Raw genomic sequence first — 57,671 nt, forward strand, 5'->3', positions numbered from 1 at the left:
TGCAAAGTTAGGATGATTTTTATGGTAACAATGAAATGTCAGGCCGTAAAATCAAAATGACAGTACACTAAATTTGCCCAAACAAAAAAGCAATGCCGGAGCACTGCTTCAAAAACTTTTTAAAGGAGGTCACAACCTCTCAACAATTCTAATTACCTGCGCGTATACTGCGCTCGCTGAACTGTTTGATAAGTTCGTTCCTGAATTCAACCTCGCTTTTATAAAGCGTGCTTACCTTTTCGGGGGGCAATATTTTTAAGAATTCATCGCGATAGTGCTTCCGGATTTCAACCATCTGATTATCCAGCTCCAGCTCTCTGTTTATCTGGTCCATGCCATTGGCTGTAGAACTGGAATTGTTTTGGCGTTTCAATATAGTAACAGCCATCAGATCCTGCTGATACCGGCGGTATACCGGCCAAAATTTGCGCGACTCATCTGAAGTAAGTGCAAGCTGCTGCCCTATAAACTTATCGCGTACTGCCTGAAGCTTTGGATTGCGCGTTTTTGCTTTAACCGCAGATGAAGGCCGGCGAAAGCTGTTTACCTGCGCTACGACGTTGTGGTTGCCTATTGCAAATACTAATAAAAATAAAATATATCCAAACAGCCTGTTCATTAAAAAGTAGTGTTAATTAACATCAATATAGTCCTGCAGGTCGGCATCCAGGGCGTCAGTATTAATTTCTTTATCGTTACCAATTAAGCTACGGGTATCATTGGCATCTACATTTAATTCAAGATAGTCTTTTATTTCGTCTACCGGAATGTTCGATACCTGTTTATGCAGCAGGGTTTGCGTATGGGTAAGCGGTTGTGGCGCTTCCCTTAAAAATGCGCCTGCACCAACTATTAAAGCAAGGCATGCCGCGGTAGCATATTTAAACGTATTGGATGCCCACAGTTTGCGCACAATAGTTTTACGCAACACGGTCTCTTTATTAACCGTTTTATTTAAAATATCCTGGTTAAGCTTTTCAAAGTAATTCTCGGGTACAGCAAAGGCGGGTGCATTGGTATTTAATACCTCCTCAACGGCTATCCTGCTGGTTATTTGCTGTTGCAGGTTGCCGAAATAATCCTGCGGAACCGCAAAGCCTGTTTCTGCCGGGTTTACGGCAGCCTGAATGCTGATGCGACTTTGTATATTATGTGTAAGCTCTTCAAAATATCCTTGTGGTACAGTAAAACCTTTTTCGCCGTTACCCGCAAGTCTGTCGATATTTATCCTGCTTTGTATATTAGAAGTTAGCTCATCAAAATAGTTTTGCGGTACAGCAAAGCCCTGTCCCATATCGTCACCCTTAAGCTGGTTTAATTTTACCAGGGATGATATGCGTTCACCGGCCTCTTCAAAATAGCCGGATGGCACAGTAAACGGGTTTGTTTTATTAAACCGTTTAAGTGACATTTCTTCGTCGGTCCATTCGTTATTCTCCATATCGCTTTTCATACACTGTTATAGATGAATAATGTTCCAAAAGGTTTAACGCTAATTTAAAAATTAATCAGTTGATGTTATAAATGCTTCTATTTTTTTAACCGCGAGGTGAAATGATGCCTTTAAAGCGCCCACACTGGTACCTAAAACATCGCTTATTTCCTCGTACTTCATATCGTCAAAGTATTTCATGTTAAAAACAAGCCGTTGTTTATCCGGTAGGGTTAGTATAGCCTCCTGCAATTTCCGTTGTATCTGGTCGCCGCTGAAATGGTCTGAGCCCGATAGGGTATCGGCCAGTTCATAGTTCACATCATCCAGCGATACATTGTTTTTTTGCTTTTTCTTGTTTAAAAAAGTAATGCACTCGTTGGTAGCAATGCGGTACATCCAGGTGTATAACTGCGCATCGTTACGAAAGCCGGGCAGGTTTTTCCATATTTTGATAAATACGTCCTGCACGATATCGTCTGCATCGTCGTGGTCAATAACCATACGGCGCACGTGCCAGTATATTTTTTGCTGATACTTTTTCAGTAAAAGGTTAAACGCTTCGTTGCGGGTCTTTTCGTCCCTAAACTTGCTTAATATTTCTTCGTCTTCTGCCTGAATGGCCATCTATTAAAATTTATTCTTTTAAATAAATATAAAGCGTTTTTGTTTGATATATGTTTTAGCCTCTTCTAAATCTACCCCGGCATGGCAGGCTTTTAATCTCTAAAGCCCTTCCGCTAACCAGCGGAGAAGGGGCCGACTGGCTTATAACAGATCGAGCACCTGCTGCGATGAATTTTTTGTATCAACCTTATCAATTACTTTATTGATAATACCGTCGCCGTTGATAATAAAGGTGGTACGGGCGGTGCCCATGTATTTTTTGCCATACATGTTTTTTTCAACCCAAACGCCGTAGGCTTCTACAATGCTGTGTTCTGTATCAGCAATAAGGGTAAACGGCAGCTGATATTTGGTCTCGAATTTTTTATGCGACTTTTCATCATCTACACTTACCCCGATCACTTCAAACCCCTTGCTTAATAACGACTGATAATTATCCCTGAAATCGCAGCTTTCGGCAGTGCAGCCGGGCGTATCATCTTTTGGGTAAAAGTAAAGAATGACATTTTTACCCTTAAAATCGCTTAACGAAACCGGCTGGCCGTTCTGATCGTTAGCCGTAAAGTTTGGCGCTTTATCGCCTTGTTTTAAAGTTGCCATGTTACCTGGTAAATTCTGCTGTGAATGTTGAAACGTTGTCTTTAATATCTGTTACCGAAAATTCATAAGTATGTTTCCCGGCAGTTATTGTATCGTCAAATGTATAACTTAATATTTTAGTTTTATAATCCCACTCCATCAGCACCCATTTGCCGTCAATACGGCCGGTATAGCTTTTAATTCCGCTAAGGTTATCACTTATACGCAGCTTAATTGCCCTTATGCCACGCAGGTTACTTCCGTTATGGATGTTTATAGGTGTAATACGTGGCGCTACAGTATCAAGCTTAATATAATAATCGCCAAAGGTATGCGCTTTAGCCTTTACATACCCATCTTCGTAAGTGCCGCCAATGCTGCCGCTGGCGGCGTTAACTATTACGGCCTTGCCCGCGCTGGCCCCAAGGGTTACATCGGGTTTTATCCACAGGTCGTATTCGTCGTGGATAGGCGTAAATTTATTGTGAATGCGGTGCGTTTGCGACAAAGCCCCGGGTTTAGCCGGCAGAGCGGCATACTGAAAATCCAGATCGTCGTACAAGTTGCCCGGCATAACACTCACCCTAACCTTAACGTTGGCAAACTCGCTTTTCTTATCATAGCGAAACAGTGTTCCGGTGGGCTTATCGGGCATAAGGTTGGCTGCCTGGGTGCTCGATTGTACTTTTAATGTGAGGGTTGATGTATTGCCCGCTATATCCTTTACTATAAACTGCACCTCGTGCAGGGCATCATCATTAAAGGCCATAATACCCCTGTTGATAGACTGCGGGTACAGGGATATGCGGCTGCCGGGCAGTATAAAGCATTTTTGCATCCATTGGCGCGAGGAGATAAACGCGGGGTAATCTATGTAGGCATTAATGGCGTGCGTTTGGTCGAACGCGAACCGCTCAACGGCAAAGGTATACATGGCAATGCCGTCCAGCTTTAGCTCAACCGAATAAAGGCCGTTGCGGTTCATGGATGCACTGTTCATATCGTAAGCGGTGATACCAAAGCCCGTGTTACCGCTAAGGTTTAGTACTTGTGGTTTTAACAAGTGATAATTGCCATTTGAGCCTGTTAAGGCCAAAAACTCTTTTGGTGTTTTATCGCTAAATGGGTTGCCGTTTAAATGATAAATGCCAACAGCGGTAAGGGCAGGCGGCCGCGTATCAGGGATGGTGAGCCCGAACAGTTGGGGGTTGATGGTTTCTTCCGTCAGGCTATCTCTTATCTCAAAATGCAGGTGTGGGCCGGCAGATGCGCCCCTGTTACCTGATATGGCCACAATATCTCCCTTTTGAACTTTAAACAGTCCCTGCGGTACGGCAATGTCTGCCTCGTAGGTTTGGTTTTTGTACTGGTAATCGCGTATGTATTTGGCAACCTGTGGTGTAAAGCTATCTATATGGCCGTAAACGCTGGTATAGCCGTTAGGGTGCGTAATGTACAACGCCTGACCAAAGCCCCCAAACTGTATCCTGACCCTTGATATATAGCCATCATAAACGGCGTGTACCGGAAAACCTATCCGCTGGTTGGTTTTAAAATCAAGCCCCGAGTGGAAGTGGCTTGGCCTGAGCTCGCCAAATGAACCTGCAGTACTTGGCGGCAGGTCTAATGGGTACCTGAACTGGTTTTTTGGGTATTGCTTGCTCTGGATAACATCCTGGGCGTGTGTGGTAATGCTAAAGAGAGCCGAGATAACAGTCAGCAGGGTTCGCCGTCCCGTCATTGCGAGGTACGAAGCAATCTCCTGGTACCCAGGTAGCCGGTATGCAGGACGAAAAAGCATAGTTTTGAGATTGCTTCGTACCTCGCAATGACGGTGATTTTTAAATTTGGCAGCGGTGTTAGTAGTGCTATATCTATTTAACATAAAAATCCAAAAGCTTTTCACCCTCCAAAAATCCTTCCAATCTATCGCCAACTTGTACTTTGCCAACACCTTCGGGTGTACCTGTAAATATCAGGTCGCCTTTTTTCAGGGTGGTGTACTGTGATACAAAGGCGATTATACGCTCAAAAGAAAAAAGCAGGTTTTGAGTATTGCCCTGCTGGCGGGTTTCGCCGTTCAAATCCAGTTTAAAGTTCAGGTTGTATATATCAGCAAACTTAGCTTTTGGTAAAAAGTTGCTTACCGGTGCCGAATGATCAAATGCTTTGGCAAGTTCCCAGGGCAGCCCTTTCTCTTTGTGTTTTGATTGAATATCGCGTGCGGTGAAATCAACCCCAAGGGCAATTTCTTCAAAATAACTTGCCGCGAACTTTTCACTTACGTACTTACCTTCCTTGCTTATCTTTAATACTATTTCAATTTCGTGGTGTATATCCTGCGAAAAATCGGGATGGTAAAACGGCTTGTTGTCCTTTAGCAGGGCGGTATCCGGTTTCATAAATATCACCGGCGTGGTGGGCACGGGGTTATTTAACTCTTTGGCGTGCTCGGCATAATTGCGGCCAATAGCTATTATTTTCATAGATGCCGAAATTATAAACTCTAAATTCTAAATCCTAATTTTAAAATCCTAAGGGTTAAATTCTGAACGCTAAATTAAAACCCTAAAAAGACGTTCCCGTAGAGACCCGGTACTTCGCGTCTTGAACAATATTCCATTCAGACGCGATGTAGCGCGTTTCTACATAAAAATAATAAGGGTTAAGGCGCGAATCATCGCGGCCCTACATTAGATAAGGAGGGGTTAAAGTACCGAGATGCGCTTGTTCACGGATTCGTTTCCAACCACTATCCTGATAAAGTAAAAACCGCGTGACAGTTTGTTGCTGATGTTGTAGCTGATGCTTTGATCGCCAAAATCAACCCTTTGCGAAAACAGGGTGAGCACATTATTGCCCAAAACATCCATCACGTTTACGTTAACAAAGGCACTGCGCGATACGGTATACTTCACATTTATAACATCAGTAACCGGTATTGGGTAAACCTGCACATTGGTAAGCAACTTATCATCGGGCCGCGCCAGGTTAATTTTTGCGGTTGATACCGCAGCCGGTTTTAATGGCGGTAATGCCAGGTGCAGACCGGTTTTTAAGTAAGATGTTTTCGCTTTTGATTTAAGACTACGCAGGTACGAAGTATCGCTTTTTTGCGCGTTAACCCCTTTTGCAAGCGCAAAGTTCACCGCTATTGCCAAAACAATTACGGTAAACCAGGAATTAACAAAAGTAGATCGTTGCACCATAGTATTATATTATTTGCAAAAGTATAAATAAAGCGCTCATCAATTAATATAGTTATGAATTAATAAATAGTTTTAACAAATTTTAACAAAATAACGCTTTATCAGTTGTTCTCGGTTAGTAGACTTATACGGTTGTTTATAGTTTAAGTTGTTAATGGTTTTTTTTAATAGTTTTGTATCGTTTTTTAAATCAGCGTGTCGAACCATAAAGATCTGCAGAAACTATCAGCCTCGGGGCTCCTTATTAGTTTAGGAATAATCTACGGGGATATAGGAACATCACCTCTGTATGTTTTTAAAGCTATCATCGGTACAAACAGGATATCTGAAACCTTAGTGCTTGGAGGCGTGTCGCTCATATTCTGGACACTCACCCTGCAAACCACACTTAAATATGTTGTAATAACCCTGCGGGCCGATAATAAGGGTGAAGGCGGCGTTTTTTCGTTGTTCTCGCTGGTGAGGCGTCGCGCTAAATGGCTTGTTATCCCCGCTATAATAGGGGGCTGCGCATTACTGGCCGATGGTATTATCACCCCGCCAATTACCATATCAGCGGCAATAGAAGGGCTAAGTTCCCGCTACCATAACCTGCCCACCTTTTATATAGTGGTAGGTATCATTACGTTTTTATTTTTTATACAGCAGTATGGTTCTTCAATAGTGGGCAGGGCATTTGGCCCCATTATGTTCTTATGGTTCACCATGATGGGGGTTTTAGGTATTAGCTACATTGTGCAAATGCCATCGATATTAAAAGGCATAAACCCTTACTACGCCTACCAGCTGCTCGGCAGCGATTATAACGCGTTTGTAATTTTGGGAGCGGTTTTTTTGTGTACTACCGGCGCCGAAGCGCTTTACTCAGACCTTGGCCACTGCGGCCGGCCAAACATACGGGCAACCTGGCTATATGTTAAACCCTGCCTGCTGCTAAACTATTTTGGGCAGGCGGTTTGGCTGTTACAGCGTAACGGCCGTAACGATATTGACCTGAATGTATTTAACCCCTTTTACCAGATAATGCCATCGTGGTTCCTTATATTTGGTATAGGCATAGCTACGGTGGCGGCAGTTATTGCCTGCCAGGCCGTAATATCAAGCTCGTTCACGTTAATTGCCGAGGCTGTTAGGTTAAACTTATGGCCTAAAGCCAAAATAGTTTACCCAAGCGACCAGAAAGGCCAGCTGTATGTGCCCAGCATTAACTGGGTGCTTTTTGCAGGGTGTTTAGGCGTAATGTGGCTGTTTAAAAAATCTGAAGCTATGGAAGCGGCTTATGGCCTTAGCATAACCGTAGCAATGATGATGACCACCATCCTTATTTCGAACTTCTTACGGCGAAAAAAGGTACCCATGTATTTTATTGTGATATTTTTTACTATGTACATGGTTATTGAGGGGGCGTTTTTATTGGGTAACCTGCATAAATTTATTGATGGCGGCTGGTTTACCCTGTCAATAGGCGTGGTACTATTTGTAGTGATGTGGACGTGGTATTCCGCCCGCAAGATCAAGAACCGCTTCGTTAAATTTATCGAGATCGACGATTATTTTGACATTATAAAAGAAATGAGCGAAGACCAGACGGTACCTAAATATGCATCGCAGCTGGTTTATATGACGAGCGCTAACTTCAACTCCGAAATAGAATCAAAAATTATTTACTCCATCCTTCAAAAAAAACCCAAACGTGCCGATGTTTACTGGCTGGTGCACGTAGACGTGGTAGACGAACCTTACAAGCGCGATTACGAAGTTGATTTTTTAATTCCGGGTAAGCTCATCCGCATCGATTTTAAACTCGGGTTCCGGGTTGAGCAGCAAATAAACCTGCTGTTCCGCAAGGTGGTGGAAGATTTGGTAAAGAATGGCGAGGTAGATATTACCAGCCGTTACGAATCGTTGCATAAGCATAAAATTGTGGGCGATTTTAGGTTTGTGGTGATAGAAAAGGTGCTGTCGCGATCGCATAACCTGTCGCTGTACGAACGTTTCATTATGTTTATATACGTGCAACTTAAAAAAGTAAGCTTATCGGAAGAGCGCAATTTTGGCCTCGACCTAAGCTTTGTAACGGTAGAAAAGGTACCGTTAATGCTCACATCACCCGACAGTGTTGAAATACACCGGGTAAATTAATTAATAAGTGAGCCTGACTGTATTGATCAGGTTCTGATTGCTGTATAATAAAAATAACAAGAAAGTGTCACATCAAAAGGACTTACAGAAATTAACCGCCGCAGGGCTGCTAATTAGTTTAGGAATAATCTACGGTGATATTGGTACATCACCTTTATACGTTTTTAAGGCAATTGTTGGGTTGGGGCATACCAACTTTTCGCAGCGTATTTCAGAAACCCTGGTAGTTGGGGGTGTTTCCCTCATCATCTGGACGCTTACGCTGCAAACCACCCTAAAATACGTAGTGATAACCCTTAGGGCCGATAACAAAGGGGAGGGCGGTATATTCTCGCTTTTTTCGCTGGTACGCCGCAAGGCCAGGTGGCTGGTTATACCCGCGGTGTTAGGGGGCTGCGCCTTATTGGCCGATGGTATTATTACCCCGCCCATTACCATATCATCTGCGATAGAGGGGCTAACCGCCTATTACCCTAATTTGCCCACGGTGCAAATAGTAATAGCTATTATAGCGGCGCTGTTTATTATACAGCAGTTTGGTACATCGTTGGTAGGTAAGGCATTTGGGCCCATGATGTTTATATGGTTTAGCATGATGGGTGTTTTGGGCATCAACTACATTATTAAAATGCCGGTAATACTAAAGGCTTTTAACCCGTATTACGCCTATCATCTGCTCACCAGCGATTACAACGCTTTTATAATTTTAGGAGCAGTGTTTTTATGTACTACCGGGGCCGAGGCTTTATATTCCGACCTTGGGCACTGCGGCCGTAAAAACATACAGATAAGCTGGATATATGTAAAAACCTGTCTTATTTTAAATTACCTGGGCCAGGCGGTTTGGCTGCTGCAGCACACAGGCCAATCTATTGACTTGAATGTTAACAACCCCTTTTATCAATTAATGCCCCAGTGGTTCCTCATCTTTGGTATCGGCATAGCTACCATTGCTGCTATCATTGCAAGTCAGGCGCTTATATCCGGCTCATTTACGCTTATTGCCGAGGCGGTAAGGCTTAACCTTTGGCCAAAGGTGCGCATCAACTATCCCTCCGAGCAAAAAGGGCAGCTCTATGTACCCAGTATTAACTGGATACTCTGCGCCGGTTGTATTGGCGTAGTGCTTTTGTTTAAGCACGAAGCAAAAATGCAGGCTGCTTATGGTTTAAGTATAACGGTTGCCATGTTAATGACCACTATACTGGTATCCAAATACCTGCAGCGTAAAAAAGTGCCTGCCTATCTTATCGGGATATTCCTGGCCATTTATCTCACTATCGAAGGGATATTCCTGATAGGCAACCTGCATAAATTTTTTGAAGGTGGCTGGTTTACCCTTTCAATTGGATTGGTGTTGTTTACCATCATGTGGTCGTGGTTTACCGCCCGCAGGATAAAGAACCGTTATGTTAAGTTTGTGGAGATCGACGACTACTATAATATCCTGAAAGAACTTAGCGAGGATGATACTGTACCCAAATATGCTTCGCAACTGGTGTATTTAACCAGCGCCAACTTTAACTCCGAGATAGAATCAAAGATCATTTACTCGATACTGCAAAAGCAGCCCAAGCGTGCCGATGTTTACTGGCTGGTGCACGTAGATGTGGTAGACGAACCATATAAAAGCGAATACGAGGTTAATTTTTTAGTGCCCGGCAAACTTATCCGTATCGATTTTAAACTCGGTTTCAGGGTAGAACAACAAATAAACCTGCTGTTCCGCAAGGTGGTTGAAGACCTGGTGAAAAATGGCGAAATTGATATTACCAGTACTTACAGATCGCTAAACAAACACAAAATTGTGGGCGACTTTAGGTTTGTGGTGATAGAGAAGGTATTATCGCGTTCGCATCATCTATCCTTTTACGAAAAAATTATCATGTTCATTTACCGCGGCCTTAAAAAGGTGAGTATCTCGGAAGAGCGCAACTTTGGCCTCGACATGAGTTTTGTGACCGTAGAAAAAGTACCGCTGATGCTTACCTCGCCCGAGAGCGTTAAGCTCGACAGGATGTAGTACTATCTGGCTGGAGGGCAGGTTATATACCTAAAACCTGCTTCAGTTTTACATAGCCGGTTTTGCTTACCGGTATTTTGGCACCCGATTTAAGAATGGCCAGGTGGCTATCTTTTTCGTATGGGTCTAAACGTGTAATTTGCTGTATGGCGATAATGTAAGAACGGTGCACCCGGACAAAGTACCGCGGGTCGAGCGTTTTCTCAAAAAAGGCCATCGTCTTATTTTTCAGAAAAGCGCCCTCGGCGGTTACAACACTTACATAATCGTCGTCGGCCTGCAGGTATTCAACATCCTGTACAGATATGATCTTTACTTTGGTGCCGGTTTTTACCACAATGCGTTCGTTTTGCGCGGGCGACTGGGCAGCTTCCTCCAGCAACGGATTGGTTTTGGTAACCGGGGTTGGGCCTGCGGGGGCCTGCGCCAAAAGTTTTTCAATGGCTTTGTTAAAGCGCTCTTTGCTAAAAGGTTTTAAAAGGTAATCTACCGCGTGCGCTTCAAAAGCCTTTATGGCGTACTCGTCAAAAGCGGTGGCAAATATTACCGCAGGCGGGTTATCTACCAGTTCCAGCATTTCAAAGCCGTTTATTTTGGGCATTTGTACATCCAGGAATATCAGGTCGGGTTGGTATTGTTGTATGGCTTTCAGGCCCTCAAAGCCATCGCCGCATTCCTGCACAACCTCTATCTGAGGGAAAGCCTGCAAATATTCTTGTACAACCATACGGGCCAAAGGCTCATCGTCAATAATTAAAGCGCTGATCATAACTGCGGTATTTTTATTACGGTTGTAAATATATTATCATTTGCGTGAGTTTCCATCAAATCGTTACGGGCAAATATCAAATAAAGCCGGCGTTGTACCCCGCTTAAACCAAAACCTGTGCCTTTGCGGGGCCTGCTTGTTTTTGGGTCGTACGGGTTTTGTATCATGATGACCAGATACTGGTCCTCTGTTTCGGCGCGCACGCTTATAGTAACCTCGTCGGTAGTATCGTATAAACCAAATTTAATGGCGTTCTCTACCAATGGCTGCAGCAGCAGCGACGGCAGCGTTGCTTCGCCGCATTTGGCGTCGCAGCTAATTTCGGTTTGCAGGCGGTGCCCAAAACGTACCTTTTCTATCTCAAGATATAAATTTAAATGCGCAAGCTCATCGGTGAGCGGAACCAAAAGCTGATCGTCTTTCTTAAGTGTGCCACGTAAAAAGTCGGATAACTGGTGTATCATTTTACGGGCCAGTTCGGGCTTAAAACCAATAAGCGCGTTTATAGAGTTTAAGCTGTTAAATAAAAAGTGGGGCTGCAATTGTTGCCTTAGGTTATAAAGCTCGGCATCGCGGGCAAGCTTTTCGGCCTCGGTTTTACGCTCAACGGTTTTTTTATGGTCAAGCTGCGAATACCACAGGGCGCTGATCATAGCCATCCATCCAATAGCAAGGAACAACGTAAAGAACCTAATGACCAGCGATTGCTGCAGGAAATTGAAATATACCTGCCCCATATTAAATAGCGGCATTATGTAACGGCATCCGGCAATGCAGGCGGCGGCCAGGGCCGCGCACCAAATTAACAGGTATACATAGCTTTCCTTATCGGGCTGGTAGTAGCGCAGGTTGTTGTTGATCAGCCAGCATGCGCCTGATAACAACATAGCGCTTACGGCACTGTCGGTGATGGCCGTTATCCAGGGGAAACCAAAGCTATGTATGATATAGGCTTGCAAGGCAGCCCAAACCAGGCCGCAAACCGCGAAGGCCCCAAGTAATTTTGATTGTGATATTTGTGATTCCGTCAAAACTTTTACTTAGTTAGGTTTAGTTTTTTGCACCCAGCAGGGCGCTTTTATGGTGTGCCCAGGCAATGTAAAGGTCCGGGTCAGGTGCTTCATGTATGTTGTAGTAAAGTTCGGTGCCATCTGTTAAACCACTTAAAGCGTTTAGTTCGGCAACATCAATAAATTGCCATTTAACAGTTTGCTTTTGTACGTTTAAAAAGCTGTCCTGGTTTGCATGGCCAATCAGGCTCGCTTTTTCGTACGCCTGTATTTCGGTATCGGCGTTTATCAGTCGCAGTTGCTCGTCAAACTGCGCGTTATGGTCGCCATTGCCGCTTATTACCCTGAAAACTAATTTTGCTACATACCAGTTCATAAGATACCTCCTTTAGCCTCACCCAATCCTCCCCAAAGGAGAGGACTTAAAAGGCGCTGTTTGTTATTTAGCCTCATCTAAACCCTCTCCAAAGGAGGGGGCTTAAAGGCGCTGTTTGTTAAACCTCACTCGATCTCCAAAACAGAGCGTTAAGTGATCTTTTAGTTCCCTTTATCAATAGCTGCGGATATCGATCCCTGCAAATACCGATACTCCTTTTAATACCAAAACTTTATCAGTAGTGCTGGTTTTGGCCTGTTTTATTCTTTTATCATCAACGCCAGCAAATACAGCTGCAAGGTCGGGCACTATATGCCAGTTGGCCGGAACTATTATTTTTGTACCGCCAAACATTTGGGTAATGTCAATAATAACCCGTCCGTGAATATCTGCCTGTGTAAAATCAAGCTCGGTACCACCAAAAACATTCGTGATATCGCCGCCCCTGAAATTTTTTGACAGGATGGTTTTATTAACCCCGCCAAAAATGGCGGTAGCGTTTAGGAAGTCGTCTTCAGAGGGAGGGGGCATGCTGCCGGCAGGATTTGCTGTTTCTTCGCCGGTGCCTTCGGTATCAAAATTTGCCAAAGGTTTATCGCCTGTGTAAGCGTCAGCGCTGTATTTTTTATCCCAATAAGCGGTGTTTTCTGTATGGGCTTCACCTCTTTTCCTCATGATGATCCAGAGACCAAAAGCGATCAGCAATACCGGCCATGTAACCGCGGTTACGTCAAAACTGGGAAACGCCTCGTCAAGTAAATTGCCTACGCCGATAATGACCAGTATAAACCAAAACGGTTTACGGAAGTTGTGTTTGGCGCCGTAATAAAGCCCCCAAACGATAACCCACATGGGCCAGCTGAACAGCCAGCCGGGGAAAAAGAAAAAGTTGAATTGTTTTATAAGCAGTATACCGCCCACTGCCAATAGGATTACCCCGGCTAAAACCTTGTTTTTTGGGGTGCGGTTTAAATCGTTTATATGATTGGACATGGTATTGTTCTATTTAATGTTAACCAAAACTAACTTAAGATTGCAGATATGCAAACTCAATATTGGCAATATCATTAAAGTAGTCGGTAAGGGGGTGTAAATTGTCGGTAAAAAATTTGGGCGATGTTTGTAAACGCGAAGTATCGCATCTCTACGCTGGATGTATTTTATAACGAAGTTTTGCGGCTGTCTTAATGTAGAGACGCGATACTTCGCGTCTTAATAAATAATTCAATAGTAAAATGTCTTCACCATCCTAAAGAAGATGCGAGGTATCGCGTCTCTACGATTTGTAAAGATTTTCGAAATTTCTGTTATGATTTTCCCACCTGTTAGGATTATCGTAAATATATTCTCGGATATTTAGATATTCATTTTGATCTCTGATAACTCTGTCGTAATATCGGGGTTGCCACAAAAAATCAATGTTGTTTATCTTAGCATATTGCGTTACCGAAGATTTGTACCCTCTTATGATTGAGGCCAAATTTTTTGATTGACCGCCGGCCTTATTCACTTCCCAGGTTATTTTATCCGGCTTATTGATGAATAAAATCCCATGGATATGATCAGGCATAATTATAAATTCATCTAATTCTACATAGGGGTGATATTCAGGAATCTTTAACCAGTTACAATATGCAACATTAGCAATAACTGTTTTCTGCAAAGATGCCAAACCAGCAAAGTCTGTTTCAATTTCTCCAAAATACTGGATACGATCTTTTGTACAGATGGTCACAAAATACAAAGCGTGCGACCCATAGTCCCAACCCTTTAAACGGGTCGATGGGATAAGGTATCGTTCTTTGTATTTATCTTCCATATCGCATAGAGACGCGATACATCGCGTCTTAAGGAAATGCAATATAATCCAATTTTCCGTAGGGACACGATACTTCGCGTCTTAATAAATAGTGCAAAAATAAATTGTTCGTTACCGTCCTTAAGGAGACGCGAAGTATCGCGGCTCTACAATTCACGAATATAATACATCACCCAATAACTACACCGCCGGCTCCTGCTGGCTCAGGCAATGGAAACTCCCCAACCCCCAGATAATATCGGTCGAATCGATACCCACAACCTTCCGGTCGGGGAAGCAGCCTTGTAAAATATCCAAAGCCTTATCGTCATGGTGCGAACGGTAGGTAGGCACTACCACAGCGGCATTGCCAATGTAAAAGTTGGCGTACGATGCTGGTAAACGCTGGTCGTCGTATATCACCGGGTGGGGCATAGGCAGCTCAACAATGTTCAGTTGCTTGCCGTTTAACAGGCGCATGGTCTTCAGGCTTTGCAGGTTCTCTTGCAATATATGGTAATTCTCGTCGTTTTTGTTTTCTTCCACAACGGTAACCACCGTATCGGTGTTTACAAAGCGGGTAATATCGTCAATGTGGCCGTCGGTATCGTCGCCAACAATACCATCCCCCAGCCAAAGTATTTGCTCAACACCGTAGTAGTTTTGCAGGTAGCCTTCAATCTGCTGCTGGTTCAAATGTGGATTACGATTTTTATTGAGCAGGCAGGCGGTAGTTGTAAGCAAAGTGCCCGCGCCGTTAAAATCAACCGAGCCGCCCTCCATTACAATACCGGGGTTATACACCGGCAGGTTAAAGTGGTTGGCTATTTTGGTTGGGATAACATCATCCAGATCGTACGGAGGATATTTATCGCCCCAGGCGTTATAACCCCAATCAACAATTACCTTCTCCTTGGTTTGGTAGTTCACCAAAAAAGCCGGACCATGATCGCGGCACCAGGCATCGTTTGTTCCAAACTCAAAAAACTCAACCTTGCGCAGGTCGGCGCCTACAACATCCAATTGTTGTTTGGCAAAGGCCGCCATTTGCTCATCAACAACGTTAATGCGCACTATTTCGCCCTCGGTAAGGATCTTAATAAATTCGGCATACTTACCGTAGATCAAACCCAGTTTACCCGGCCACGAGGCTTCTTTATGCGGCCAGCTAAGCCATGTGGCAGTATGTTTAGCCCATTCGGCGGGGAAGTGGAATCCTGCTGTCGCAGGATGGTCGATAGTCGATGGTCGATAGTCCATGGTAATTTTATAAAGTATGTCGAAGAGCAGTGATCATCTTGCATAATGCCTGATAATCGTCATAAAGCTTTTGGAAATCTGTATCATCGATTAATTTTCTTCGTTTGCCAATGAAGAGGCATGATACGACCTCTATAGCAGACCTTAGAGCATATCCCAGAAACTGCTTAAAGACCGCATTTGTTTGGCCCGTACAACCCTCTGCGATGTTTAATACTACAGAATCAGCCGCTCTCTTAATTTGAGCAGTAAGCACGAACAACTCATCTTTTGGAAAGTTGATTTTTGTCAGCGTGTTAACTTCATCAGTCAAATCTAATGCCTTTTGCCAGACCTGAAGATTTTCAAATTTAAATGCCATGGGTGGTACTTGCTATGGTCTATCGACTATGGTCCATGGACTAATCGTTATCTAAAAGTCTCTTCGTAATCGGCTGATAGCTGTCTATCCTTCTATCGCGCAAAAACGGCCAGTGGCTGCGGTAATAATCAGATTGGTTAAGGTCAAGTTCTTTAACAATTACCTCTTCCTGTTCCACAGTGGTTTGGTGCAAAATTTCTCCAAACGGATCAGCAAAGAATGACCCGCCCCAGAATTTTACGCCGGCTTCTTCGCCCGTACGGTTTACGCTTACCACGTGTACGCCATTGGCAACCGCGTGCCCGCGCTGTATGGTTTGCCAGGCGTTGTATTGTTTTATGTTGGTTGCTTCGTCCTGCGTATTGGCCCAGCCAATAGCGGTAGGGTAAAACAATATCTCAGCGCCCATCAATGCGGTGATGCGTGCAGCTTCGGGGTACCACTGGTCCCAGCAAATTAATACGCCTATGGTAGCGAATTTGGTTTTGAAAACCTTGTAACCCAAGTCGCCGGGTGTAAAGTAAAACTTCTCATAAAAGCCGGGGTCGTCGGGTATATGCATTTTACGGTACTTGCCCAGGTAACTTCCATCGGCATCTAACACCGCGGTAGTGTTATGGTAAACGCCCTGTGCGCGTTTTTCAAATAACGAGGCTATGATAACCACGCCCAGCTCTGCCGCTACTTTCTGTAAAGCATCGGTTGAAGGGCCGGGGATAGGTTCGGCCAGTTTAAAGTTATCGTAATCCTCTACATCGCAAAAATACAACGATGTAAAAAGCTCCTGCAGGCAAACAATCTGCGCACCTTTGGCGGCAGCTTCCCTAACTTTTACAATGGCCTTATCCAGATTTTCCTGCTTATTTGCCGTGCAGCTCATTTGCACTATACCAACATTTACCTTACCCATATCTGATAAAAATTTTGCGCAAAAATACCTTTTTTTAAAGATTAGTGATAAGTTAAATTAGAGATAGCCGGGCTTCTGCCCTCATCTAACTGTAAACTTTTTATCAAATAGTGCAATACCTTCGCACCTGTTGCCGCGAAAGTTAATTGGCCTCTGGTCAAAAATCCTTGCTCAATCAACTTTACTCATCTCTAATCTCAAATCAACTAATCGCTAATTTATTACCTTTGCACCCGAATGAAAAATTTAGCCCAAGCCGAAGAGGACGAAGCACAGGAACTGGTGGCCCCCAAAACCTGGAAACAGCGCTTATGGAGCATCACCAAAGTGGTGCTTAAATTTGCGGTTACCTCGGTGCTGTTGTACTTCGTGTTCCGTAAGGTAAATTTTCAGGACGTTAAGTACAGGCTGCTGCATGCCAATTACTGGTGGATGTTTGCTGCGCTGTTAAGCTTTTTCGCCTCCATGGTGTTATCATCATGGCGTTTGTCCAGCTTCTTCAAATCCATCAGGCTTAAGCTCGACCCCAGGTTCAACTTCAGGTTATACCTGTTAGGTTTGTTTTATAATTTCCTGCTGCCCGGCGGTATCGGCGGCGACGGATACAAAATATACCTGCTTAATAAAAACTACAAGCTGCCGGCCAAAAAAGTGTTTTGGGCTATTATGTTTGATAGGTTAAGCGGCCTTTGGGCAATAGGTTTAATTATTGTTGCGCTCATATTTTTGATCCCGCAGATAGATATCCATATCGGTATACCTTTAAGCATTTTTGTAGTAGCATCGGGCCTATATTATTTTGTGGCTTATAAATTTTTCAGGGAGTACACGCTCTATTTTTGGCAGGCGCACCTAAAAGCTATAGGTGTGCAAAGCCTGCAATTGGTGGCCATTGTTTTTATTATGATAGGGCAGGATTTTGATGGCAAGTATTCGCCCTACCTGCTCTCGTTCCTGATATCGGCCCTGGCTACTATTGTGCCCATAAGTGTTGGCGGCGCGGGCATACGCGAAACCGTATTTACCTGGCTTACCAAATTTTTCCCGATGGAAAAAAGCCTGGCGGTATTTTTACCCGGCACATTTTATATCATATCATTACTGGTGGCCTTACTGGGTGTATACTACGTTATCCGCCCAAGCCGGTTGTCTGATGGGTTACCTAAGGCAGAAGATAATTTTGAAACTGGCGACAATTAAAATATTAAATTTTTTTCCCTGTTCGCCTGTCGCAATTATAGGCTATCTTTCTGCAAATTATCTGATACAGTAGTAATTTACCTAAACCTAATTTCCTAATTTTGGTTACTTATAAACCCGGAGCTAACTAATGAGCGATTTTAATGATTTTAATAACCCGCAGGTTGCGGCATTGCCACGCCATTTAAAGCAATTTATAGTTGACCAGCATTACGAGCACTACACACCGGTTGACCATGCCGTGTGGCGTTATGTAATGCGTCAGAACTACAGCTATTTAAAAGATGTGGCCTATTACCCATATATCCCGGGCCTGCAAAAGGCGGGGCTTACCATCGAGAAGATACCCGACTTGCAGGACATGAATAACGCGCTGGCCAAAATTGGCTGGGGAGCGGTGACGGTTGACGGATTTATACCGCCTGCCGCGTTTATGGAGTACCAGGCTTACCGGGTATTGGTTATAGCTGCAGACATACGCCAGTTAAAGCATATCGAATATACCCCTGCTCCCGATATTATTCACGAATCGGCAGGGCACGCGCCTATTATTGCTGATAAAGATTACCACCAATACCTGAGCTATTTTGGGTCGATAGGAGCTAAGGCCATGTTTAGCGCGCAGGATTTTGAATTGTATGAAGCCATTCGCGCTTTATCCATACTAAAGGAAATGCCTGATGCCGATGAAGCCGAAATACGAAAAGCCGATGAACTGGTTGCCTGGCACCAAAACAACATGGGCGAACCTTCTGAAATGGCGCTGCTGAGCCGCCTGCATTGGTGGACAGTAGAGTACGGGCTGATAGGTACTTTACAAGATCCTAAGATCTATGGCGCCGGGCTGTTATCGTCCATCGGCGAAAGCGCAAGTTGTATGAGCAACGAGGTTAAAAAGCTACCCTATACCATTGATGCAGTTAAATACAGTTACGATATCACCAAAACGCAGCCGCAGCTTTTTGTAACGCCTACTTTTCAAAACCTGATAGATGTGCTTGAAGAATTCGCCGATACTATGGCCTTTCGCAGGGGAGGTGCTTACGGGCTGCAAAAAGCCATCGAAAGCAAAAACACCTGCACCGCTGTATACAGTTCGGGGTTACAGGTATCCGGTACTTTTACGGAATTTAAAGCAGATAAAAATGGCAACCCAACATTTATCAAAACAACCGGCGAGACCGCTTTGGCAATTGATAGCAAACAGTTAAAAGGCCACGGGAAAAATTATCATAAAGATGGGTTCAGTTCGCCGGTGGGCAGGCTGCAGGGTTATGCCAAGCCACTTGAAGATTTTACTGCCGACGACCTGAAAACGGCCGGAATCGAAATCGGTAAAGCGGCTTCTCTTACTTTTGAAAACGGCATTAAAATTTCAGGAAAAGTAGCGGAAATTTCTTCAAAAAATTCAAGAATTTTCTTGGTAAAATTCGAAAATTGTACTGTTTTAGACGAGGCAAGACAAGTCTTGTTCGACCCCTCATGGGGTGTTTACGACATGGCTGTTGGTGAAACCATAACATCGGTTTTTTGTGGCGCGGCCGACAAGGATGCCTTCCTGGAGATAGCTTACAAATCGAATACCGGTACCCACCATCCCGAGTATGACCAACGTACAAAAGAGCTGCATAAGTTGTACCAGCAGGTACGCGACCGCCGACATACGGGCGGCGATCTTGGATTTTTAGGCAATGTGTGGATGATGCTCCAAAAATTTCATTACGACGACTGGCTGTGCGCCTTAGAGATACTGGAACTGTTAGAGCACGAAGGCGTAGAGCCGGCCCTGGCTACCGAAATAAGGCAGTTTTTAATTCAGAAAGCCGCAAACCAGCCCGAGTATAAGAAACTGATAAATGATGGCTTGTACCTCATTAAACATCCGGTAGAAGAACGGTTGGTTGTTTAAGATCTTCCACTATTTTTGCACAGAATTATATCATTCCCCTTAAGGGGGTTAGGGGGCTACATGAACATTATTATTACGGGCGCCAGCAGCGGCGTAGGGTTTGAAGCTGTATTAGAATTGATATTATCAGGTAAACACAAGGTAATAGCGCTTGCGCGTTCGCAGGATAAACTGACCCGCCTGCTTGAAATTGCCAAAGGCCTTAACCCCGAGTGCGAACTTTATGCCATAACCTTTGATATCGTGCATGATGATTACGCGGGGTTGCAGCAGTTCATCACCTCTAACTTTGACGGCCGCATTGATGTGCTGATAAATAACGCCGGCGTGCTGATAAACAAACCTTTTACGCAGTTGCTGGAAACCGACTTTGTAGAAATGCTGCAAAGTAATTATATAGGGCACGTGCGCATTATTCAAAGCTTGCTGCAATTTATGGGCGATGGCTCCCATATCCTTAACATCGGCAGTATGGGTGGCTTTCAGGGTAGCGCCAAATTTAATGGCCTTTCTGCGTACTCTGCAAGCAAGGCCGCTTTGCATACCTTGACCGAGTGCCTGGCGCAGGAGTTTGCTGAACAAGGCATAAAGGTAAACTGCCTGGCTCTTGGCTCGGCACAAACCGAAATGCTTGAACAAGCCTTCCCGGGTTACGAATCGCCGGTTATGGCGTTTGAAATGGGCAAATATATTGCTGATTTCGCGGTAACCGGTCAGCGCTTTTTTAACGGAAAGGTACTGCCTGTAGCAGTATCAACACCCTAATGCGCATTATAACTATTGACCCGCAGGCGCAATCCTGCCGGGCCGATATCAATGCTACTCTTGTGTTTTGAATCCTATTGTTAGCCGCACGGTCAGTGCACCCTGGCTTGTTCAATCTACGTTCATTCCTTGTTGCTTATTTTTATAAACTCATTTACCACCACTTCGGTTACGTAGCGTTTTACGCCATCCCTGTCGCTGTAACTGCGGGAAGCCAGCTTGCCTTCCACAAGTATGCTGTCGCCCTTTTTTAAAAAGCTTTCGGCCATGGTTGCCTGCGCACCCCACATCACCACATTATGCCATTGGGTGTCGGTAACCTTTTCGCCCTTATCGTTTTTGTAGCTCTCGTTGGTAGCTAACGACAGACGCGCCATTTTGCGATTATTATCAAAGGTCCTTACATCAGGGTCCATGCCTATGTTGCCTATTAACCTTACACTGTTTTTTATTGTTGCCATTGTATCGGGTTTTTATATTTAGAAAATTATATCCAGCACAAAATTGTGGTAGTGAGCAAAGTATATTCGGTTATTAAGCGCTTATAAACGACAGTATCCGTTTGCAAGCGTTTGCAAACGGATAAGTTTTTGTTTATCTTTAAGGTATGATCGCGGAAAGAAAATGCCTGGATTGCGGCACCTTGCTACATGGGCGTGCCGATAAAAAGTTTTGTAACGACCTGTGCCGTAACAACTACAATAATCAGCTTAATAGTAATAGCTACAACCTGGTGCGTAACATCAATAATGTATTACGCCGGAACCGCCGGATTATGGAAGAGCTAAACCCGGGAGGTAAAACCAGGGTAAGCCGCGAAAAGATGTTGCAAAAGGGTTTTGACTTTGACTATTTTACAAGCAGCTATCAAACACAGGCAGGAGCGAGGTACTATTACTGTTACGAGTACGGCTACCTGCCGCTTGATACCGACGACGTATTATTAGTTATAAGCAAAAAGGAAACCGACAAATTTGCAGGCGATGCACACAATTAAACATCTTTGAATTCCTGAGTCGCCGATTTTTTTGTGCCAAGAAGGCCCAGGCTCATGATAATGCTGGTGCCTAAAATCACCACAAACAATAAGCCTGTGCCGAGGGCGGGTATTTTAACTGATGCGGGAATATTATAAAAAAGCAGCACGCTGATCAGTCCGCGGGGAATGATGACCAGCTCAGGCATCAGGCCTGTACGTAAAACAATCTTAAGATATAAATACCTAACCAGGTATATCAGTAACAAAACCAAGCCGCCGTTTACTATGGTCATCCAGTTTTGCAGCTGATAAACATCCATGGTGTAGCCGAAAATAATAAAGAAGAAGGTGCGCATGATAAAAGCGCTCTCGGCCGATAGTTGAAACAGTTGCTTAATATCGTGCCCTAAGGTTGGATATATAAAGTACTTGCGAAACCAGCTGATATTTATCTGGCCGGCATTGTTTAGAAACAAACCCAGGGCTAAAACGATAATAAGCGACGATAAATGGTATGATTGCCCGACGCTGTAAACAAGGATCAGTATCGAAATTATCAGGAACGATTTGATATGGTGCGTTAGGCGGCCGATGAGGTACAGCAGCAACAGGCAGGAGCCGATGGCAACCAACAATATACCACCGAGTTCGGCGCTCAGCCTGGCAAAGGCCGATATGTTGATGGACTCATTACTGATCATGAAATTGAACAGTATTACTGCCAGGATATCCGAAAAGGACGACTCGTAAATGATAAATTCTTTTTTTTCTTTATTGATGCCCGATGCAGATGGAATAGCGATAGACGAACTTACTACACAAAAAGGTATGGCGTTAACAAAGCACTTATACACGCTTTCGCCGGTTATGTAGTAAAAGGCGCCGGTAATTAAGCAGGAAGTTAACAACAGTGTAGATAACGCCGAGAAAAAAGAAATTTTGATGACGCCGTTCTTATTTTTAGTATATTTAAGTTCAAGCGCGCCCTCAAATACAATCAGGATCAATCCCAGTGTACCTAAAGCAGGTAAGATGCTTGTGAAGTTAATTTTAAGCAGATTAAAGTAATCAACCGCCAGGCGGATACCTATCCCCAAAAATAGCAGCAGTATCACCGAGGGTATCTTGGTTTTACCTGCTATCAGATCAAACAGGTAACTGAATATTACCAGTCCGCTCAGTATAATTAATGTGGTGTAAGTAGTCAAATTAGTTTTTTATCGGGTAAACATACTATTAAATGCGCACGCCATCAACGTAAAAGGGTTGTGTTTGTTCGGCATTCATCATTTGGTAGTGCTGACTTAAATGACAAATCCATGAATGGCAATGCCTTTATCTTTTGTTTATTTGCTTAAAACAAAAGAATATGACACATCTGTTTTCGCCTATAAAAATAAAGAACATCAGTTTTAAGAACAGGATAGTGGTATCGCCTATGTGCCAATACTCCAGCACCGATGGTTTTGCAAATAACTGGCATCTGGTGCATTTAGGCAGCAGGGCTGTTGGTGGCGCCGGCCTGGTGATTACCGAGGCCACAGCCGTATCGCCCGAGGGGCGCATTAGTCCCGGCGATTTGGGTATCTGGAAAGATGAACACATTGCTAAACTGAAAGAAATTACAACGTTTATTGAAGAACATGGCGCGATAGCAGGTGTACAGCTTGCACATGCGGGCCGTAAGGCAAGCCATACCGAGCCATGGAATGGAGGCAAACAAATACAACCCGACGCGGAGAACGGGTGGCAAACTTTAGCACCGAGCGCGTTACCCTTTAGCCGGAGTGAAACAGCCCCAGCCGAAATGGACAAACCAGCCATGGCAAAGGTGATTGCAGATTTTAAGGAAGCGGCTGTCCGGGCATTGGCGGCTGGTTTTAAGGTGATTGAGTTGCACGGTGCACACGGATACCTGTTGCACGAATTTCTCTCACCCGTAAGCAATATTCGTACAGATGAATATGGCGGGTCGTTTGACAACCGCATACGCTTTTTACTGGAGATTATTGATGCGGTGAATGAGGTATGGCCGGCAAATAATCCGCTGTTTGTAAGACTATCAACAACTGAATGGACACCGGGCGCCTGGACAATAGATGATTCTATAGCGCTGGCGAAAATATTAATGGACAAAGGCGTAGACTTGATAGACTGCTCAACCGGTGGCAACGTTGCCGGTGCGCAGATACCGCTTAAGCCCGGCTACCAGGTGGAGTTTGCCGAAGCCATAAGGAAACAGGCAGGTATACTTACAGCAGCCGTTGGGCTGATCACGACGCCTGAACAAGCTGATGAGATCATACAAACTGGGCAGGCTGATATGGTGATAATGGCCCGTGAACTGCTGCGCGACCCACATTTTCCGTTGCGCGCGGCGCACCAGCTTGGCCACGACGTGAAATGGCCGGTACAATACGAGCGTGCCAAGTGGTAAAGGGAGTACGCATGGTAGTGTTACTCACTCCGCGGCACTTCGTGTGCGACCCTCTCTGCTTCGCAAAGAAGGTAAAGAAATAATACAGGTCTACCCTCTTTGCGCGAAGCGGAGAGAGGGTGGTCGAGCGAAGCGAAGAGCGGGTGAGTAAATCGCCGAATGGATCGCATCACATTTATCATTTAATTAACATCTAATATTTTTATACAACCTAACATATCGCTATTTTAGCAAAAACTCATTAAACAACATCAACTATGAAACGTACGGCAAACGCACATTGGAACGGCACCTTACAGGAAGGTAAGGGCGAGATCAGCACACAAAGTACTACGCTTAACAAAACTCAATATTCTTTTAAAACCCGCTTCGCTGATGGCGTGGGCACCAACCCCGAAGAACTGATAGCTGCCGCGCATGCGGGCTGCTTTACCATGGCGGTAGGGGCGGCATTATCGCAGCAGGGCATTACCCCTGGCGACCTGACCACCGACGCTATCCTTGAGCTTGATATGCAGGCGCTTGAAATTAAAGGCATCCACCTGGAGCTAAAGGCATCGGTAATAGATGGTGTTGACGAAGCTAAATTCAAAGAAGTTGCCGAAGGCGCAAAGTCTGGCTGTATTGTATCAAAGGCGCTTAGCGTGCCTATTACTTTAAATGTTACCTACGCTTAATAAGCTATAAATAACAATGCAGATAGCGATGGTGCAAACCATCGCTATTTTTGTTTGTAGGTATTGGTAAACAATGCCTCATGTTTAATACCTCCCGTTCCCGCATATCGCTTACCCTGACGTTTGCCCTGGTTATTACCGGGTTTTTGATCTTTCTTTTCTTTTACATCAAACACGAATTTAGCACTACGCGGACCGAGGTTACCGAAGATGCGATGGTAAGCAAAGTGATAGCTATGGGTAAGCTGGAGCTGGTTAAATATAGCATGAAGGATGTAGTAGAAAAGAAGGAACTGCACACAATACTGCCCGATTCGCGGGTGCTGTTCGTAGCGGTTGGAGAGGTTACGGCGTGCATAGATCTTACCAAGGTTAAAAAAGCCGACATAAGTCAGGGAAAGGACACGGTAAGTATAACACTTCCGCGCCCGGAGGTATGCTACGTAAAGCTCGATCATCAAAAATCACGCGTTTACGATGTATCGGGCGTTTGGTTTGCCGACAAAAGTAAGGAGATGGTGGAAGATGTTTACCGGCTAGCCGAAAGGAAAATGCTGAACGCCGCTACCGAAATGAACCTGCTGGGCAAGGCAAGGGAAAATGCCGGCCTGATATTTAAACCATTTCTTGAAAGTGTATCGGGCAAAAAGGTGGTAATAAAATTCAAGTGATTTTGACATAACCAAAATTTTAATTTAATGTAATATATTTAGGGGATTGTAATCTAATGTTATAATTCAATTAAATATGACCCTGAAAATTACTAAACTTTTGACCCTTACTGCGGTTGGTATAGCGGCCACATTGTGTGCAGTTGCCCAGCCAAGGTTACCCGAAGGCTACTTTTATAAAAAGTTGCCCAACGGCCTGGATGTTGTTGTTATCGAAAACAGCAAGGTACCACTTACCACTATTGAAATAGCTGTAAAAAATGGCGCCTATACCGAAGGCCCGGAATTTAGCGGCTTATCTCACCTTTTTGAACACATGTTTTTTAAGGCCAATAAAGATTATCCCGATCAGGAAAAATTCTTGAAACGCACGCAGGAACTTGGCGCTATCTGGAATGGTACAACAGGCAACGAGCGCGTAAATTATTATTTTACCATAGGCAAAGATAGTTTGGAAGCCGGGCTTAAACTGATGAACGCATCGGTACGTTTCCCGATTTACCGCGAAGAAGATATGAAAAAGGAGCGGCCCGTTGTTGACGGAGAGTTTCAGCGGAACGAGAGCAGCCCGGGCTTTCAGTTGTACTACGATATCAGCAAAAACCTTTGGGGCGACCTGATAACCCGTAAAATGCCGATAGGGATACATGAGGTGATCAATACCGCTACGCCCGAAAAGATGATGATCATCAAAAACAAATACTACTTTCCCAACAATAGCCTGCTTATTGTATGCGGCGATGTGAAGCATGAAGATGGCTTTAAAAAGGTAGAGGCTATTTTTGGCGATTGGGCCAGCAGCGGCTTCAACCCACACGAAAAATATCCCATACCCGCCTTTAAACCGGTTGAAAAGAGCGTAGCGTTTGTAAAAGAAATGTCGATAGCACGCACTCCGTTCATGATGTACGCATGGCAGGGGCCGGCTTACATGACAGACTCGGCTTCCACCGTTGCTGCTGATGTTTTCTCGACCATAACGGATTTAAACTCATCAAAATTACAACAGGCGCTTGTTGATAAAGGGCTTGCGTCATCGGCAGGTATCAGCTATGGTACCAGCCATTACACCGGTATGATATCGTTATTTGTGGTGCCTAACCCGGCAAAGATCAAAGAGTGTTATGATGAGATACAAAACCAGATGAGCCAATGGGGCAAAGCCGATTACTATACCGATGAACAGCTTGCTGATGCAAAAGCTATATTATTGCGTAATCACAGCCGCGAGCTCGAAAAACCGTCGTCGCTGCCATCGCAGTTAAGTTTTCAATGGTGCAGTACATCGTTTAATTACTATACCGATCTGACCGACAACTACCAGAAAGTTAGCCGCGCAGATATAGCTAAATATCTGAACACTTATATAGTGGGTAAACCAATGGTATCCGGAATAATATTAACGCCCGAGGCAAGCAAACAGGCAAATGTGGCTTCGTTTTTTGTAGCTAAATAATTAAATTGAAATTAAGATGAAGAAATATATATATCTATTGTTAATTGCCGCTGCCACAACAGGTGTTAAACCTGCCTTTGCCCAGCAAAAGGCATACGAAATGATGGTTGACGGCGTAAAGGTTATTGTTCAGCCAAGCGGTAACGACATTGTAGAGATACAAACCGTTATAAAAGGTGGGGTGCAAAATTACCCTGCCACAAAAATAGGTATCGAATCGATGGCTTTTAACGCCCTTACCGAATGCGGTACCTTAAAGCACAGCAAAAACGAATTTAAAAACCAACTTGATAAAATTAGTGCAGCCGTATATGGCGGCAGCAACAAAAACTTTTCGGTATTAAAATTAAACTGTATAAAAAGCGACCTTGAGACTGCCTGGCCTTTATACGTTGAGGCCATTACCATTCCTAAATTTGACGCCAAAGAGTTTGAGCGGATTAAACAGGACGCTATAACCAATTTGAAAGCACAGGACTCAGACCCGGACTACGCCATTGATAAATATGCCGATAAAGTGGCGTTTGCGGGCCGTGATTATGCTAAAGACCCAAGCGGAACACCTGAAACCATACAAAAGCTTACCGCCGAAGAAACTAAAGCTTATTATCATTCGATCTTAACAAAGTCGAGAATGCTGATAGTTGTAGTAGCCGACCTTGAACGTGCTGATATTGAAGCGAAGGTAAAGGGCATGCTTACCGGTATTAAACAAGGCGCCCCGTTTGAATTGAAGAAATCGTTTTTCAGGGCTTATAAAAATACCTTCTCGGCCGAAAACCGCGAACTGGCTACCAACTACGTTGAGGGCATTACCAGCGGGCCTGCACCCGGTACGCCGGATTTTGACGCCTTTAACGTGGCCATGCGAATATTCGCCGATAAGCACTTTTTGGATGTTCGTACTAATAACGGGCTATCGTATGCACCGCAATCATGGTTCAGCGTAGGGGCTACATCAGTTGCTAAGTTTTCGGTATCAACTACCGAGCCTGATAAATACATCAGGGTGTTTGATAAATTGGTTGACAGGATAAAAAGCCAGGGTTTTAACGCCGCCGAGGTTGCCGATATGAAGGTTACCTACTTAACCGGCTTTTATTATAAGAACGAAACCAATAGCGCGCAGGCATCGTCAATTGCTTCTAACGAGGTGCTGCATAACAACTGGAAACGCTCTTTAACACTTGCTGAGGACGTTAAAAAACTTACACCTCAACAGGTAAGCGATGCCTTCCGTAAATATATCGGCAACATTATTTGGGTTTATCAGGGCGATACCAAAAAGGTTAACCCGCTGCTGTTTACAAACGGCACACTAAACAAGGGCGATAACCCCGTAACGCATTAATTTAGTTCATTGTCGATGGTCCATAGTCCATAGATAAACAGGATCAATGAGAAAGAAGGTCTGCAGCGTATGGCTTGCAGACCTTCTTTTTACTATGGACTATAGACTATCTTGCTTTTTAGGCAACACCGCTTTGCGCTTATTGCGATTTCGCCACATTTCGCCCATATGGCGCGTGGGTACGTTATCGCCAAGCAGCTTACCCCATGGTTTAAGGTCGTCGATACGGTCGAACATTATTTTTAACACTGCCACAAAGGGTATAGACAGAAACATACCCGATACCCCCCAAAGCGCATTGCCCAGCAACACCACAATTATAGACATCAGCGCGTTTATTTGCACCTTAGATGACACAATACGGGGTACCAGTATATTATTATCAATAAACTGAATTACGATGTAGGCGATAATTACGCCCAACTGGGTAGAATAGCCATCTTTGGTTACAGTGGCCATTAAAACCGGCAGCGCTATAGCTATTATGCCGCCCAGATACGGTATCAGGTTTAGAATGGCGCCTATGCAACCTATTAATATGCCATACTTTACACCAAGTAATACCAGTGCCGCCGAGTTCATTGCGGCTACAATGATCATCTCTATCAGCAAACCAACTATATAGCTTTGTATGGCGCTTTTGGTCTCGCTTAGTACGTCGCTAACTTTTTTAGAGTTTTCTTCTGAAAAAACTTCGTATAAAAAATTAAGAATGAGGGTTTTATAAAACAGCATCAGAAAAATATATACAGGAAGCAAGAAGATAATGGCCAGCGTAGCTAAAACGCCGTTAACAGTACGGCCAAGCACGGCCTGGCTGTTTTTTAGCCCATCTTTAAGCATTTGTTCCTGCTTGGATATTTTTACGCCGAAAGTGGTCTGTATCCAGTTTTTCAGGTCGGCGGTTATGGCCTCAAACTTTTTTTGCAGCATGGGCAGCGAATCGCCGAATTGCGCTATCTGCGTGCTCAGGAAATAAAACACGGTAGCTACAACAATTATCATGATGAGCATAGCTATTGCAATAGATAGCGCTTTGGGCACTTTGTAACGCTGTAAACGGTTTACAAGCGGGTTCAGTAATATGGCTAAAAAGGCCGCGAATGCAAGCGGCACCAGTATATCTGCCAACTGTATCATTATATACACCAACAAAACAAGTCCAAACAGCACAGCAGTGCTTTGGATGTAAAAAGGCTGATCTTTAATTTTTATCGACATGTAGCTGTGTTTTCATATAACCCAAAAGGAGCGTAGCGGGTAATTGTTTGAAGATAACAAAAAGCGCTTGTAAAAAGCGATAGGATTTATATTGAGCTTACTGTAGGGATATTATTCGGAGCGGTACCTGCGGCAAGGGCAAAGCCCAATTCGGTGCCTTCGTTTAAAACGCTTTTGGCCCATATTTCGCCATTGTACTTTTCAATCAGGTCTTTGCAAAAAATAAGGCCCATACCTGTGCCACTTTCGTTCATGGTGCCGAAGTGGCTTGTTACCTTGCTGATGAACAACCGGTTAAGCTGCTCTGTGCTCATGCCTGTACCGTGGTCGGTAACTGTAAAATATACTTTTTGGTTATCCATACGGGCTGCTATTTCAATTACACTGTTCAGGTACGAAAACTTGATGGCGTTGGTTAAAAAGTTATGTATCACAATCCTGACGGAGTTTGGATCGGCAAATGCCATATGGCCGGGGCCAACCTTATTTACGGCGGTAATGTTTTTTAATTTGAGCTGATCTTCAAGGTTAGCCAGCTCGACTTTTACGAGATCGCATAAGCAAAAGCTTTTGGTAGTATCTTTAATATTATCTACCTGGCTGTTTATCCAAAATAAAAGGGTGTCTAAAAAGTCTGATGTATGCTCCAGCTTACTAAAAACCCCGGGCACCATTCCAATAAATTCGGTGTGGCTAATATCTTTATCGGCCATTAACGCAAACATGCCCCTTAAGGTACTTAAAGGCGCGCGCAGGTCGTGGGCTAATACTCCTATTAAGCGGTCTTTTAATATATTAAGTTCATTAAGCTTATCGGTTTGTGTTAATACCTCTCTGTTTCTATCGGCCAATAACGCATTTACTTTAACCTGTTTGCGCTTTTCGTTGTAGTAAACAACAAGCATTATGGTAATTACGACAATAATTACAGCCGCAACAATATTGGTGCGTTTTTGCTCTGCTATTTTTTCTACAAGCAAAGCCTCTTTCTGGCTGGTTGTACGCTGATTTTTTTCGAACTCAATCGCCATGTTGTACGATAGAAGTTTCTGTAAGCTTTCATCGTCTCTAAGGCTATCTTTTAGTGTTAAATACAGCTGGTTTTGCTTGTATGCCTGCTCAAAACGTCCTAAGCCGGCAAGGGCTTTACTTAGTTGCAGGGTTGCTTCTACCCGGGTGTCAAGGCTTTGCAGGTTATCGGCAGTTTGCTGGGCAAGTACCGCGTATTTGTAAGCGGCCGGGTAATTTTTTTCGAGGTTATATATCAGCGCCAGCCCTCTGTAAGCATATGCTTTATTATATTTTATATTATTTTTTGATGCCGATTGCAGTGACTTATTAAGATAATACAAAGCCGAATCGGGCTTGGAAGTATAATAATGATATAATCCCAAATCGTAATAAATAAGGCTTATACCTTCCTCATCGCCAAGGGCATGATATATTGCAGATGCACGTTTAAAGTAATCAATAGCTTTATCATACTTTTTTTGCGACATCATCACCTCGCCTATATTTTGGTATATAGTGCTTATGCCTTGCTTATCGTTTAACTTTAGCCAAAGCTTATTTGCTTTATTAAAATATTCGAGGGCCTTAGGGTAAAGCTCCAGGTGCTGCATTACCACACCTATATTGCAATAATTATCGGCAGCAGAAAGCTGATCGTTAAGCCTGATATCGATAATAAGTGATTTGAAATAATAATCGAGCGCCCGGCTAAACTTACCTTTATTGTCGTAGGTAATGCCCAGGATTGCGTAACAATCGGCAATGTCTATTTCTTTACCAAGTTTTTTACGAATAATTAGTGCCTTTTCAAAAAAGCTGATAGCTGCGTCGTAGTCGCCCAAAAAATCCTGCACACGGCCAAGGCCCACATAAGCATCGCTTACGCCACGCTTGTTATTGTTTTGGTTGTATAAAAGCAGCGCTATGTTATAATGCTTTTTGGCTGCTGCATAATCGCCTTTAAAGGAGTTTACCCGTGCAAGGTTTACATACGCCTGGGCTATACCGTTCTGATAATTGATTTTTTTTGCCGTGCTGATGGCCATTTCTGAATAGTAGGCTGTACTATCCGGCGCTGATTCGTAGTACTCGTCGGCAAGTTTATTTAAATGATTAACAGTTAAAGTGTCGTTAGTCTTTACCCGGCCATTAGCAAAAAAAAGCTGTTTTTTTAAACTATCTGCCTGCTTTGAGGAAGGAGCTAACGCAGTTATACCAACTGTATTAAGAAAAAGTAGGAAAGTATAAATAGGTTTCAACCTCGGTTTACAATAATCGTTTAAAGGTATAAAGTTTATTGCGCTTAACTAAAAGATTTAACCCTATCTAACAAATTTATAACCTGTATAAATAATATCGGCAAAATTAAAAATCAAAAGCGCCGGTTAATCCCGGCGCTTTTGGTTGCGTATCGTCTTCGAATTTGGTATTTCCGAACTACCTATCCCAATAGGTTTTTCCAGCTCACCATGCTGCCAATAATCTTTTCCAGATCAGCGGCAGGTACACGTTCCTGCGCCATGGTATCGCGGTGGCGAATGGTTACGGTGTTATCTTCAAGCGTTTGATGGTCTATAGTGATGCAAAAAGGCGTACCGATGGCATCCTGGCGGCGGTAGCGTTTGCCAATAGCATCTTTTTCCTCGTATTGCAGGTTAAAGTCAAGCTTTAGCTTATCCATTATCTCTCTGGCCTTTTCGGGCAGCCCGTCTTTTTTGGTTAGCGGGAATATTGCCGCCTTAACCGGGGCAAGGCATGGGTGCAGGCGCAACACGGTGCGGCTGTCCTGTTTCTCAGGTGTGCTCAGATCTTCCTCTTCGTAGGCGTTTATCATGGTTAGTAAAAACATCCTGTCTAACCCTATCGAGGTTTCGATAACATAAGGGATGTAGTTACCATAAGGTTTGCCGTCTTCGCCCAGTTCGGGGTCAAAGTACTGCATTTTTTTACGTGAGAATTTTTCGTGCTGGCTCAGGTCAAAATCGGTACGGCTGTGTATGCCTTCAACCTCTTTAAAGCCAAACGGGAATTCAAACTCAATATCGTAAGCGGCATCGGCATAGTGGGCCAGTTTGGTATGTTCGTGGTAACGGTACTTTTCGGGGGCGGTTCCTAAGGCAAGGTGCCATTTAAGACGGTTTGCCTTCCATTTATCAAACCATTCGCGCTGTGTGCCGGGTCTAACGAAGAACTGCATTTCCATTTGTTCAAACTCGCGCATGCGGATGATAAACTGGCGGGCAATAACCTCGTTACGGAAAGCTTTACCAATTTGCGCAATACCAAACGGTATTTTCATCCTGCCAGATTTTTGCACGTTAAGATAATTTACAAATATCCCCTGCGCAGTTTCTGGGCGCAGGTAAACTACGTCGGCATCATCGGCCACCGCCCCCATCTGGGTGCTGAACATCAGGTTAAACTGGCGTACATCCGTCCAGTTGGCGGTGCCGCTTATAGGGCATTTTATATTTTGGGCTATTATCAGTTCGCGCAGGCGGGGCAGGTCTTCGGCCTTTAGGGCGTTATCCATCTCTATCTGTAGTTCCTCAGCCTCACTGGTTTTGCCTTCCTCGTCAAGTTTGGCAATGCGGTCTTCCAGCAATTGATCGGCACGATAGCGTTTTTTACTGTCCTTATTATCTATCATCGGGTCGCTGAAGCCGTCAACGTGGCCGCTGGCTTTCCAGATGGTTGGGTGCATAAATATGGCCGAATCGATACCAACAATGTTATCATGCATTTGAACCATGGCTTTCCACCAGTACGTTTTGATGTTGTTTTTTAACTCCGACCCGTTTTGGCCGTAATCGTAAACGGCGCTAAGGCCATCATATATCTCGCTCGATTGAAAAACAAAGCCATATTCCTTGCAATGCGATATTACATTCTTAAAAAGTTCGTCGGTTGGGTTGCTCATAATAGGGCAAAGATAGTTTTTCGTTTGGAAGTCCGAAAGTCGGAAAGTCGCAAGAAAAAATTTGAAATTTTGCTTCCACTATCTATCTATCGGACTTACGGTCTTTCGGACTTTCCGACTTAATCTCTAACTTTACCGCATGAGCATACAGGTGCAAGCTTTAACAAAAGTTTACGGGCAGCAAAAAGCTGTCGATGGTATTTCATTCAATGCGGGTACCGGGGTGCTCGGCTTTTTAGGGCCAAACGGCGCGGGCAAAAGTACCACTATGAAAATGCTCACCTGCTTTATCCCGCAAACGTCAGGCACCGCGTCTGTCTGCGGTTTTGATATCAACAGGCAACCGCTGGATGTAAAACGCAACATTGGCTACCTGCCCGAGAGCAACCCGCTTTACACCGATATGTATGTAAAGGAATCGCTGGCGTTTATGGCGGGTATACATGGCATACACGAACCTGCCCGGAGTATTGCTGAAGTTATTGAACAAACCGGACTTGGCCCCGAGCAGCATAAAAAAATAAGTCAGCTATCAAAAGGCTACCGCCAGCGGGTAGGCCTTGCACAGGCAATACTACACAACCCGCAGGTATTGATACTGGACGAACCCACCTCGGGCCTGGACCCGAACCAATTGATCGGCATAAGGCAACTGATAACCGACCTGGGGAAAACAAAAACCATTATCCTTTCTACCCATATTATGCAGGAGGTTGAGGCGGTTTGCCAGCGGGTTATCATCGTTAACAGCGGCAAGATAGTGGCTGATGATTCGCTCGCCGGCTTACGGAAAAGTAATAATGGCAATTCGCTCGAAAATATTTTTATTGGTCTCACCAATAATTTATCAGGCAATTGAAATTTAAAATCATTTTATCGCCAGTTGCATTTTCTATATAAATAGGTTGATTTGCAATATGTTGTAATAACTTTTCGTTAATAAAAATACGAATTTGGAGCCATATTGAGTTTTTTTTAACGAAATTGAAAACTATATGCCATCATTTTTGTCATCATTGACGATAGCAGTAAATGCAAAATTTATACTTTATTAAAAAAATGACTATGAAAAAATTATTATTGGCAATCCTGTTTGTAGGAAGTGCATCGGCTACATGTTTAGCCCAGGCAAATCAAGGCAGTAAATTTAACATTGGTGTAGAGGCTGGTTTGCCGGTTGGTTCTACCCATGACCTTTACAATTCTGTTATAGGTGGTTCTATCAAATATGAACTTTCTGTAGCCAGCAGTACTTTCTTAACTCTTTCTGCCGGTTACAATAGTTTTCATTCAACTGATGATTACCAGGCAGTTGGTGCTAAATCATCAGTTGGTTTTGTGCCCCTTAAAGCAGGTTTAAAGTATTATTTTAACGAAGGCTTTTTTGGCGAAGGCCAGTTAGGTGTTGCAATTAACACTGTTAAAGATGGTGGATCTGCATTTGCATACTCGCCGGGTATTGGTTACTCGTTTGATGGTGGCCTGGAGGCGGGCGTTCGTTATGAAGGCTGGTCAAAAGGTGGCACCATAAGCCAGGTAGGCCTGCGTGTTGGTTACAGATTCTAATATCGAAACACCTGTACAAACAAGAAAGACCCGCGAGAATGCGGGTCTTTCTTGTTTAATATACTTTGATATAACAGTGATAGAACGACATAAAGCCGACATCGGAAAAAGATCCGGGATGATTTTTATGGTGTTAAAGCAGGTCGGATATACCATACATTTTGATGCTGTTGTACGCGGCCCTGCCCGGTGTCAGCTTACCCTTTTGCCGGGGTGAAATAAGGCGTTTATATACCCTGTAGTTAAGTGAATTAACATACGCGAAATCCGGTATTAACAATCGGAAGGGGCGGCGTAAATTTTGTCGGATAATTTTGTTTTTTTGGAATATAGTTTATTTTTGTTGCTATTAATCAACCTTTTACAATTAAATTATGAAAAAATTACTATTGTTATTCGTAGTTGTAGCATGCGCAGCATTCTCTGCATCGGCACAGTCAGACAAAGCAAAATTCAGCATTGGTTTTGAAGGCGGTTTACCTATTGGTTCTACCGGCGATGTTTACAGTGTGGCATTGGGTGGTTCGTTAAAATACGAGATGCCAATTGCTACCGGTACTATGTTCACCTTATCTGGTGGGTATACATCTTTTAAAGTTAAAGATACATTTGGTGGCGGTTCGGTTGGGTTTGTTCCTGCAAAAGCCGGTATCAAATATTTCTTTAGCGATGGCTTTTATGGCGAAGCGCAGGCTGGTGCTGCATTTAACACCGAAAGCGGTGGCGGTACAGCGTTTGCCTACTCTCCGGGTATTGGTTACGCGCTCGAGGGCGGTTTTGACATCGGCGTTAGATATGAGGCCTGGTCAAAAAGTGGTACAATCAGCCAAATTGGTGTACGAATAGCGTATGGTTTCTAAAAAAACAGCAATTAAATTGAAAAAGCCCGGAATATTTCGGGCTTTTTCAATTTATGGCTCATACTGATTTGGACCGGTAAACACTTTATTTTGGCGTAATAATATTGTATTTTCGGCCGGTATCTATTTATCAAAAATGAAAAAGCTACTGTCGACATTACTAATCTTATTTTCCTGTAGCGCTTACGCGCAAACGCCTGTAAGGGCATTTGGTGCCGGCCTCGAGCTCGGCGTACCTGCAAACAGCGTGTTTGCTATAGGCTTTGGCGGCTCGGGTAAGGCCGAAGTACCGTTGGTTTCTGCGCTAAGCCTTAGCGTTACCGGTGGCTTTACAAGTTTTCACTATAAAAGCGCTTTAATCGGCAGTTCAACTACACAGCCGGCAGTAAATTATATACCTGTGAAGGCAGGCGTTAAATATTATTTTAGCCCGGGTTTTTATGCTGAGGGCGAAGCCGGGAATGCTTTTCAAACAAATTACACCAAAGAGAACCTTTTCATTATTGCTGTTGGTCCGGGCTTTATAGTCTCTACAGGGGAACATAGCGGCATTGATTTTGGCTTCAGGTACGAAAACTGGGGAAGCGGCCGCTTAAGGCAAACTGCTATCAGGGTTGCGTACCGGTTTGGATGGTAATTCACACTCCTTAAATATTCACAACAACGTGTACAGCATCCTTAAAAAAGAAATAATTGCCTACTTCAGCTCGCTGGTGGCTTATATTACCATCGGCGTTTTCCTGCTTGTTTTGGGGTTGTTTTTATGGGTGTTTCCCGATACCAGTATCCTGGCTTATGGTTATGCCGGATTGGACAGCTTGTTTAGCACTGCCCCCTACCTTTTTATGTTCCTGGTGCCTGCCATTACCATGCGTTTACTGGCCGAGGAGCGTAAAGAGGGCACCTTTGAATTGCTATTGACCCGCCCGCTCACTGATGTACAAATAGTGTTGGGGAAATATTTTGCGGGGGTAGTTATTGTGCTTTTTGCGCTTGCACCTACGCTGGTGTATTATTTTAGCGTTTACACATTGGGTACGCCGCAGGGAAATATCGATACAGGGGCGGTTATCGGCTCGTATATCGGCCTGTTTTTGTTGGGTTCATCTTTCGCGGCCATAGGATTATTTGCATCGTCGGTAAGCAAAAACCAGGTTATAGCGTTTACCATAGCTGTTTTTTTGTGTTTCTTTTGTTATAGCGGATTCGATTCGCTGAGCACCATTTTATCACTTCAAAACCTGGGCCTGCAAAGTTTGGGTATCACACAGCACTATCAATCTATTAGCCGCGGCGTGCTGGATACACGCGACCTGGTATATTTTATCCTTTTAGCCACATTATTTATCTGGCTTACACTTTTTGTACTGAACAGGCAGGCAGGTAAAAGATTTGTTAATACGTTGTTCCTGAGCGCGTTGGGTATCATGTTCTCGCTGAGCATCTTATCGGGAAAGTTATTTACCCGGTTCGATTTCACTAAGGAGAAACGTTTTACTATTTCGCCTGTCAGTCGTGCGGTAATGGACAGCCTGCCGCAAGCGGTTAACGTTACCGTATACCTGCAGGGAAACGATTTCCCCGGCGGGATGAAACGGCTGCAAACATCTGTTAGAGACATGCTGGCCGATCTGCAGGCATATAGCCATGGCAAACTCCGGTTTGATTTTACCGATCCGCTGAAAGGCCTGTCTAACGATCAGCAGAAGCAGGCTTATGACGATTTACAGGCAAAGGGCATCGAGGCACAAAACCTGAGCGTAAAAACTGATGATGGCGTTTCGCAAAAGGTGATCTTCCCTTTTGCTTTGGTGTCGTACGGCGATAAAAACATCCCGGTTAAGCTACTGCAATCGCAGAGCAACATGAATTTGGCGCCCGATGAGGTGCTGAACAACTCTATCCAAAATTTAGAGTACGGCTTTACATCGGCCATAAAAAAAATAACCAGCGGTGGCAAGCAGCGCATAGGCTTTACCGAAGGGCATAACGAACTTACTGACGTAGAGCTTAATGATGCCATGCGCTCGTTAGCCGACGGTTATTTGGTTGGCCGTGTTAATTTAACCAGCATACCATTTGATAGCCTTGCCAAAATAAGCCTGCTGGTGATACCCAAGCCTGATAAGGCCTTTACCGAACTTGAAAAATATAAGCTTGACCAGTATATTATGCATGGGGGCCGGGTACTTTGGGCGATAGACCAGGTAAGCGCCGAACTGGATAGCCTGCGGGGGCATGGCGGCGAGCAACTTGCCTTTAACAAGCAGCTAAATTTAGACGACCAGCTTTTTGGTTATGGCGTACGTATTAATTACGACCTGATTGCCGACATGAACTGTTCGGCTATCCCGGTAAATACAGGCAATGTGGGCGGGCAGCCGCAGATACAATTGCTGCAATGGTTGTTTAACCCCGTTTACCTGCCATTTGCCAAGCATCCTATCGTTAAAAACCTTGACGGGATCACCAGCCAGTTTGCCAGCACTATCGATCTGCTTGATGTTAAGAACGTAGAGAAAACCATCCTGCTTACTTCGTCGCCATATAATAAAAAAATAAGCGCCCCGCATATGCTATCGCTGCAGTCGCTGCAGGACGAACCCAAACCCGCGGAGTTTCAGAGCGCGCCGAAAATTACAGGCGTTTTGCTGGAAGGGAGCTTTAAGTCGGATTTTAGGAACCGCCCCATACCCGAAGGCCTGACTGATAAAATATCGCCGTTACAACAAAGTAAGGCTACAAAAATGATCGTGCTGAGCGATGGCGATATATTGCGCAACCAGATTGGCGCGGATGGTTCGCCGTACCCACTTGGTTATGACCGCTACACTCGGCAAACCTACGGCAACAAAAACCTGCTTTTGAATATGGCCGATTACATGACAGATGATTCGGGCCTGATAGCATTACGCAGTAAAGAGATACAAATACGCCTGCTCAACCGTGCCCGTATACGGCAGGAGAAGCTGTTTTGGCAACTGGTAAATAATATTGCGCCCCTTGGTATAGTGTTAATATTTGCTATTTTTCAACATTATATACGCAAGCGAAAGTATGCTCATTAAATTTTATACTTTTGGTACATAAACGTTATTAAACATCATGAGATTTATTGTTTCCACATCAACACTACTCAAGCAATTACAGTCTGTAAGTGGTGCTTTAAGCAACAGCACCGTATTGCCCATACTGGAAAACTTTTTGTTTGAGATCAAAGACGGGAACTTAACGATTTCTGCCACCGATTTGCAAACCAGCATGACCACATCGCTGGCAGTTGAAGCCAAAGAGAATGGCCGTATAGCTATACCATCGCGTATATTGCTGGATACCCTTAAATCGTTACCGGAGCAACCTGTTGCTTTCTCTGTAGACGACAGCACCTTTGCTATTGAAATAAGCGCCGGCGACGGTAAGTACAAGCTTAGCGGCGAAAATGGCGAAGATTTTCCGAAGATACCGGTTGTTGAGAACGCATCGTCAGTAAACTTGCCCGCTTCTGTATTGGGCGAGGCCATTAATAAAACCATATTTGCTGTTAGTAACGACGAGCTGCGCCCTGCCATGACGGGCGTATTTTGCCAGCTAAGCAGCCAGCACCTTACCTTTGTAGCTACTGATGCCCACAAGCTGGTACGTTACCGCCGTAAAGATGCAAAGGCCGACAGCACCACATCATTTATATTGCCAAAAAAGGCGTTAACACTGCTAAAATCAGCCTTGCCGGCAGATGATGTGAACGTATCTGTTGAATATAACAGCACAAGCGCCTTCTTTAAGTTTGGCAATATCAATTTAGTATGCCGCCTTATTGATGAGCGTTACCCCGATTATGAAGCAGTTATCCCGAAGGAAAACCCAAATAAACTTTCTATCGACCGTTTGGCATTCTTAGGCTCATTAAATCGCGTGGCTATATACGCTAATAAAACCACTCACCAGGTGAGGTTAAAAATAAGCGGCAGCGAGTTGAATATTTCCTCAGAAGATATTGATTTCGCCAATGAGGCACACGAACGCCTAAGTTGCCAGTACGAAGGAGACGATATGGAAATAGGCTTTAATGCCCGCTTCCTGATAGAGATGCTCAAAAATTTGAACTGCGAGGAGGTGTCGTTAGAGATGTCGACCCCTAACCGCGCAGGCTTACTGCTGCCACAAGGCGGCGACGAAAATGAAGATGTATTAATGCTGGTAATGCCGGTAATGCTGAATAGCTACGCGTAACTGGTAAGTAGTGGGGAATGAATCGTGAGTGGTTGCCGCCCGGATACTAACACCATCAATCAACCAGCCACAAATCAACTCAAAACAGTCTGGCATAAGCCGGACTTTTTTGTGCGCCTTATAACAAAAACCGTTATAATTGAGTTATATAGCATCTGCTTGTTAATAATGAAAGTAAACAGACTTATTTTTATAGCTTTTATGGCTTTTTTAGGGGTGCAATCCTGTAAAAAAGGAGATGATGCCCCTATAACTAAACCTACTACGCTTATAAATTTCATTAACGCATCCACCGATACACTTAATTTTTATGTGAACGGAAGCAGGCTTAATACACTGGCCTCATCATATCCGCAGGGCTCAACAGGGTATATCTCTACGCCGCTTGGCGAGCAAAACTACCAGGCAAAAAAAATGGGATCGCCTGTGGCGCTGTTCGATCTGCGGTTACCGCTGGATTCGGGCAGCATATATTCATTATATATTACCGACGGCACATTGGAAAATACATTTACTATCACTGATAGTTTGTACACACTGCCAGATACCGTAACCACCATACGTTTTGTACATACATCTCCCAACCTGGGTGGTGTAGACGTTTTTGTTGGCGATACTGTGAATTTTAAAGCGCGGACATTTAAATCCGCCAGTGTATTTTTAGAAGTTAACCCGGGCGTAAAGCGCATACGTATTTACAAAGCGGGTACAACCGAACTATTGAGCGATGAGCAGCGCACTTTGCAAAGCCGCCGGGCTTATACCCTTTTTACAAAAGGGGCACTAAGCACCGCAGGCAGCGCATCGTCAGGTACGGGTTTAATCATAAATAAGTAGCTATGGCTAATAAAAATAAAAGCGGCATATTATTGGGCCTGTGTTTATTTATAACATTAGGTATGGTTATACCTATGCTTGCATCGTGCGGCAAAACCGGGGTAAGTGCCAGCAGCGGGTTAAATGCACGATTGAAAATTGTGAACTTAAGCCCCGATATACAACCTTTTAACCTGTATGCCTTTTATATAAAGCAAAGCACGGCGGCTTATAGCTACCCCAACGCTTCAGATTATTTTTTGATTAACAGTATTGATACGCCCCTGCAAATAAGGACGGCTCAAACGGTGAACGGTGTAAGCCCTACAAATTTGCTGAGTTTAGGAGGTTCTTTAAAACCAAATTTACCATATACCTGGTTTGTTACCGGCTTGCTGTCTGATAGTTCGCTAACATCCATTTTAACTATCGATACCGGCAGCACGCCTGGCAATGGCCGTGGTAAAATAAGATTTGTTAATGCATCGCCCAATAGCCCCGCTTTAAATTTAACAGCTAACGATACCATTGCCTTTAAAAATGTTACCTATAAAGGCCAAACCGGTTTTATAGAGTTAACGGCAGGTAGTTATAACCTTAATGTGAGCGCTACCCGCGACCCAAAAACCGTTTTGGCGGGTCGGCCGAATTTTACCATTGCCGATGGCAAATTATATACTATGTATTTTTATGGCCTTTCTAACAGGGCTGATACCGCAACCTATGGCACCAATGTTATATTAAACACGTTGCCCCCCGGTACAAAATATTAAGGTTGGGTATCTGTTTTATCTTTATACTTTTGTTAAAATTTTAAAGCCTTGGAAATAATACACAGTATCATCGACTTTATTTTACACATTGATAAGCACCTGGTACAAATAACCAGTGAATACCAAAGCTGGACATATCTTATACTCTTCGTTATCATTTTCGCTGAAACCGGTTTTGTGGTTACACCCTTCCTGCCGGGCGATTCGCTGCTGTTTGCTGCCGGCGCCTTAATTGCCGGGGGCAAATCGGGCCTTGATATTTATTTACTAACAGTTATTCTGATAATAGCGGCTGTTACCGGTAATACGGTAAATTATATGTTGGGTAAGTTTTTAGGGGCCAGGGTTTTTAAAGAAGAGAATAAGATACTGAAATTGAGTTATTACCTGCAAACCAAGGCCTTTTTTGATAAGCACGGCGGCAAAGCTGTAATATTCAGCCGGTTTGTGCCTATTATACGCACCGTGGCGCCCTTTGTGGCCGGGGTGGGGCGTATGCCATTTAGCCGTTACAGCCTCTATAATATTGTTGGTGGTATAAGTTGGATCCTTATCTTTTTGTTTTGCGGGTTTTGGTTTGGTAAGGTGCCTTTCATCGAGAAGAATTTTTCGCTGGTGGCTATTATCATTATACTGGTATCCATTATTCCGCCATTATTCGCCATCATCAAAAGTAAGATGAGTAAAAAGGGGCAGCCAATACGATAAAACCAAGCTTTATGCCGTTTTGATAATGGTTATCGATTTGGCTGATTTTTCTCTGAGTATCTTATTTTTTATCTAAAAATATCAATTTATCTCCACTGTATTTATAGTAATGCAGATTTTTCCACGCAGCTTTTTTACGCCATTGCCGCCATTGTGGTAATGTTAAAAGTTGAAGCCCTGAATCGGTGAAAGTATCAAGATAGTATACGTTTAATTTTTTTGGATCGACGTAGAAGTGGAAGCTGGTCCTAAACATATCCATGTTGCTTATCCCCACCTGCACTCCCCAGTAATTATTAAACGTTGGGTTAGGTTCATCATCCGTTATTATCAACGGTTTTGCGGCACTTGCGTCCTTAAAAAAAAGTTTGGTTTCCCGTAACGATTTAACCTTATTAATGATCGATAACTTCACCTTTTTGTTGCCGTCAACACCCGCCTGTTGTGCGGTACATTTTTCGCCATAACTGCTTGTAATCACAGTAATCAGAATAAAGTAAACGAATGATTTCATGAGAAATTATGGCTTACCTAAAACTAACACTTTCCCCGCTTTATACAAAGCCTGTTCTTTGTCGATCTGCTGCCTTTCATACTTTGTCAACGGTTTCGCTATCAGCTTGTCGAGGTCGGGTTGCCCGGCATCAACCCATGCCGAAAACCAAAAACTGCCTACGCTTAATATAGACGCCCGCATTTGCCTTTGCACCATGCCCCTGAGGCGCTTGTGGTAAGCCTTACAATAAGCTACTGAATATACTTTTATTTTGCGATCGCCACGCTGCTCCAAGGCATATTTTTGTGCGGCCAGGAACGATTTATTCAACAAGCGTTCTGCCCTTAGTACGGTATCGGCACATTTAAATGAGCCGCGGCATATTTTAAAGGCCTCGGCCAGCGGGTTTGCTATATACCGGGCTTTACCCACATTGTAGTTGTATGCATTGCTGAATAACTCGGGCAGGCGGCTTTCCCATAAGGCGTGGATGCCAGCCTGACCGGTGAGCTGCCCATCGTAGTTTTCCGTTAAATGCAGCGGTGTATGCGCGTCGGATATATAATGCGCCAGGTTTGATGATGTGATGAGGATTGAGGTGGTATCGTGCGCCTTAAACGCCTTTACCAGCCAGTAGTAATTTGATGCTATAGCCCATGGAACGGTGCCGTACTTGTTAAGCGTATCGCTCGAGTATTTGGCCGCCGCGTCTATCCAATGCTGCGGCACATCCCTGAACGGCTGCTTACCGTAGTGGTCGGCGTCAAAAAAATGGTGAGGGGCTTCGGTGCTGTCTACATAGCGCTTTTTATCGGCACTAACGGCATGTTCTGTTATAAAGCCGATATTCGCCTTGTAAAAACCTGCCATATCCTTAGGTAATGTAAAAACCGCCAGCCGGTTAATGCGGTAATGCGCGAAGAAACCCCACGACGAGCAAAAGATAATTATGGCTATGCCGGAGATGCTGGTTATAAGGGCACGCTTCATGCACAGTAAATATGGCGATTTTTGTGACAGGGTAAAAGAAATGTTTGCTTGCTTTTTTCAGGTTTGCTGCCGTGAAGGAAACCCTGAACATTGATGAGGTCTGCTCAATCAAGGTTTGGCCTTTCCTGTGCGTTAGGGGTAGAAGCGGATACCGGCATGGCGCCTAAGGCCTGTGCAGTATGAGCGGATAACCCGGGCCGAAGGCAACGCTATAAGAGCTAACGATAATGCCGGCCATATTATTAATTCCGTCCGTCCGCTAAACTGCCCGGACTAACAGGACAAAACGGACAGATACTAATAGCCTAATGAACCGAGGAGCAATGAACCAACAACCTATTTATCCACAATTTAAAAATAACATAAATAGCCTTGCATATTTAAATTTGTGTGCCTATATTTGCAACCTCAAAATAAAAGAAAAAGAATAACAAAGCTATACGATGGCAAATCATAAATCATCCATAAAAAGAATCAGGGCAAACGCTGCGAAGCGTCTGCGTAACAGGTACCAGGCAAAAACCACCAGAAACGCGATCAAAAAACTGAGAGGTACTACCACCAAAGCTGATGCCACACCTTTATTGTCAAAAGTGATCTCGATGTTAGATCGTTTGGCTAAAAAGAACGTTATTCACAAAAACAAAGCTTCGAACAATAAATCAAAGCTTACAAAATTTGTAAACGCTTTAAGCTAATAGCTTAATTAATAATATTAAAAAGGGATAGTACGAAAGTATTATCCCTTTTTTGTTGGGTGTACGAGAGAGTTACTCACCCCGCGGCACTTCGCGCGCAAGTCTTTCTGTTGCGCAAATAGGGTGAAAAAGTAAAAGAAAAACTCCCCTCTTTCCGAAGGAGAGAGGGGTTGGGGGTGAGTAAAAATATTTTTCTATTTTTAGGTGCAGATAATCCCTAAACCACGTGGAAGACTACCCCAATAAAATAAGCATCAAATCATGGGCTGAGGAAGACCGCCCGCGCGAAAAGTTGAGCGGGCAGGGAAGGCGCGCCCTTACCGATGCCGAACTGATAGCCATATTGATAGGCAGCGGAAGCCGTGACGAAAGCGCTGTCGAGTTAAGTAAGCGCATCCTGCATCATTATGATAACGACCTGAATAAGCTCGGCAAAGCAGGCATAAGCGAACTGTGCAGGTTTAAAGGAGTAGGCGAGGCCAAGGCTATATCTATCATAGCCGCGCTGGAGATTGGCCGCCGCAGGGGCGATACCGAAATAAAGGTGCTTGATGAAGTAAAAAGCAGCCGCGATGGGTACAATATTATGCGCCGCCATTTGATGGATTTGAACCACGAGGAGTTTTGGATAATGCTGATAGGCCGTTCAAGCAAAGTACTGGCTAAAGAACTGGTGAGCAAGGGCGGGCTTAGTGGCACCGTTGCCGACCCGAAGATCATCTTCCATATGGCATTGCAGCACCAGGCCAGCGCTATTATTATGGTGCATAACCATCCCTCGGGTAATTTAAAGCCAAGCCGCGAAGATCTTGTGCTAACGAAAAAGATAGCCGATGCAGGCCGCATGCTGGATATTAACGTGCTGGACCATCTCATCATTACCGATAGCGGCTACTTTAGCTTTGGCGACGAAGGACTGTTGTGATTTCGGATTTTAGATTTTGTACTGTTAAATAGGCGTGAGGCGCTTTTGTCCTATTAAAACCAGCTTTGCGAAAAATTCCAAACAACCGGTGGTATAAGCTGTTCTAATTACAATATCTAAAATCGTAATTCTAAAATCGTAAATCATCATGATAGAGCAACCCAACGATCAGGACGATCAACTACAACAAGACGACCAGTTAAGCCAAACCGAGAATGAGGAGCAGATGAGCCAGCAGGATATCCACAGCAACGGCTTTGATGAAACCAATAACGATATCGGCGAAACCGACGAAACCGACCAGGCCAACCAGGCTTACGACGCTGCAGAGCCATCATATACCCTTAATCTGGATGATGATGACAACAGTACCGGTGATGATGAATAAGTAAACGATGTTTGTCCGTCCGTTCCGGATTACGGAAGTATCCGGACGGTACGGACAAATGTTTGCAGGTTGTCCGCAGTGTTCCGCAATGTCCGTATCGGTAAACGGACGGACAGCAGTTAAAATTTAATATCATCATCCTTATTTTGCTATAAACGCATTGTAGCACGGTTTATTTAGCTTATCATCAAAGTTTCGATTGCGTTTATACCTCATGCATCCCATTGCTAAAATTTTAAACTGATAAATATGAAAACCCCAGTTTTTATATAATACTCTACCCTTACTAATACTTATATATAGATATATAAGATCAGATGGCTGTGTGGAGTGGTCCTTAGAAGATTGTGGTGATTTATACAAATGTACGGATAAATATTTGATAATCAATACTTTATTTATAAATATACAAATAAACCTGCTGATGTGTCTGTCCGTCCGCAAAGAGATGCGGACATTGCAGAACACTGCGGACAAAAAGGCTGTTCTTGTCCGGTATCGTCCGCTGTGTTCCGCTTAAGTAAACGGACGGACAAAACCTGATAAGCGCAAAAACATCAGGGTAAAACCTTTCGCCTTTAGCCTTTAACCTTTCGCCCTCAAATCATATCTTTGCTGCTATAATGAAGATATCGTACAACTGGCTTAAAGAATTTATTGATACAGAGAAAACCCCTCAGGAAATATCTGCCATACTTACAGGTACCGGCTTAGAGGTTGAAAGCCTTGAGAAGGTACAGGCCATACCCGGCGGTTTGGAAGGCCTGGTTATCGGCTATGTAAAAGAATGCATCGATCACCCGAACTCCGACCATCTGCACATTACTAAGGTGGATGTTGGCACCGGCGAAGACCTGCAAATTGTTTGCGGCGCCAATAACGTTGCGGCAGGCCAAAAGGTGGTTGTAGCTACCGTTGGCACAACCTTATACCCAACAAGCGGCGAACCTTTTGTTATCAAGAGATCAAAGATACGCGGGGAGGCATCCGAAGGGATGATCTGCGCCGAAGACGAGATAGGCCTCGGTACCGACCATGACGGTATTATGGTGCTTGATGCTGCTACTGCCGTAGGTACACCTGCTAAAGACTATTTTAAGCTGAACGACGATTACATGTACGAGATAGGCCTTACTCCTAACCGTGCTGATGCGGCATCACACCTGGGTACGGCAAGGGATATAGCGGCTTTTTTGAAACTGGAAGTTAAAAAGCCTGATGTAAGTGGGTTTACGATCGTTAAAAAAGACAGCCCTACACAGGTTATAATTGAGAATGAGGCGGCTGCGCCAAGATATTCGGGCTTAAATATTTCGGGTATAAAGGTTGGCGATTCGCCTGCGTGGTTAAAAGAACGTTTAGCGGTAATAGGTGTGCGCAGCATTAACAACGTGGTTGATGTTACCAACTATGTACTGCACGAGTTGGGCCAGCCTTTACATGCCTTTGATGCCGCGGCTATTACCGGAAACACCGTTATTGTGAAGAACGTAGCCGAGGGCACTCTATTTACAACCCTGGATGATGTTGAACGCAAGCTAACGGTCGACGATCTGATGATATGCAATGCTGAAGAACCGATGTGTATTGCCGGTGTATTTGGCGGCGCAAAATCAGGCGTGAATGAAAATACTACCAGCATCTTCCTGGAGAGCGCTTATTTCAACGCTGTATCGGTACGTAAAACGGCCAAAAGGTTTGGGTTAAAAACAGATGCTTCGTTTCGTTTTGAGCGCGGCACCGACCCGGATATGACCGTATTCGCCCTAAAGCGCGCGGCTTTAATGATACAGCAGGTTGCGGGTGGTGAGGTAACGTCGGACATTTTTGACCATTACCCTGCACCCGTAGCGCCCTTTGCCGTTGATATCACCTATAACACCATAAATAGACTGATAGGAAAGGCCATTGGCAACGATACCATTAAAAGCATCCTTACTGCCCTGGATATACAGATTGTGAGCGAAACCGCCGAAGGCTTATCCCTCAAAGTTCCCCCGTACCGTGTGGATGTAACACGCGATGTGGATGTGGTAGAGGAGATACTGCGCATCTATGGTTATAATAACATCGAGATACCTACACAGATCAGGGCGTCACTGAACAACTCGGTACGGCCTGAAAAGGATACCGTGCAAAACGTAATTGCCGACCTGCTTAGCGCGAACGGCTTTAACGAGATGCTGGCCAACTCGCTTACCAAACTCAGCTACTCGGATAACCCCGATACGGCTGTTAAAATAGTGAACCCGCTGAGCAGCGACCTGGACGCCATGCGCCAAACCTTGTTATACTCGGGTTTAGAAGCTATTGCCTACAACCAGAACCGCCGCAGCGCCGACCTGAAACTGTACGAATTTGGTAAAGTATACGCCACAAAAGATGATAAGTTTATCGAAACACAGCGCTTCAGCGTATTTATTACCGGTGCCAATACCGCCGAGCAATGGAACCAAAAGCAAAAGCCGGTAACTTTTTACAATATCAAGGCTATTGTCGATGGCATATTACAACGCCTTAAAATAACCGATTTTGTGGTAGAAGATGCTACCTGCAGCAAACTGGCTTTTGGCCTGCAATACATGCTAAATGGCAAGCCACTGGTTAAGTTTGGTGCGGTAGGCGCCAACGCGTTAAAAAAGGTTGATGTGGATAAAGAGGTTTTTTATGCCGACTTTAACTTCGACCTGGTGCTTGCTGCGGTGCGCAAGAACAAGATAGTTTACCAGGAGGTATCTAAATTCCCCGCAGTGCGCAGGGACCTGAGCATGCTGGTAGATAAAGCCGTAACTTTCGGGCAGCTAAAGCAGATAGCCGGACGAACGGACAAAAAGCTTTTGAAAGAAGTAAACGTGTTTGATGTTTACCAGGGCGATAAACTGCCCGCAGGTAAAAAGTCGTACGCGCTGAGCTTTACCCTGCAGGACACCGAAAAAACTTTAACCGATAAGGCGATTGATACCCTGATGCAGAAATTAATTTATAATTTAGGCAAAGAAGCAGGAGCAGAGATTCGCAAATAATTAGCGAGAGACTGAATTAGTGAATTAGTGATCTCTTAATTCACCATCATTAATTCGCTAAATCGCTAATTCAATAAATCACTAACTAAACAAATGGCCTCAGTTGCAGAACAATTAAATAAAGTTGTAGAAAAAACCGAAAGGTTAATTGAGCTTTGTGCTGCATTGCAGGAAGAAAATGATCTGCTGAAACTGGAAAGCGAAGCATTGAACGTGGCTTTAAAAGCCAGTACAAACAAAACAAAAGACCTGGAAGAAAAGCTTCGTGTATTGAAACTTGCTAAGTCGTTTTCAGAAACAAATGAAAAAAGTGTTGACATTAAGCAAAAAATTAACGACTTTGTGCAGGAAATAGATAAGTGTATTGTATTGCTAAAAAAGTAATACAGAAAGTGAAAAGCTCAAATGGGAGAAATCTCAATAAAAATAAACATTGCCGACCGGGTTTACCCCTTAAAGGTAAACATGGAAGAAGAGGAAATTATAAGAAGGGCAGCTAAACTGATCAACGACCGTATAAAAGAGTACCAGGAAAATTACGCGGTTAGGGATAAACAGGATTTGCTTTCGATGTGTGTGCTGCATTATGCAACATCATCATTAAAGGCGGATAAAAAGGTTACTACGGAAGATACCGAAGTAGCCGAGAAGGTTTACCAGTTAGATCATTTGCTGAACGATTTTTTTTCGAAACAATAACGTTCTTTAAAATGAGCTGAAAGCAAACAGCACAAAGCAAAAAAGCCCTGAAAAGCTTTTAGCTTTAGTCTTTAAGCTTTTAGCCAGCCAGAGCTATTAAGATTTAACCGCAGTTAAATTTTAAGTTTTCACTATTAAAAACTTAACGCTTCAATATCTTCGGATTACAAGAGGCATGCGTTGATCGTGTATTTAACGGGAACCCGTGATCCACTCCATCCGACAAGAAGTTTTTACGATACATGAACACTTAGAAGTTTAGTTGCGGTTTTTTTATTTATATAACCTAAATAACCAATGAACAATATATTATACATTATTATTGGGCTCCTTATGGGTGTCCCTACCGGGATCGTCATAGGGCGTTTCCTGCTACGCAAGCTTTTTAAAGACCAGGAAATAGGCGCTCAGAACAAAGTAAAAAAGATACTTAAGGATGCAGAGAATAACGCCGAAATATTAAAAAAGAACCGCCTTTTGGAAGCAAAAGAAAAGTTCTTACAAATGAAGGCCGAGCACGAACAGGACGTAAACGCAAAAAACAATGTGCTGAACCAGCGCGAGAACGGCATCAAGCAAAAGGAGCAATCGCTTAACCAGAAGCTGGAGAACATGAACCGCAAGGAGATTGAGCTGGATAACGCCCGTAAAAAACTGGAAGCCCAAACCGATATATTGGTAAAAAAGCAGGACGAAGTTGAGCATTTGAAGAACCAGCACGTTGCACAGCTTGAAACCATTGCAGGCCTGAGCGCCGAGGACGCCAAAAACCAATTAGTGGATAACCTGCGCGAAGAAGCCCGCAGTAAAGCTATGGCGCAAATAAAAGATATAGTTGACGAGGCCAAACTAACGGCAACTAAAGAAGCGAAGAAAATTGTTATTCAGACCATACAGCGAACCGCTACCGAAAGTGCTATTGAAAACACCGTATCTATCTTCAATATCGAGAATGATGAGATAAAAGGCCGTATCATTGGCCGCGAGGGGCGTAATATCCGCGCGTTGGAAGCAGCAACCGGTATCGAAATTATTGTGGATGACACCCCGGAAGCGATCATCCTGTCGGGCTTTGACCCAGTTAGGCGCGAGATTGCCCGTTTGGCTATGCACCGCCTGGTGACGGACGGACGTATTCACCCGGCGCGCATTGAAGAAGTGGTTGCCAAAACCAAAAAGCAGATAGAAGAAGAAATTGTTGAGATAGGCGAGCGTACCGTAATTGACCTGGGCATAACCGGTTTGCATCCTGAATTGATCAGGATGGTTGGGCGTATGCGTTACCGCTCTTCATACGGGCAAAACCTGTTGCAGCACTCGCGCGAGGTGGCTAACTTCTGCGCTACTATGGCCGCAGAGTTGGGTTTGAACGTGAAACTGGCCAAACGCGCGGGCCTACTGCACGATATTGGTAAAGTGCCTGATGATAACCCCGAATTGCCGCACGCTATTTTGGGCATGCAGCTTGCCGAAAAATATAAAGAACACCCCGAAGTATGTAATGCCATTGGCGCCCACCACGACGAAGTAGAAATGACATCGATGCTGTCGCCAATAATACAGGTTTGCGACGCTATTTCAGGCGCAAGGCCGGGCGCACGCCGTGAGGTGGTAGAAAGTTACATAAAACGGTTAAAAGAGCTTGAGGAGCTTGCTTTATCATATCCTGGCGTCGAAAAAACGTTTGCTATACAGGCCGGCCGCGAATTGCGGGTTGTGGTAGAAAGCGAAAAGATATCGGATGCGCAATCTGAGATATTGGCGGCAGATATATCAAACCGTATACAAACAGAAATGACCTATCCGGGGCAGATAAAAGTTACCGTTATCAGGGAAACCCGTTCGGTAGCGTTTGCTAAGTAATTTATTAGAACTTATACAGGCCCTCTCTCAATAGGAGAGGGCTTTTTTATTTCTGATGGGGAAACAACATTCAAATATCAAAACCACGGCGACAAAAATGCCGGGAGATAAGCGCAAGATCGAAATTTATTTCGACCGTTTAGACGCCAGTCACCAAAACGCTACTAACCGGTTGCTTCATTATTTATTTGTCCCTGTGATGATGCTGGGCATACTCGGTATGGCATGGGCTTTGCCGTTTCCGCATATTGGCTTTTTGGGCAAATATAATGGCTACTTTAACTGGGCATCGTTTGTGATCGCCTTTGCCATATATTTCTATTTGAAGCTGTCACCGCTCTTATCATACTTCGCCTTATTTTTGCTATTTGGCCTCAGCTATGGCGTAATGCAGCTGGAACTATACGAAAAAGCCGGCGGCACCCCGTTAGCCATGATCAGCGTATTGGCATTAATAATTGGCTTAACAGGGCAGTTCATCGGCGGTAAAATTGAGGGCAAAGAAGAATCTTTTAACGATGATACCAAATTGCTGGCTGTAACCCCGTTATGGGTGTTGTACAGTTTGACAAAGAAGTTTGGGTTGAGGTATTAGATCTCTAAACTAACCATTTCATTGCCGTCTGCTTTAGCTGACGGCGTAGATGGTAGAAAGGCCCTGCTTCAGCCAAATATTTGCTATTCGGCTAAAGCCGGTTATCCGTCAGCTAAAGCAGATGGCAATGATGTATGTCCGATTTGTCCATAACGTCCGCACCCGCAACCGGACGGACAAAAAACCAACGGTCATGCTAAACGCATGTGAAGCATCTAATTGCCGCTGTGCATTTCCAACAAGCAATGTTCGCTAAGTAGATCCTTCGCTTTAGCCCGGGATGACAAAGAGTGTTAAATGCAATCAAATCCTTTAATGACAAAATCTGTTTAATCCAGGTTAAAGGTTCTTCCCCAATTTCTCCAATATATCCTGCGGTACTTTTTGCAGGTCTAAAACCAGGAAGCCATCCAGGCAATCGGCGAATTTGGGGTCGATATTGAAACTGATGATATGAGCATTAAGGGCAAGGTATTGGCGCAGCAGCACAGGCACCTTCATGTTATGCGTTTCTATTTCTGATATCAGGTTATCAAGGCCTTTGAACGAGTCGCCGCCCGATAAGAGCAGGTCAGTATCAATGTTCTCCAGGTTAACCTTAAACTTTTTACGGGGTTTTACATATTGTGCCATTTCGTGATCAAAATGGTTGCGGTTAATGTAATCTACAATAAGCGACTTACTGAACTGTGAAAATGAATTGCTGATGCTCACCGGACCTATCAGGTAACGATAGCGCGGATTATCTATCACAAACTTCAAGATGCCCTTCCATAGCAAAAACAGGGGCAGGGGTTTGGTCTGATATTCCTTACGTATCCACGACCGGCCCAACTCAAGGCTTTTTTTCAGTATAGGAGTGAACTGCTCTTTTAGCTTAAATAATTCGTTAATGTAAAATCCCTTTTTTCCAACGCCATAAAATATCTCATCGCCCAGGCCAATGCGGTAAGCGCCTACTATTACTTTAGCCTCGGTATCCCAAATAAACAGGTGGTGGTAGTAAATATCGTATTCGTCAAGGTCGGTAGCTTTATTGGTGCCTTCTCCAACCTCACGGAAGGTGATCTCGCGCAGGCGGCCTATCTCGCGGATGATACAGGGTATTTGCGCGGTAGGGGCGATGAAAACTTCGTAGTTTTTCTCGGTCCAGATCTTATAATTCTCTCGAAGTGGTTCTACTTCCTGCTCCAACCTCGCCGATGGTGTTTCGGGCACAATGGCTTGGGGCTGTTTTTTTATCTTAAAAAGGTTACGTGGGTTAAACAGCCTTTTTTCCTCGTCTAAACCGGCACCCAGTGCGTAAGTTTTGGCGCGCAAAAAGTTCAGTATTTTAGCGCTGTTTGCATTATCAGGTATATCCTCAACTTTTATCGGCTTACCAATGCGCAGTTTAATGGTGTGGCCCTGCTTGTTAAACAACTCTGATGGCAGCTTGGCGGTGCGCAGGGTGGGATGTATCAGGCTGAGGAGGTTAAAAAGTAGGCCGTTATTGCCATGAAAGTATATAGGTACCACGGGCACTTTTGCCTTGGCTATTATCTTGCCCACTACCGGGTGCCACAGCCTGTCGGTAACTTCTTGTTTTTCTATTTTAAAGGTAGATACCTCGCCTGCCGGGAAGATACCGATAGGTGTACCCTTTGCCAGCAGTTCCAGCGTATTTTTTAGCCCGCTGATGCTTGATGAATGCTCAACGTTCTCAAAAGGGTTTACGGCAATAAAGTAATCGCTCAGGTTAGGTATCTTCTTTAGCAGAAAATTGGCCATCAGTTTAGCGTCGGGCCTAACCATGGTTAATATTTTAAGCAGTACCAGTCCTTCTATTCCGCCATAGGGGTGGTTGGCAATGGCTATAAAAGCGCCATTTTTAGGTATATGCTTTAACTCATTTTCGTCAAAATCAATTTCAATGCCACAGCCTTTTAAAATAGCGTCGATAAACTCGGGGCCTTTTTTGGGTTGGGCTTGTGCAAACAGGTCATTCACCTGGTTTATTTTCATGAGCTCCATCAATAGAGCTGCCAGGCCGGGCATTTTAAGTTTATCCAGTTTGGTAGCCTTTGCAAACTCTTCGGTGGTTATTATTTTCATGCTAAAAGCAATAGATCTGTCGAAAATTATTAATTTAACAACTCAATGGCCGTTAATGAAAGCGCAGTTTAAAAATCACATCTCCCTTACTAAAAAAGAATGGAATGGCATGGTTGTGCTGCTGTTATTGATAGCGTCGGCGCTTGCGGCACCGTACGTTTATCAATGCTTTAGCAAAGATACTACAATAAACGTTACAGAATTTAAAAGCGATATAGCGGCGCTTGATAATGCCGGCCGGAAGTCTTCAAACAGCCTTAAAACGTCCCGAACCCCGCTTTTTAAGTTCAACCCCAATACCGCCGCCTCGGCTGATTGGCAAAAACTCGGGATTACAATGAAACAAGCGGAAACCATTAAAAACTATATAAAAAATGGCGGCCGATTTCGGAAGGTGGATGACCTGAAAAAAATATACGGCCTTACAACAAGCGATTATGAGCGCTTAGCGCCTTATGTTGTTATCCCGGAAGAGAAAGTCGCAGCTAAAGCACTTGTAGAATTAAATAGTGCCGATTCAGCCCGTTTAACATCCGTTGAGGGGGTTGGCCCTGCATTTGCAAAGCGTATCATATACTACCGCGAAAGGTTGGGGGGATTTGTTGCAAAAGAACAACTAAAGGAAGTTTATGGGATAGACGAGTTGAAGTATAAAGAGATAGTAGGGCAGGTTAGAGTTGATGCAGGTAATATTCGCAAGCTTAATATTAATACCGTCAGCTTTGATAAACTGCACCTGTTGCCCTATCTGAATTATAAGCAGGTAAATGCTATTATAGAATATCGCAATCAACACGGCAATTATACATCTCTCAATGATCTTAAGAATATTGCCATTATTGATGAAGGAATTTTGCGTAAAATTGAACCTTATTTAATTTATAAATGATAGAGCAGCAAATTAAAACAGCTATACGCGATATTCACGATTTCCCGAAGCCGGGCATCATATTTAAGGATATTACCCCGATATTAAAAGATCCGGCGCTTTGCGAAAAAATTAATGATGCCTTTGTTGAAAAACTGCGGGGTATGCATATTGATGCCGTAGCGGGGGTAGAGAGCCGGGGTTTTTTGTTCGGCCTGGCTCTTGCAAACAGGTTGGGGCTGCCGTTTATACCGGTGCGCAAAGCGGGGAAGCTGCCACATACCGTTAACCAGAAAGTTTACGATCTGGAGTATGGCACGGCCGCTATAGAGATCCACACCGACGCCTTTAACCCTGGCGACCGGATACTGATACATGACGACCTGCTGGCTACGGGCGGTACGGTAACAGCTGCCAGCGAGTTAATACAAGAGATGGGCGGCACTGTTGCGGGCTTTAGTTTTATAGTTGGATTAAGCTTTTTGAACGGCCTGCAAAAAATAGCGCCCATTAGCGACAATATTACTGTATTAGCCAATTACTGATCCCCGCTTTTTATCTAGCCATTCCGGTATGTTTTAGCTATCAGATTTAAGAGATTTTTCTGTTAAATACAGCTGCCCGCATCTTATTTATACGCTGCGGGCTTTTTTATTAGAGGTTTTATAAAAATGTGTGTTTTGTAACAAATTTGGCAGATAATTAGTAATATTACGTTCAGGTAGATTTACCAGTTGATCTATAAAACCAAGCAAATTATAACCAGCGTTACTACTAATCAACTTGATAAGCGGCTGCATTTATGGCTTGTTTTATAGCGTTTAAGTTAAATCCCTTTTTTTGTAAACAAGTATGCGGTTTTTTCTGAAGGTTCTATTTACCCTGTCACTGGCCTATCCTGTTGTTACTATTGGCGCCGGTACAGACACCATTCTTACAGCGTTAAAAACCGAAATAAGTCGCAAAAACATATACGATAACGCCAAGCAGGCGCGCATACTTCGTTTAAAAAAATTACAACGCACCACCTCCAGACTCAATTATGCTAAGCAGTATGATATTTGCCTGCAGTTATATGATGAATATAAATCATACCAATACGATTCGGCGTACGTGTATGTAAATAAGCTCAAGGATATCAGCGTAGCTATGAACGATATGTCGCGCGCGTATTACAGCCAGATAAAGCTTGGGTTTATTTTACTTTCATCCGGGATGTTCAAGGAAACCTTCGATAGTATGCGTGCGGTGGATCCGAAAGTGCTTAATGATTCGATGAAGGTGGAATATTATTTTATTATGTATCGCTGCAATAGTGATCTTGCGAAATATAACAGCGATAAATATTTTGCCCCCGATTATATCAAAAAAGGCTATGCTTATATCGATTCGGCTATAAAGCTAAGCAAACCCGGCTCGGTAAACCGTATATACTATACAGGGTTAAAACACGTTGCCGAGAATGATAATATAAACGGGTCGCAGGAGCTTAGCAAACTTACAGCGCCCGATGCACCTGTATCCATGCACCTGCGGGCGATGATAACCTGCTCTTTGGGGCAGATTTACCTGAACAGCGACCGCAGGCAGGAGGGGGTAGCGTTGCTTGCACAATCGGCCATTGCTGATATCAAATCGTCGACGAAAGAGACTGTAGCGCTTTTCACCCTTGCCGAGCAATTATATAAATCAGGTAATATAAAAGATGCTTATGCTTTTATACAACTGGCTAAGGCTGATGCAGATTTTTATGGTGCAAGGCAGCGTAAAATACAGATTGGTGCCATTTTACCTTTGGTTGCGGCCGAAGAATTAAACCACTCTGAAAAGGAAAAACAAACCATCCTGATGTATTTGCTGGCTATTACGGCCCTTGCATCGTTAGTTATTTTGTTTTCGGTAATGATATATAAGCAACTGGGGAAACTTAAACACAAGGAACGCATTATTGAAGACCAGAATGTACAGTTAAAAGATATTAATTATAAACTGGTTGAAGACGCCCATATTAAGGAAGAATATATAGGTCAATTTTTCAAGATCATATCCGGCTATATATTAAAATTAGAGAAACTTAAAATGTCGGTTGATACCAAGTTATCTATAAAAAAGTATGACGATATCCGGCTGATAATCAACGGTATAAATATTAAGAAAGAACGCGAGGCGTTGTACTACAGCTTTGACCATATTTTTCTTAAGATATTTCCGAATTTTATCTCGGTATTTAATTCTCAGTTTGAAGAAAAAGACCAGATATGGCCGCATGAGCACGAGGTACTAAACACCGATCTGCGCATATTCGCCCTAATTCGCATGGGTATAAATGATAACGAAACCATTGCCAAGATCCTTGAATATTCTGTAAACACCATTTATGTATACAAGATGCGTATCAAAGCAAAGTCCAAAAATCCTGAACAATTTGAACAGCGTATTATGGACATAAAAGCTGTTGATACCATTGGATAATGAAAACATGTTTCTGTATCATTTTAGATACTTTAAAAACTATATAGCATACTTTTTTAACATTTTTTGCCCGTAAAAGTGTCAATATTGATTATATTTTTTACTAAAAAAAGCAACATAAATAACTGTAAATTAGGGTTTTAATATTTATAAAGCTTATATTTTTTCATAAACGCACCAAAGTAGTAGGGAATGAGGCGCAGGACACACATCTTTGTATAGAGATAAGAAGTTTAGGCGACAAATGTTTATTTAACTTATATCTGTTGCTTTACAAAGCAAAGCTATAAACCAATTATATACCGTACTAAGTATTAAGTTTTACAGGGACAGCCTATTACGCCGTGTCATTTTTTATGGCCGATTTTATATGCAACCCGAATATTTTATTAGTAAATAACAAAACCATGTACTAAATTTATATAACCAATTATTAATTAAACCACAAACTATGCAATTTAAACACTTACTCACATTATGTTTTTTTGCTTTAACCTGCCTCTTTGTTCAGCCG

Annotated in this window: 55 protein-coding genes (1 of these 55 only partly in view); 32 read left to right on the plus strand and 23 right to left on the minus strand. The window is 43.7% G+C overall.

Translation table 11 applies throughout. From position 1 onward, the window contains the following. Positions 1–148: 148 nt before the first annotated feature. From HDC91_RS17645 to HDC91_RS17675, 7 genes are all read right to left on the minus strand, one after another. The gene (locus HDC91_RS17645; RefSeq protein WP_183554445.1) at positions 149–619 is read right to left on the minus strand and encodes a hypothetical protein; all 471 of its coding nucleotides are present in this window, start codon (positions 617–619) and stop codon (positions 149–151) included. Positions 620–631: 12 nt separating this feature from the next. Then, positions 632–1,453: a hypothetical protein gene (locus HDC91_RS17650; RefSeq protein WP_183554447.1), complete on the minus strand. Its 822-nt coding sequence runs from the start codon at positions 1,451–1,453 to the stop codon at positions 632–634. 51 nt (positions 1,454–1,504) lie between these two features. After that, a complete protein-coding gene (locus tag HDC91_RS17655) occupies positions 1,505–2,059 on the minus strand; it encodes an RNA polymerase sigma factor (RefSeq protein ID WP_183554448.1) in 555 nt (184 codons plus the stop codon). Positions 2,060–2,200: 141 nt separating this feature from the next. Next, complete coding sequence (gene bcp / locus HDC91_RS17660; RefSeq protein ID WP_183554450.1) at positions 2,201–2,659, minus strand: thioredoxin-dependent thiol peroxidase; 459 nt, start codon at positions 2,657–2,659, stop codon at positions 2,201–2,203. Position 2,660: 1 nt separating this feature from the next. Then, on the minus strand, positions 2,661–4,439 hold the full coding sequence (locus tag HDC91_RS17665; RefSeq protein ID WP_255476786.1) for a M23 family metallopeptidase: 1,779 nt from the start codon (positions 4,437–4,439) through the stop codon (positions 2,661–2,663). Positions 4,440–4,512: 73 nt separating this feature from the next. Beyond that, positions 4,513–5,124 carry a fumarylacetoacetate hydrolase family protein gene (locus HDC91_RS17670; RefSeq protein WP_183554453.1) on the minus strand — a complete coding sequence of 204 codons (612 nt, stop codon included), beginning with the start codon at positions 5,122–5,124 and terminating at the stop codon, positions 4,513–4,515. A gap of 222 nt (positions 5,125–5,346) precedes the next feature. Further along, positions 5,347–5,847 (minus strand): T9SS type A sorting domain-containing protein, encoded by a 501-nt coding sequence (locus HDC91_RS17675; protein ID WP_183554454.1) that lies wholly within the window; start codon positions 5,845–5,847, stop codon positions 5,347–5,349. A gap of 195 nt (positions 5,848–6,042) precedes the next feature. On the opposite strand from HDC91_RS17675, the gene HDC91_RS17680 reads away from it, so the two are divergent. Continuing rightward, a complete protein-coding gene (locus tag HDC91_RS17680; RefSeq protein WP_183554456.1) occupies positions 6,043–7,989 on the plus strand; it encodes a KUP/HAK/KT family potassium transporter in 1,947 nt (648 codons plus the stop codon). 64 nt (positions 7,990–8,053) lie between these two features. After that, entirely contained in the window at positions 8,054–10,012 is a 1,959-nt protein-coding gene (locus HDC91_RS17685) for a KUP/HAK/KT family potassium transporter (RefSeq protein WP_183554458.1), read from the plus strand. Positions 10,013–10,034: 22 nt separating this feature from the next. Here HDC91_RS17685 and HDC91_RS17690 read toward each other — a convergent pair whose 3' ends face one another. The 8 genes from HDC91_RS17690 to HDC91_RS17725 form a co-directional block, all read right to left on the minus strand. Next, complete coding sequence (locus tag HDC91_RS17690) at positions 10,035–10,781, minus strand: LytTR family DNA-binding domain-containing protein (protein WP_162433055.1); 747 nt, start codon at positions 10,779–10,781, stop codon at positions 10,035–10,037. Continuing rightward, on the minus strand, positions 10,778–11,812 hold the full coding sequence (locus HDC91_RS17695) for a sensor histidine kinase (RefSeq protein ID WP_221262258.1): 1,035 nt from the start codon (positions 11,810–11,812) through the stop codon (positions 10,778–10,780). Before HDC91_RS17695 ends, HDC91_RS17690 begins: the two co-directional genes overlap by 4 nt. 19 nt (positions 11,813–11,831) lie before the next feature. Beyond that, on the minus strand, positions 11,832–12,167 hold the full coding sequence (locus HDC91_RS17700; RefSeq protein ID WP_162433054.1) for a DUF4288 domain-containing protein: 336 nt from the start codon (positions 12,165–12,167) through the stop codon (positions 11,832–11,834). Between the two features lie 174 nt (positions 12,168–12,341). Next, entirely contained in the window at positions 12,342–13,160 is an 819-nt protein-coding gene (locus tag HDC91_RS17705; protein ID WP_183554460.1) for a LiaF domain-containing protein, read from the minus strand. A 283-nt stretch (positions 13,161–13,443) separates the two neighbouring features. Then, entirely contained in the window at positions 13,444–13,986 is a 543-nt protein-coding gene (locus HDC91_RS17710) for a transposase (protein WP_183554462.1), read from the minus strand. Positions 13,987–14,166: 180 nt separating this feature from the next. Continuing rightward, positions 14,167–15,225: an agmatine/peptidylarginine deiminase gene (locus HDC91_RS17715; RefSeq protein WP_183554465.1), complete on the minus strand. Its 1,059-nt coding sequence runs from the start codon at positions 15,223–15,225 to the stop codon at positions 14,167–14,169. Positions 15,226–15,232: 7 nt separating this feature from the next. Then, complete coding sequence (locus HDC91_RS17720) at positions 15,233–15,586, minus strand: four helix bundle protein (RefSeq protein WP_183554466.1); 354 nt, start codon at positions 15,584–15,586, stop codon at positions 15,233–15,235. A gap of 40 nt (positions 15,587–15,626) precedes the next feature. Then, entirely contained in the window at positions 15,627–16,496 is an 870-nt protein-coding gene (locus tag HDC91_RS17725) for a carbon-nitrogen hydrolase (protein ID WP_183554468.1), read from the minus strand. A gap of 237 nt (positions 16,497–16,733) precedes the next feature. Here HDC91_RS17725 and HDC91_RS17730 point away from each other — a divergent pair, with 237 nt between their 5' ends. From HDC91_RS17730 to HDC91_RS17740, 3 genes are all read left to right on the plus strand, one after another. Next, positions 16,734–17,696, plus strand: coding sequence for a lysylphosphatidylglycerol synthase transmembrane domain-containing protein (locus tag HDC91_RS17730; RefSeq protein WP_183554470.1), 963 nt, complete (start codon positions 16,734–16,736; stop codon positions 17,694–17,696). A gap of 130 nt (positions 17,697–17,826) precedes the next feature. Next, a complete protein-coding gene (locus tag HDC91_RS17735) occupies positions 17,827–19,605 on the plus strand; it encodes an aromatic amino acid hydroxylase (protein ID WP_183554472.1) in 1,779 nt (592 codons plus the stop codon). A 60-nt stretch (positions 19,606–19,665) separates the two neighbouring features. Further along, a complete protein-coding gene (locus HDC91_RS17740; RefSeq protein ID WP_183554474.1) occupies positions 19,666–20,370 on the plus strand; it encodes an SDR family oxidoreductase in 705 nt (234 codons plus the stop codon). Between the two features lie 122 nt (positions 20,371–20,492). Here HDC91_RS17740 and HDC91_RS17745 read toward each other — a convergent pair whose 3' ends face one another. After that, positions 20,493–20,831 (minus strand): single-stranded DNA-binding protein, encoded by a 339-nt coding sequence (locus HDC91_RS17745; RefSeq protein WP_183554476.1) that lies wholly within the window; start codon positions 20,829–20,831, stop codon positions 20,493–20,495. 146 nt (positions 20,832–20,977) lie between these two features. On the opposite strand from HDC91_RS17745, the gene HDC91_RS17750 reads away from it, so the two are divergent. Continuing rightward, on the plus strand, positions 20,978–21,367 hold the full coding sequence (locus HDC91_RS17750) for a hypothetical protein (protein ID WP_183554479.1): 390 nt from the start codon (positions 20,978–20,980) through the stop codon (positions 21,365–21,367). Here the strand turns inward: HDC91_RS17750 and HDC91_RS17755 are convergent. Beyond that, positions 21,364–22,557: a cation:proton antiporter gene (locus HDC91_RS17755; RefSeq protein WP_183554480.1), complete on the minus strand. Its 1,194-nt coding sequence runs from the start codon at positions 22,555–22,557 to the stop codon at positions 21,364–21,366. The two genes, HDC91_RS17750 and HDC91_RS17755, sit on opposite strands and share 4 nt — an antisense overlap. Positions 22,558–22,718: 161 nt before the next feature. On the opposite strand from HDC91_RS17755, the gene namA reads away from it, so the two are divergent. From namA to HDC91_RS17780, 5 genes are all read left to right on the plus strand, one after another. Continuing rightward, positions 22,719–23,786, plus strand: a complete 1,068-nt coding sequence (namA, locus tag HDC91_RS17760) for an NADPH dehydrogenase NamA (RefSeq protein ID WP_183554482.1) — start codon at positions 22,719–22,721, stop codon at positions 23,784–23,786. Between the two features lie 257 nt (positions 23,787–24,043). Continuing rightward, positions 24,044–24,463 (plus strand): OsmC family protein, encoded by a 420-nt coding sequence (locus HDC91_RS17765; RefSeq protein WP_183554484.1) that lies wholly within the window; start codon positions 24,044–24,046, stop codon positions 24,461–24,463. An 80-nt stretch (positions 24,464–24,543) separates the two neighbouring features. Next, positions 24,544–25,134, plus strand: coding sequence for a DUF4230 domain-containing protein (locus HDC91_RS17770; protein ID WP_183554485.1), 591 nt, complete (start codon positions 24,544–24,546; stop codon positions 25,132–25,134). A gap of 76 nt (positions 25,135–25,210) precedes the next feature. Beyond that, on the plus strand, positions 25,211–26,590 hold the full coding sequence (locus HDC91_RS17775) for a pitrilysin family protein (protein WP_162433041.1): 1,380 nt from the start codon (positions 25,211–25,213) through the stop codon (positions 26,588–26,590). A 16-nt stretch (positions 26,591–26,606) separates the two neighbouring features. Continuing rightward, positions 26,607–27,941: a pitrilysin family protein gene (locus tag HDC91_RS17780; RefSeq protein ID WP_183554486.1), complete on the plus strand. Its 1,335-nt coding sequence runs from the start codon at positions 26,607–26,609 to the stop codon at positions 27,939–27,941. Positions 27,942–28,040: 99 nt separating this feature from the next. Here HDC91_RS17780 and HDC91_RS17785 read toward each other — a convergent pair whose 3' ends face one another. The 3 genes from HDC91_RS17785 to HDC91_RS17795 form a co-directional block, all read right to left on the minus strand. Next, positions 28,041–29,162, minus strand: coding sequence for an AI-2E family transporter (locus HDC91_RS17785; RefSeq protein WP_183554487.1), 1,122 nt, complete (start codon positions 29,160–29,162; stop codon positions 28,041–28,043). Positions 29,163–29,248: 86 nt separating this feature from the next. Continuing rightward, complete coding sequence (locus HDC91_RS17790) at positions 29,249–31,432, minus strand: tetratricopeptide repeat protein (RefSeq protein ID WP_183554488.1); 2,184 nt, start codon at positions 31,430–31,432, stop codon at positions 29,249–29,251. A gap of 182 nt (positions 31,433–31,614) precedes the next feature. After that, positions 31,615–33,093: a glycine--tRNA ligase gene (locus tag HDC91_RS17795; RefSeq protein WP_183554489.1), complete on the minus strand. Its 1,479-nt coding sequence runs from the start codon at positions 33,091–33,093 to the stop codon at positions 31,615–31,617. Between the two features lie 139 nt (positions 33,094–33,232). On the opposite strand from HDC91_RS17795, the gene HDC91_RS17800 reads away from it, so the two are divergent. The 9 genes from HDC91_RS17800 (at position 33,233) to HDC91_RS17840 (ending at position 42,046) form a co-directional block, all read left to right on the plus strand. Further along, the gene (locus HDC91_RS17800) at positions 33,233–33,952 is read left to right on the plus strand and encodes an ATP-binding cassette domain-containing protein (protein WP_183554491.1); all 720 of its coding nucleotides are present in this window, start codon (positions 33,233–33,235) and stop codon (positions 33,950–33,952) included. 206 nt (positions 33,953–34,158) lie between these two features. Next, complete coding sequence (locus HDC91_RS17805) at positions 34,159–34,659, plus strand: hypothetical protein (RefSeq protein ID WP_162433036.1); 501 nt, start codon at positions 34,159–34,161, stop codon at positions 34,657–34,659. Positions 34,660–35,033: 374 nt separating this feature from the next. Then, entirely contained in the window at positions 35,034–35,519 is a 486-nt protein-coding gene (locus tag HDC91_RS17810) for a hypothetical protein (protein WP_183554492.1), read from the plus strand. A gap of 136 nt (positions 35,520–35,655) precedes the next feature. After that, positions 35,656–36,156: an outer membrane beta-barrel protein gene (locus HDC91_RS17815; protein WP_183554494.1), complete on the plus strand. Its 501-nt coding sequence runs from the start codon at positions 35,656–35,658 to the stop codon at positions 36,154–36,156. Positions 36,157–36,184: 28 nt separating this feature from the next. Continuing rightward, positions 36,185–38,587 (plus strand): gliding motility-associated ABC transporter substrate-binding protein GldG, encoded by a 2,403-nt coding sequence (gene gldG, locus HDC91_RS17820; protein ID WP_183554495.1) that lies wholly within the window; start codon positions 36,185–36,187, stop codon positions 38,585–38,587. A 37-nt stretch (positions 38,588–38,624) separates the two neighbouring features. After that, complete coding sequence (gene dnaN, locus HDC91_RS17825) at positions 38,625–39,749, plus strand: DNA polymerase III subunit beta (protein WP_162433032.1); 1,125 nt, start codon at positions 38,625–38,627, stop codon at positions 39,747–39,749. A gap of 168 nt (positions 39,750–39,917) precedes the next feature. Next, positions 39,918–40,586: a DUF4397 domain-containing protein gene (locus HDC91_RS17830; protein WP_183554497.1), complete on the plus strand. Its 669-nt coding sequence runs from the start codon at positions 39,918–39,920 to the stop codon at positions 40,584–40,586. A gap of 2 nt (positions 40,587–40,588) precedes the next feature. Next, positions 40,589–41,338, plus strand: coding sequence for a DUF4397 domain-containing protein (locus HDC91_RS17835; protein WP_183554499.1), 750 nt, complete (start codon positions 40,589–40,591; stop codon positions 41,336–41,338). Positions 41,339–41,386: 48 nt separating this feature from the next. After that, the gene (locus tag HDC91_RS17840) at positions 41,387–42,046 is read left to right on the plus strand and encodes a DedA family protein (RefSeq protein WP_183554501.1); all 660 of its coding nucleotides are present in this window, start codon (positions 41,387–41,389) and stop codon (positions 42,044–42,046) included. Between the two features lie 61 nt (positions 42,047–42,107). On the opposite strand, the gene HDC91_RS17845 is transcribed toward HDC91_RS17840, so the two are convergent. Both HDC91_RS17845 and HDC91_RS17850 read right to left on the minus strand, forming a co-directional pair. Then, a complete protein-coding gene (locus HDC91_RS17845; RefSeq protein ID WP_221262264.1) occupies positions 42,108–42,527 on the minus strand; it encodes a hypothetical protein in 420 nt (139 codons plus the stop codon). 39 nt (positions 42,528–42,566) lie between these two features. Further along, on the minus strand, positions 42,567–43,532 hold the full coding sequence (locus HDC91_RS17850; protein ID WP_183554505.1) for a zinc dependent phospholipase C family protein: 966 nt from the start codon (positions 43,530–43,532) through the stop codon (positions 42,567–42,569). Positions 43,533–43,975: 443 nt separating this feature from the next. On the opposite strand from HDC91_RS17850, the gene rpsT reads away from it, so the two are divergent. From rpsT to HDC91_RS17890, 8 genes are all read left to right on the plus strand, one after another. After that, positions 43,976–44,230 (plus strand): 30S ribosomal protein S20, encoded by a 255-nt coding sequence (gene rpsT, locus HDC91_RS17855; RefSeq protein ID WP_162433026.1) that lies wholly within the window; start codon positions 43,976–43,978, stop codon positions 44,228–44,230. 226 nt (positions 44,231–44,456) lie between these two features. Next, the gene (radC, locus tag HDC91_RS17860; RefSeq protein ID WP_183554507.1) at positions 44,457–45,155 is read left to right on the plus strand and encodes a DNA repair protein RadC; all 699 of its coding nucleotides are present in this window, start codon (positions 44,457–44,459) and stop codon (positions 45,153–45,155) included. 148 nt (positions 45,156–45,303) lie between these two features. Beyond that, a complete protein-coding gene (locus HDC91_RS17865; RefSeq protein ID WP_183554509.1) occupies positions 45,304–45,543 on the plus strand; it encodes a hypothetical protein in 240 nt (79 codons plus the stop codon). Positions 45,544–46,166: 623 nt separating this feature from the next. Then, positions 46,167–48,566 (plus strand): phenylalanine--tRNA ligase subunit beta, encoded by a 2,400-nt coding sequence (pheT, locus tag HDC91_RS17870; protein WP_183554511.1) that lies wholly within the window; start codon positions 46,167–46,169, stop codon positions 48,564–48,566. Between the two features lie 93 nt (positions 48,567–48,659). Then, positions 48,660–48,950 carry a hypothetical protein gene (locus tag HDC91_RS17875; RefSeq protein ID WP_067052893.1) on the plus strand — a complete coding sequence of 97 codons (291 nt, stop codon included), beginning with the start codon at positions 48,660–48,662 and terminating at the stop codon, positions 48,948–48,950. Between the two features lie 21 nt (positions 48,951–48,971). After that, positions 48,972–49,265, plus strand: coding sequence for a cell division protein ZapA (locus HDC91_RS17880; protein ID WP_134337669.1), 294 nt, complete (start codon positions 48,972–48,974; stop codon positions 49,263–49,265). 297 nt (positions 49,266–49,562) lie between these two features. Further along, a complete protein-coding gene (gene rny / locus HDC91_RS17885; RefSeq protein ID WP_162433022.1) occupies positions 49,563–51,128 on the plus strand; it encodes a ribonuclease Y in 1,566 nt (521 codons plus the stop codon). Between the two features lie 55 nt (positions 51,129–51,183). Beyond that, the gene (locus HDC91_RS17890; RefSeq protein WP_255476789.1) at positions 51,184–51,723 is read left to right on the plus strand and encodes a DUF962 domain-containing protein; all 540 of its coding nucleotides are present in this window, start codon (positions 51,184–51,186) and stop codon (positions 51,721–51,723) included. A gap of 339 nt (positions 51,724–52,062) precedes the next feature. On the opposite strand, the gene HDC91_RS17895 is transcribed toward HDC91_RS17890, so the two are convergent. Beyond that, a complete protein-coding gene (locus HDC91_RS17895) occupies positions 52,063–53,817 on the minus strand; it encodes a lysophospholipid acyltransferase family protein (protein ID WP_183554513.1) in 1,755 nt (584 codons plus the stop codon). A gap of 55 nt (positions 53,818–53,872) precedes the next feature. Here HDC91_RS17895 and HDC91_RS17900 point away from each other — a divergent pair, with 55 nt between their 5' ends. The 4 genes from HDC91_RS17900 to HDC91_RS17915 form a co-directional block, all read left to right on the plus strand. Continuing rightward, a complete protein-coding gene (locus HDC91_RS17900; RefSeq protein WP_183554514.1) occupies positions 53,873–54,706 on the plus strand; it encodes a ComEA family DNA-binding protein in 834 nt (277 codons plus the stop codon). Then, positions 54,703–55,230 carry an adenine phosphoribosyltransferase gene (locus HDC91_RS17905; RefSeq protein ID WP_183554516.1) on the plus strand — a complete coding sequence of 176 codons (528 nt, stop codon included), beginning with the start codon at positions 54,703–54,705 and terminating at the stop codon, positions 55,228–55,230. Before HDC91_RS17900 ends, HDC91_RS17905 begins: the two co-directional genes overlap by 4 nt. A 307-nt stretch (positions 55,231–55,537) precedes the next feature. Continuing rightward, positions 55,538–57,157, plus strand: coding sequence for a DUF6377 domain-containing protein (locus tag HDC91_RS17910; protein WP_183554518.1), 1,620 nt, complete (start codon positions 55,538–55,540; stop codon positions 57,155–57,157). Positions 57,158–57,608: 451 nt separating this feature from the next. Continuing rightward, a protein-coding gene (locus tag HDC91_RS17915; protein WP_183554520.1) for a SusC/RagA family TonB-linked outer membrane protein crosses the window boundary here: on the plus strand, positions 57,609–57,671 show its beginning. Its footprint extends 2,973 nt past the window's final position; only the first 63 of its 3,036 coding nucleotides appear in the window; its start codon is at positions 57,609–57,611; its stop codon lies beyond the right edge, outside the window.

This window comes from Mucilaginibacter sp. AK015 (assembly GCF_014200785.1).
Classification (GTDB): domain Bacteria; phylum Bacteroidota; class Bacteroidia; order Sphingobacteriales; family Sphingobacteriaceae; genus Mucilaginibacter.

What these genes read in the sequence shown, in the direction of transcription:
- HDC91_RS17745 (WP_183554476.1), bottom strand. Translation starts at nt 20,831, where the DNA reads ATGGCAACAATAAAAAACAGTGTAAGGTTAATAGGCAACATAGGCATG.
- HDC91_RS17690 (WP_162433055.1), bottom strand. Translation starts at nt 10,781, where the DNA reads ATGATCAGCGCTTTAATTATTGACGATGAGCCTTTGGCCCGTATGGTT.
- HDC91_RS17805 (WP_162433036.1), top strand. Translation starts at nt 34,159, where the DNA reads ATGAAAAAATTATTATTGGCAATCCTGTTTGTAGGAAGTGCATCGGCT.
- HDC91_RS17725 (WP_183554468.1), bottom strand. Translation starts at nt 16,496, where the DNA reads ATGGGTAAGGTAAATGTTGGTATAGTGCAAATGAGCTGCACGGCAAAT.
- pheT (WP_183554511.1), top strand. Translation starts at nt 46,167, where the DNA reads ATGAAGATATCGTACAACTGGCTTAAAGAATTTATTGATACAGAGAAA.
- HDC91_RS17880 (WP_134337669.1), top strand. Translation starts at nt 48,972, where the DNA reads ATGGGAGAAATCTCAATAAAAATAAACATTGCCGACCGGGTTTACCCC.
- HDC91_RS17850 (WP_183554505.1), bottom strand. Translation starts at nt 43,532, where the DNA reads ATGAAGCGTGCCCTTATAACCAGCATCTCCGGCATAGCCATAATTATC.
- HDC91_RS17780 (WP_183554486.1), top strand. Translation starts at nt 26,607, where the DNA reads ATGAAGAAATATATATATCTATTGTTAATTGCCGCTGCCACAACAGGT.
- HDC91_RS17835 (WP_183554499.1), top strand. Translation starts at nt 40,589, where the DNA reads ATGGCTAATAAAAATAAAAGCGGCATATTATTGGGCCTGTGTTTATTT.
- HDC91_RS17655 (WP_183554448.1), bottom strand. Translation starts at nt 2,059, where the DNA reads ATGGCCATTCAGGCAGAAGACGAAGAAATATTAAGCAAGTTTAGGGAC.
- HDC91_RS17795 (WP_183554489.1), bottom strand. Translation starts at nt 33,093, where the DNA reads ATGAGCAACCCAACCGACGAACTTTTTAAGAATGTAATATCGCATTGC.
- HDC91_RS17775 (WP_162433041.1), top strand. Translation starts at nt 25,211, where the DNA reads ATGACCCTGAAAATTACTAAACTTTTGACCCTTACTGCGGTTGGTATA.
- HDC91_RS17800 (WP_183554491.1), top strand. Translation starts at nt 33,233, where the DNA reads ATGAGCATACAGGTGCAAGCTTTAACAAAAGTTTACGGGCAGCAAAAA.
- HDC91_RS17895 (WP_183554513.1), bottom strand. Translation starts at nt 53,817, where the DNA reads ATGAAAATAATAACCACCGAAGAGTTTGCAAAGGCTACCAAACTGGAT.
- HDC91_RS17810 (WP_183554492.1), top strand. Translation starts at nt 35,034, where the DNA reads ATGAAAAAATTACTATTGTTATTCGTAGTTGTAGCATGCGCAGCATTC.
- HDC91_RS17645 (WP_183554445.1), bottom strand. Translation starts at nt 619, where the DNA reads ATGAACAGGCTGTTTGGATATATTTTATTTTTATTAGTATTTGCAATA.
- HDC91_RS17830 (WP_183554497.1), top strand. Translation starts at nt 39,918, where the DNA reads ATGAAAGTAAACAGACTTATTTTTATAGCTTTTATGGCTTTTTTAGGG.
- HDC91_RS17675 (WP_183554454.1), bottom strand. Translation starts at nt 5,847, where the DNA reads ATGGTGCAACGATCTACTTTTGTTAATTCCTGGTTTACCGTAATTGTT.
- HDC91_RS17735 (WP_183554472.1), top strand. Translation starts at nt 17,827, where the DNA reads ATGAGCGATTTTAATGATTTTAATAACCCGCAGGTTGCGGCATTGCCA.
- HDC91_RS17875 (WP_067052893.1), top strand. Translation starts at nt 48,660, where the DNA reads ATGGCCTCAGTTGCAGAACAATTAAATAAAGTTGTAGAAAAAACCGAA.
- HDC91_RS17750 (WP_183554479.1), top strand. Translation starts at nt 20,978, where the DNA reads ATGATCGCGGAAAGAAAATGCCTGGATTGCGGCACCTTGCTACATGGG.
- HDC91_RS17865 (WP_183554509.1), top strand. Translation starts at nt 45,304, where the DNA reads ATGATAGAGCAACCCAACGATCAGGACGATCAACTACAACAAGACGAC.
- HDC91_RS17905 (WP_183554516.1), top strand. Translation starts at nt 54,703, where the DNA reads ATGATAGAGCAGCAAATTAAAACAGCTATACGCGATATTCACGATTTC.
- HDC91_RS17730 (WP_183554470.1), top strand. Translation starts at nt 16,734, where the DNA reads ATGAAAAATTTAGCCCAAGCCGAAGAGGACGAAGCACAGGAACTGGTG.
- HDC91_RS17785 (WP_183554487.1), bottom strand. Translation starts at nt 29,162, where the DNA reads ATGTCGATAAAAATTAAAGATCAGCCTTTTTACATCCAAAGCACTGCT.
- HDC91_RS17670 (WP_183554453.1), bottom strand. Translation starts at nt 5,124, where the DNA reads ATGAAAATAATAGCTATTGGCCGCAATTATGCCGAGCACGCCAAAGAG.
- rny (WP_162433022.1), top strand. Translation starts at nt 49,563, where the DNA reads ATGAACAATATATTATACATTATTATTGGGCTCCTTATGGGTGTCCCT.
- HDC91_RS17720 (WP_183554466.1), bottom strand. Translation starts at nt 15,586, where the DNA reads ATGGCATTTAAATTTGAAAATCTTCAGGTCTGGCAAAAGGCATTAGAT.
- HDC91_RS17740 (WP_183554474.1), top strand. Translation starts at nt 19,666, where the DNA reads ATGAACATTATTATTACGGGCGCCAGCAGCGGCGTAGGGTTTGAAGCT.
- dnaN (WP_162433032.1), top strand. Translation starts at nt 38,625, where the DNA reads ATGAGATTTATTGTTTCCACATCAACACTACTCAAGCAATTACAGTCT.
- HDC91_RS17715 (WP_183554465.1), bottom strand. Translation starts at nt 15,225, where the DNA reads ATGGACTATCGACCATCGACTATCGACCATCCTGCGACAGCAGGATTC.
- HDC91_RS17710 (WP_183554462.1), bottom strand. Translation starts at nt 13,986, where the DNA reads ATGGAAGATAAATACAAAGAACGATACCTTATCCCATCGACCCGTTTA.
- HDC91_RS17815 (WP_183554494.1), top strand. Translation starts at nt 35,656, where the DNA reads ATGAAAAAGCTACTGTCGACATTACTAATCTTATTTTCCTGTAGCGCT.
- HDC91_RS17665 (WP_255476786.1), bottom strand. Translation starts at nt 4,439, where the DNA reads ATGCTTTTTCGTCCTGCATACCGGCTACCTGGGTACCAGGAGATTGCT.
- rpsT (WP_162433026.1), top strand. Translation starts at nt 43,976, where the DNA reads ATGGCAAATCATAAATCATCCATAAAAAGAATCAGGGCAAACGCTGCG.
- HDC91_RS17705 (WP_183554460.1), bottom strand. Translation starts at nt 13,160, where the DNA reads ATGTCCAATCATATAAACGATTTAAACCGCACCCCAAAAAACAAGGTT.
- HDC91_RS17900 (WP_183554514.1), top strand. Translation starts at nt 53,873, where the DNA reads ATGAAAGCGCAGTTTAAAAATCACATCTCCCTTACTAAAAAAGAATGG.
- HDC91_RS17910 (WP_183554518.1), top strand. Translation starts at nt 55,538, where the DNA reads ATGCGGTTTTTTCTGAAGGTTCTATTTACCCTGTCACTGGCCTATCCT.
- bcp (WP_183554450.1), bottom strand. Translation starts at nt 2,659, where the DNA reads ATGGCAACTTTAAAACAAGGCGATAAAGCGCCAAACTTTACGGCTAAC.
- HDC91_RS17700 (WP_162433054.1), bottom strand. Translation starts at nt 12,167, where the DNA reads ATGAACTGGTATGTAGCAAAATTAGTTTTCAGGGTAATAAGCGGCAAT.
- namA (WP_183554482.1), top strand. Translation starts at nt 22,719, where the DNA reads ATGACACATCTGTTTTCGCCTATAAAAATAAAGAACATCAGTTTTAAG.
- HDC91_RS17650 (WP_183554447.1), bottom strand. Translation starts at nt 1,453, where the DNA reads ATGAAAAGCGATATGGAGAATAACGAATGGACCGACGAAGAAATGTCA.
- HDC91_RS17765 (WP_183554484.1), top strand. Translation starts at nt 24,044, where the DNA reads ATGAAACGTACGGCAAACGCACATTGGAACGGCACCTTACAGGAAGGT.
- HDC91_RS17770 (WP_183554485.1), top strand. Translation starts at nt 24,544, where the DNA reads ATGTTTAATACCTCCCGTTCCCGCATATCGCTTACCCTGACGTTTGCC.
- HDC91_RS17890 (WP_255476789.1), top strand. Translation starts at nt 51,184, where the DNA reads ATGGGGAAACAACATTCAAATATCAAAACCACGGCGACAAAAATGCCG.